Genomic DNA, 57671 nt, shown 5'->3' with positions numbered 1-57671 from the left:
GTAGGGCGTGTCGCGCTCCTGCGAGATGGCGACCGAATTATCCTTCAACTCATGCGCGATGATCCGCGCCACGCGGGTCGCCAGCGCTTCATCCGCTTGCAGGGAAAGCACTGTCCGCTTGCCCGCATCACCCACTGTCTCCAGCGTGAAAGCAATATCCGGCCGCGCCATGGCGAGCCGCCGCACCACATCAAGGCACGCCGCGTACTCACTGCGGGCCGTGCGCAGGAACTTGCGGCGCGCGGGCACCTTGGCGAACAGGTCTTCGACCCGCACCCGGGTGCCGGGCGGGAGCGCAGCGGGTTCATCGGCCAGCACCGCGCCGTGATCGACCACCCGCCGCCAGCCCTCAGCCGCGCCCGCCTCACGGCTTTCGATGGTCAGCCGCGCCACGCTGGCGATGCTCGGCAAGGCCTCACCGCGAAAGCCCAGGGTCGTCACCAGCTCGATCGCACCGTCCGGGCCGATCAGCGAATCGGGGAGCTTGGAGGTCGCGTGCCGTTCCAGCGCGAGCGCCATGCCATCCGGCCCCATCCCGCAACCATCATCGACCACTTCGATCCGCTGCAAGCCGCCTTCTGCCAGCACCACACCGATTCGCCGTGCACCCGCATCAATCGCGTTCTCGACCAGCTCTTTGAGCGCCGCTGCCGGGCGTTCGACCACCTCACCCGCAGCAATACGGTTCACAAGCGCGGAAGGGAGGCGGCGGATTTCGGGCATTTGTCGCACGCTAGCGATCAGCCGACGTAATTTCGAGACTACACCCCCAGAAATCACTTCTGCGGTGGACAAATATTTTGGCCTTTTGTGCGCGGATTCGCTAGGCGCGCGGTGTCATGTCATAACCGGGTCGAATTCCCCTGCAACGACCGCGTGTTCAGCTTGCAGCCTCGCCACCACTGGAACACCACCACCGATGAGCTTTCTGTCTAACTTCTTCAAATTCCGGTCGCAAAACATGGCGATCGACCTCGGCACCGCCAACACGCTGGTCTATGTCCAGGATCAGGGGATCGTGCTGAACGAACCGTCCGTGGTCGCCATCGAGACGATCAACGGGATCCGCCGGGTCAAGGCCGTCGGTAACGATGCCAAGATGATGATGGGCAAGACCCCGGACAGCATCGAAGCGATCCGCCCGCTGCGTGACGGCGTGATCGCCGACATCGAAGTGGCCGAGCAGATGATCAAGCACTTCATCCAGAAGGTGCACGGCAAGAAGTCGATGTTCCGCTACCCGGAAATCGTGATCTGCGTGCCTTCGGGCTCAACCTCGGTCGAACGCCGCGCGATCCGCGATGCGGCTTCGAATGCAGGCGCATCGGACGTGCACCTGATCCTTGAGCCAATGGCCGCCGCAATTGGCGCCGACATGCCGGTGACCGAACCGGTCGGCAGCATGGTCGTCGACATCGGCGGGGGCACCACCGAAGTCGCCGTGCTCAGCTTGCGCGGTCTCGCCTACACCACCTCGGTCCGCACCGGCGGTGACAAGATGGACGAAGCGATCGTCTCTTATGTGCGCCGCCACCACAACCTGCTGATCGGTGACGCGACCGCGGAGCGCATCAAGAAGGATTACGGCATCGCCATGATCCCGGAAGACGGCATCGGCGAAACCATCACCCTGAAGGGCCGCGACCTTGTGAACGGCGTGCCCAAGGAAATCACGATCAATCAGGCCCATGTCGCCGAAGCGCTCTCCGAACCCATCGGCGCTATCGTCGAAGGCGTGCGGATCGCGCTGGAAAACACCGCGCCGGAGCTCGCGGCGGATATCGTCGATCAGGGTATAGTGCTCACTGGCGGCGGTGCCTTGATCCGGCGGCTCGACGAGCACCTGCGTGAGGAAACCGGCCTGCCGGTCTCGGTCGCCGAAGATCCGCTCCTGTGCGTCGCCATCGGCACTGGCCGGGCGATGGAGGATCCGATCTATCGCGGCGTGCTGATGACCGCGTGACGCGCCTGCATCTGAGCCGGGCTGATCGGCAGAAGGGACTTTAACCCATGGCGCCCCCCTCTTCGCGCCGCTCGGGCTTTTCGAAGAAGGCGCAATTCTCGCTGTTCACCGGCTACCTCTTGGCCGGAGCGGGGGCTGTGCTCGGCCTGGCGCTGTTGGCGCTGTCCTTGTGGCAGCCGGCTGCATTTGCACCCCTGCGCGGGGTTGCGAGCGATGTGGTTGCACCGGTCGGCACGGGCGGCGCGGTGACGCGCTCGGGCTCGCAGGGCTTTTTCGCGACCATCTCCGGCTATTTTAACGCGGGCCAGCAAAATGCCGAGCTGCGGCGCGAGAACGAGCTCGCCCGCATTCGGCTCGCCGAAGCCGACGCCATCAAGGCGGAGAACCAGCGCCTCAAAGGACTGCTCGCCCTGCGCGATAGCGAGGCCAAGCCCGTCGCAATGGCGCGGCTCGTCGGCTCGACCGCGACCAGCGTGCGCCGCCACGCCTATATCAGCGCCGGAAGCAGCAGCGGGGTGGCGCCGGGGATGCCTGTTGTGTCAGAGCGCGGGGTGATCGGCCGCGTGCTCGAAACCGGACGTAACTCGGCCCGCGTGCTGCTGCTGACTGACAGCGAAAGCGTGCTGCCGGTGCGCCGGGCCAAGGACAATGTGATCGCCTTTGCCGAAGGGCGCGGTGACGGCTTGTTGCGCATCCGCCTCGTCAATCTCGGCGTTAATCCGCTCAAGGTGGGCGACGTGATGGTGACCAGCGGCGCGGGCGGTTACTACCGTCCCGGCGTCGCGGTCGCGGTGATTGCCAAAATCACGCCCGATGGCGGGATCGCGCGGTTGGTGGCCGAGCCTTCGGCGACCAATTTCGTCGCAGTCGAGCCGGTGCACGAAGCCGCCGCTGTGGCTGAACTCGAAGACACCACCCTGCCCGGCCCGTCTCCCGCTGCCGGAGCCACACCCACGCCCACGCCTGCGCCGCCTTCTGGCGCTGCGGCCGGGGAGGAATGATGGAGCGGATCGACCCCCGCGCCCGCTCGGATATCTATGGACGGCGCATCAACCGCGCACCCTATGCGTGGCGGGTCCGTAGCGTTCCCTATGTAACGATCATGCTCGGCTCATTACTGCCGGTGCTGCTGATCGCGGACCTGATGCCGCTGTTCCCTTCGCTCGGGTTTCTGATGCTGCTCGGATGGCGCATGGTCCGCCCGGGGTTGCTGCCGCTGTGGGCCGGCGCGCCGCTGGGGGCGTTTGACGATCTGGTGAGTGGCCAGCCCTTCGGCAGCGCGATCCTGCTGTGGTCGCTGGCGATGATCGTGATCGAACTGATCGAGACCCGCTTTCCCTGGCGGGGGTTCTGGCAGGACTGGTTCACCGCCGGAGTCATCGCCGTCAGTTACTGGTTTGCCGCCCTGCTCGTCTCGGGCGCGAGCGTGACGCCTGAATTGCTCATCGTCGCTCTGCCACAAGCCTTGCTGTCCGTGATGCTCTATCCGATAATCGCGCGCATGGTTGCAGGTCTTGACCGCTTCCGCCTTGCCCGGGCGCGGAAGATCGACTGATGAAGATCCCGTTCCTGCGTGACGGACCGGAGCGCACCCCGCGCATGATCAACGCCTCGATTCTGCGCAGCAGTTTCGAGCGTCGGGGCTTGCTGATCGGGGCCGTGCAAGGCGGGGTTGGCGTGCTGCTGGCGCTGCGGCTCGGCTATCTCGCAATTGCCGAGAACGAGAAGTATCGGCTCGAATCCGAAAGCAACCGCGTCAATCTCACGCTGGTTCCGCCGCGGCGGGGCTGGATCCTTGACCGCAACGGCGCGCCGCTGGCGTCGAACCGCGCCGATTTCCGCGTCGATCTCATCCCGGAGCGGTTGGTGGATGCCGACGCGACGATCGACCGGCTCGGCCAGTTGCTGTCGCTGGAACCGGCGCGGATTGCCGACATCAAGGACAAGGTGTCCACCGCGCGCGGGTTTCAGCCGGTTGAGGTCGCGAGTGGTCTGGGCTACGAGCAATTCGCGGCCCTGAGCGTGCGCCTGCCGGACCTTCCCGGCGTGGTGCCGCAACGCGGGTTCTCGCGCTTCTACCCGACCGCCTCCAGCGTGGGCCACCTGATCGGCTATGTCGGGCCGGCTTCTGCCGAGGAATACGAGAAAGACCCCAACCCGCTGCTGATCACGCCGGGCTACAAGATCGGCAAGGACGGGCTGGAGAAGCAGTTCGAGAAGGAGCTGCGCGGCGTCCCCGGCGCGCGCCGGGTCGAAGTCACTGCGGGCGGCCGCATCGTGCGCGATCTTGAGACGCGCGAGGACGTGCAGGGCGCGCCCATCAAGCTCACCATCGACGGGCCGTTGCAGGACTATGCCGCGCGCCGCATCGGGCTCGAAAGCGGCTCGGTGGTGGTGATGGACTGCCGCTCGGGGGACCTCCTGTGCATGGCCTCAATGCCCAGCTTCGATCCCAACTCCTTCTCCGACGGGATTGGCGGGGTCGAATACGCGATGCTGCGCGATGACGAGCGCGTGCCGCTGCGCAACAAGGTGCTCAAAGGGCTTTACCCGCCCGGTTCCACGGTCAAGCCGATGGTCTCAATGGCGTTCATGCAGGCCGGGATCGATCCAAACGAGACGGTGTTCTGCGGCGGCGGCCTACAGGTCGGCAATCGGCGGTTCGGTTGCTGGAACCGGCGCGGCCACGGCTCCGTCGATATGGCCAAGGGCATCTACCAGAGCTGCGATGTCTATTTCTACGCCATGGCCCAGCGCGTTGGCATGGACCCGATTGCGGCGATGGCGCGGCGCTGCGGGATGGGGCAGGAATTCCCCCTGCCCGTCACCAGCCAGTTCTTCGGCACCGTGCCTGACCCGGCATGGAAAATGAAGAAGTGGGGCCGTGAATGGCAGGCCTTTGACACCGTCAACGCCACCATCGGGCAAGGCTATATGCTCTCCAGCCCCTTGCAGCTCGCGGTGATGGCCTCACGCCTGGCGACAGGCCGCCATGTGATGCCGCGCCTCACGCTCGACACCAAGCCGCAGGGCTTCGACAAGATCGATTTCCCCGCCGAGCAGGTCGAATATGTCCGCAAGGCGATGAGCGATGTGGTCAATGGCCCCGGCACAGCAGGTCGCGCGCGCCTGCCAATTGATGGCACTCTGATGGCGGGCAAGACCGGCACCGCGCAGGTCGTCTCACTCTCGATCTCCAACGGCAAGTCCGGGCCATGGAAATACCGCGACCACGGGTTGTTCATCTTCTTCGCCCCCTATGACAACCCGCGCTATGCGGGTGCTGTGGTGATCGAGCATGGCGGCGGGTCAGGCTCGGCCTATCCGATTGCGCGCGATGTGATGACCTTCCTGTTCGACCCGGCCAAGGGGCTGGAGGCGCTCGCCGCGCTGGAAGCCGGATGGGGCGGCACCGCGCAGCAGCGGCTCGAAGCGCGCTATGCCGCCTATGCTGCCGAGCGCGGGGCCAGCGTCAGCCGTCCGCCGCGCCGGGAGGAGGAAATCTTCGACCGGGTCGAGGCTGAAGCCCGCCGCGCCGCCACTCAGCCCGAAGCCATCGCGGATGAAGTGATCGCGCCGCGTCCCGAAGCCAATCCCTCGGGCACTCCCCCGGGCGCTGCTCCTGCGCCGCAAGCCGCCGCACCCGCGGCCACCGCCCCTGCCGCGCCGTCTGCGGAGATCAGCGAATGAACACCATCGCCGCCCGCGGAATCGTGCCCGAACCGATTGCCCGCCAGCCGTGGGAGATGCTGATCCCGCTGCTGCTGATCACAGGGTTTGGCGGTCTGGTGCTCTATTCGGCAGGCGGCGGCTCGATGCAGCCCTTTGCGATGTCGCACTTCATCCGGTTTCTGGTGTTTTCCGTGATGGCGGCGATCATCGCCTCCATGCCGCGTGATGCTGTGCGGGTGCTGACCTACCCTGCCTATCTGGCGGTGCTGGTCATGTTGCTGGGGGTCGAGATCGTCGGCCAGGTCGGGGGTGGGAGCCAGCGCTGGCTCGAAGCCGGGCCGATCCGCATCCAGCCTTCCGAGATCATGAAGCCCGCCGTGGTGCTGGCGATGGCGCGGTTCTACGAAACGCTCCCGGCCGGGATGATCGGATCGTGGCGCTCTCTGGTACCGTCAGGGATGCTGATCGTGCTGCCGATCTCGCTCGTGCTGTTGCAGCCCGACCTTGGCACGTCCGTCGCGATTGCCTTCGGAGGGGTGGTGGTCATGTTCCTCGCCGGGCTGCCGCTCTGGTGGTTTTTGCTGGCGGGCGGGACCGGCATTGCCGCGATGCCGTTGATCTATTTCTTCGCGCTTCGCCCCTACCAACAGGCGCGGGTGACGACCTTCCTCGATCCCGAGAATGACCCGCTGGGCGCAGGCTACCACATCGCTCAGTCCAAGATCGCGATCGGATCGGGCGGGCTCTTCGGCAAGGGCTTCAACAACGGCACCCAGAGCCACCTCAACTACCTGCCTGAGCCCCACACCGATTTCGTCTTTGCCAGCATGGCCGAGGAATGGGGCCTGGTTGGCGGACTGTTTGTGCTGACGATGTACGCGCTGATCCTGCGCTGGGGGTGGAAGGTCGCCAACGAATCCCAGGATCGCTTCTGCGCCCTGCTCGCCGCCGGAGCGACCGCCACGATCTTCTTCTACATCGCAATCAATCTTCTGATGGTGATGGGCATGGCACCCGCCAAGGGCATCCCGCTGCCGTGGATGAGCCATGGCGGCTCGTCGATGATGACCAACATGATCTGCATCGGCCTGCTGATGATGGTCAACCGCTGGAACCGCATGGCCCCGCGCCGGGGCCTGACGGTCTAGCAACGATTTCGCGCGAATAGACCCTTGCCATCAGGGCGTGACGCGCTAAATGCAGCGCCTCACGCGAATCGGGACACGGCTTCGGCCATTCGTTTCGCTGTCCGACCCTGTCGGAATGGACGCATAGCTCAGTTGGTAGAGCAGCTGACTCTTAATCAGCGGGTCCTTGGTTCGAGCCCAAGTGCGTCCACCAAACTTCTCAACGGCTTAGGTGCGAATATACACCCCTCCCAAGGGGCTGTCGAGAGCCACGTAATCGCCACGTAATCAACGTGTTTCGTAGCATGGCGTAGAGGCTTGATTTTCGATGTGCGGGAGGACGTTTCCTCCCTGGTCGAAGCCGCTGCGCGGCTTCTTCACACCCACCTCAGCGGGGACACCCCGCAACGCCCCGAAACGAGGAGTGGGGCTGCTGACGCGCTCTGTCCCGCAGGGCTGCCTGCCCTGCTCCTGAGGGCGCGGTGTCTGACGCATGGGGCCCCGCACGCACTCTGATCCGGCGGACATGGCCCAAAGCGCAAGCCAGGAAAGCCGACAGGCCCCGGCTTTCCGCCTGCGCGAGCGATGACGCGATGCTCCGCCTCGTTCAGGGTGCAGTTTCTTACTTTGGCGATCTCGCTGGCCGCTCGCGCGGTTTTAAGCGTTGAGGGGGGAGAGTGAGAGTCTGGCGGGCTTCGCCGTGACGGGATGAGGGTCGAGAGAGAGGCTCCCGGCCAGCCGTCATGGAGATTTACCATGGATATGCAGGTTCTCGATACGCGCCGCGACTCAAGCGGCGGTTACAAGGTCGATGTCTCGCGCGGCTCGCGCGTGGGTCGGGTGTCGTCGGAGTGGTTCTCGCGCCCAGATGACGAGAGGTTTTTGTCACTGGGCGATCTGGCCCGATCAGTGCGCGGTCGGTCTGACCGGAGCCGGACGCGCGTGGTCGAGACGGCGCTGATCCATGTCGAAGCAAACCGCAATGATCCGGAACGCCTGACTCTCATGTTGCCGGGTGCCGAGGCACCGGTGACGCCAACTCACTGGAGCTTTGGGCAATTGGCCAGCCAGGTAGGCGCTCCTGCTGCCTATCTGCGCCAACTTCCGGCGCCGCTCGCCGCGATCAATCTGCAATACGGGCTGACCTCCAACCGAGCCGAGCAGATCAAGACGCTCGAAACCAACAATGGCCGCCTCGAACTGCGCGCAGTGACAGGCCCCGACTACGGCCGGATCTACGACCATGAGCTTGTCGAAGCGGTGCAGAAGATCGCTGGCAACGGCACCGGCGACACACGCTGGAAGGTTCCGGGCGTGCTCGACTGGTCGAGCGGGGTCTACAACCCTAACGTCGACATCTCGAAGGAGACGACCACGCTCTATGCGTCGGATCGCGACGTATTCCTGTTTCTGGTCGATGATCTCAACCCGATCGAAGCCGGGCGGCTGCCCGACGGATCGCCCGATCTCTACTTCCGCGGGTTCTACTGCTGGAACTCCGAGGTTGGCGCAAAGACGCTCGGCATGGCGAGCTTCTACCTGCGCGCGGTCTGCCAGAACCGCAACCTGTGGGGGGTGGAGGACTTCGAGGAGATCAGCATCCGCCACAGCAAATATGCCGCGAACCGCTTTGCCCACGAAGCTGAGCCGGCGCTGCTGAACTTTGCCAATTCGTCGGCGCAGCCGTTCATCAACGGCATCAAGACCGCGCGGGAGCGAATTGTCGCCCGTAGCGACGAAGACCGGCAGGATTTCCTCCGGGCGCGCGGATTCTCCAAGGCTGAAACCGGCCGGATCATCGAGACCGTCCTCGCCGAGGAAGGCCGCCCGCCGGAATCGATCTTTGATTTCGTGCAGGGCATCACCGCATTGGCGCGGTCCAAGGCCCATCAGGACGCCCGGCTCGACATGGAGGGCAAGGCCAAGAAGTTGCTCGACCGGTTGCACTAAGCCTCCCCGGGCCCAGCGTGTTACTCTTGCGTTGCGCTGCCTTCTCAGAGTGAGAGGGCGGCGCTTCGCTTCGTGACGGGTTCGAGCCTGAGAGAGAGTCTTTCGGGCAGCCCGTCATGGAGAAACCCCATGACCAAGACATTGCCCAAGCTCGTGCTTAGCGCCTCGCGCGACATCCCGTTTTCGCAGCTGGTGCTGAGCCAGAAGAATGTCCGCCGCGTAAAGGCCGGCCTTTCGATCGAGGATCTGGCCGAGGACATTTACCGCCGGACCCTGCTCCAGAGCATCAACGTCCGCCCCGTGCTCGATGCCGACGGCAAGGAAACCGGCATGTTCGAGGTGCCGGCCGGTGGCCGCCGTTTCCGGGCCCTCGAACTGCTGGTGAAGACCAAGCGGATGGCAAAGGATCAACCGGTCCCTTGCGTCGTGCGCGAAGCCGGGATCGCCGAAGAGGACTCGCTCGCCGAAAACGTCATGCGCGTTGCGCTGCATCCGCTCGATCAGTTCCGTGCCTTCAGCGCGCTGATCGAAGCGGGCCTGTCCGAGGAAGACATCGCCGCGCGGTTCTTTGTATCGGTGTCGACTGTACGCCAGCGCCTACGGCTTGCCTCGGTCTCGCCCACCCTGCTCGAAATCTATGGTGAGGACGGCATTACGCTCGAACAGCTCATGGCCTTCTCGGTCACCGACAACCACGCGCGCCAGGAGCAGGTCTGGGAACAGGTCAATCAGGGGCACCATGTGCCGGCTTACCACATCCGCCGCTTGCTGACCGAAGACGCGATCTCCGCAAGCGACCGCCGCGTCCGGTTCATCGGCATTGACGCCTACACCGAGGCTGGCGGCTATGTGATGCGCGATCTGTTTTCGTCGGACGAGGATGGATGGTTGCAGGATCCCGCATTGGTCGAATTGCTGGTGAGCGAAAAGCTCTCGGAACTCGCACAGGAAATCGGTGCCGAAGGCTGGAAATGGGTCGAGGCCGCCATAGACCTGCCCTATGGATGCGAGCGCGGCAAACGCCGGATCGTCGGCACGACCGTTCCGTTGACCGACGACGAGCAGGCACGGCGCGATGTGCTGGTCGAGGAATATGACCGCATTGGCGACGAATACGGCGATGGCAGCGACCTTCCCGGCGAAGTCGATGCGCGGCTGACCGCAATCGATGCCGAACTGACCGCCCTGAACAGTCGTCCCACGGTTTACGATCCAGACGACATGGCGCGCGCCGGCGTGTTCATTTCGCTGACCCATGATGGTCGCCTGCGGATCGACCGCGGCTATGTCCGTCCTGAAGATGAACCCCTCGCTGATGGCCAGAATGACAGTGCGCACGATGCCAACGCAGACGTGTCCGATGGCCCGACTGTCACCGTGGCAGGGCAAGCGGCGCAGACCGGCGGTGACGACGACGAAGACGAGGCGATCAAACCGCTACCTGACAGGCTCGTTTCCGAACTCACTGCTGAACGCACGCTCGCTCTGCGCGATGCACTGGCCAACGCTCCGCAGGCGGCTTTCCTCGCCCTTCTCCATGCGCTCGTCCTGTCGGTGTTCCGTCCCCACGGGACTCATGGTTGTGTGCAGATCGGCGTCACCCAGGCCTGGCTCGGCAATGTCGCACCGAACTTGCGCGAGAGTGTCTGGAGCCAGTCGATCCAGGCGCGGCACGAACATTGGGGTGAAAGGCTGCCGGATGAACCACAGGCGCTGTGGGACGCCCTCGCCGCAATGCCGCAGGATGAACAGATGGCGCTGCTCGCCCACTGTGTCAGTCACGGCGTCAACGCGCTGTTTGAGCCGAGCAAGGGCTATGACGGACGCATCTCAGCGCACGGTGTGGCGCAGCGCATTGCCGCCGCCGATGCTCTGGCAGCAGTCGTCGGGCTCGACATGGCCGAGGCTGGCTGGACGCCAACAGTCGACAACTACCTCGGGCGGGTGACCAAACCCCGGATTATTGAAGCGGTCCGCGAAGCGAAGGGCGATGCGACCGCAATCCTGATCGAACATCTCAAGAAGGGTGACATGGCACGCGAGGCCGAACGGCTGCTGAGCGGCACCGGTTGGTTGCCGGAACCCCTGCGGTTGCCGGTGATCGAAGCAGATGAAGCTGAAATCGCCGACCTGCCCGATTTCCTCGCGGATGATGCCGAACAGGCGGACGCCGACGACGCCTTCGCAATCGCTGCCGAATGAACTTCGCTCGCGCGGGGCGGCCCGGGTCGCCCCGCGCGTCTTTCCCCCCTCACCGATGAAGGAGCCTTGCCATGGCAATTCCTGACCATGCCCGCGCCAATTTCGAGACGCTGCTGAAAGCCGCACAAGCGGGCGATCTCGCGTTGATGGAATGTACCGAGGTTGCCAGCGGCGAAACCCGCTACGTTCTTTGCGCCGTTGGCCGCGACGACGGCGAATATGTGATGACACCGTTCGGGCACCTCGCGCCGGGCGATCCCTACGAGGCCTATATTCCGCCTGCCTGATCCGGCCACCACCTCCCCAACTTCAAACAAGGAATTCCGACATGACCAACTCGCCTTTGGCGGGTGCCTCCGCGCGCCCACTTGCCGCTGCTTGCCCGCAGCAAACCGCTACCGCGATCATCGCCGCAGCCCATGACCTGCTCGGCCACCTTGCCGCCGGTCGCCGGATCGACACGCCCGCCATTCGCACCGCCATGCAGTCCGCCTTTGGCGCAAGCGATGCGACAGGAGCCTGGGACTGGAAGATCGCCTACGAAGCCGTCGAGGTCGCGCAATTGCTGTTCATGCGCCGCTACGGCCTGGCAATCCATGCCAGGACCGCCGATCCGTTCGAACGCCTGAAACTGGTCGAACGGATTGCCCGGCTCGCCCCCACGCAAACCCGGCGCAGTGAGGAAATGCAGGCCTACCAACAGTTCTCGACGCCGCTGGGGCTGGCATGGGTGGCCGGGTTTGCTGCAGACTTCCTCCCGGGCGAGCTGGTGCTCGAGCCATCGGCGGGCACGGGACTGCTGGCGGTACAGGCTGAATTTGCCGGATGCAGATTGGCCGTGAACGAGGTTGCCGAAGTGCGTGCCGCCCTGCTTGGCAGCCTGTTTGCAGGCTCGCACGTGTCGATGCACGACGCAGCACAGATCCACGACCGGCTCGATGCCAGCCTCGTGCCGAGCTGCATCATCATGAACCCGCCGTTCTCGGCAGCGCTGAATGTCGAAGCCCGTGTGGCCGACGCAGCCATCCGGCATCTGTCATCGGCAGTGGCGCGGCTTGCCGACGGTGGACGGCTCGTCGCGATCACCGGGGCCAACTGCGCGCCAGATCACAAGGCATGGCGTGATGGTTTCGTCCGGATGCAGAACAACGCCCGGGTCGTGTTCAGCGCGAGCATTGTGGGCAGCGTGTTCGCACCGCACGGCACTACGGTCGAAACCCGGCTGACCGTGATCGACAAGGTTCCCGCAGACGATGCGGCGCAATTTCCGGCGTCGCCAGGCATTGCTCCCGATCTTGCGACCTTGCGGCGCTGGTTGGCCGACAGCCTCCCGCCACGTCAGCCCATCGCCGCATCAGCTCTTCAGCCACTGGTCGCTGCCCGGAATTCAAAAGCGATCAAAGCCAGCCCAAAGCCGAGACAGGCTGCAGCCCCGATCGCTGCGACATCCGGCGTGCCGCTCGGCTATGATGTGATCGACTGGTGTGCTCCGACCGACGGCAAGCTCACGAATACGCTCTATGAGCCCTACACGCTCCAGTCGATCCGCATCGCTGGCGCTGAGCCACATCCGACGCGTCTGGTGCAATCAGCCGCGATGTCCTCGGTCGCGCCGCCCAAGCCGACCTATCGCCCGCATCTGCCCGCTGGCATCGTCGAACAGGGACTGCTGTCCGATGCTCAGCTGGAATCGGTGATCTATGCAGGCGAAGCCCATGCCGACCATCTCGCCGGCAGCTGGTCCGTCGATGCAACCTGGGACAGGGTGGAAGCTGCGCCCGATGACTGCGACACGGCCGTCCGGTTCCGCAAGGGCTGGTTCCTCGGCGACGGTACCGGCGCCGGCAAAGGGCGTCAGGTGGCAGGGATTGTGCTCGACAACTGGCTGAAGGGCCGAACGCGCGCAGTCTGGATTTCGAAATCCGACAAGCTGCTCGAGGATGCCCAGCGCGACTGGAAGGCTCTGGGGCAAGAGCCCTTGCTGGTCACCCCGCTCGCCCGCTTCCGTCAGGGCACGCCGATCCGGCTCGAGCAGGGCATTCTTTTTACGACCTATGCCACGCTACGCTCCGACGCGCGCGAAAACCGGGTTTCCCGGGTGCAGCAGATCGTCGACTGGCTGGGGACCGACTTCGACGGGGTCATTGTTTTCGACGAGAGCCATGCCATGCAGAATGCCGGTGGCGGCAAATCCGAACGGGGCGATTCCGCCCCCTCGCAGCAGGGACGTGCTGGACTGCGCCTGCAGCATGCACTGCCCAATGCCCGGATTGTTTATGTCTCTGCAACCGGGGCGACCACGGTCGAGAACCTTGCCTATGCTCAGCGGCTCGGCCTGTGGGGCGGCGCTGACTTTCCCTTCGACAAACGCACCGATTTCGTCGCGGCCATCGAAGCGGGCGGGGTCGCAGCGATGGAGGTGCTCGCCCGCGACCTGAAAGCTCTCGGTCTCTATGCAGCCCGTTCGCTGTCGTACGAAGGCATCGAATATGAGCTGCTCGAGCACCAGCTCACCGCTGACCAGGTTCGCATCTACGATGCCTATGCCGGGGCGTTTCAGGTCATCCACAACAACTTGGACGCAGCGCTGGAGGCCGCCAACGTCACGAGCAGCGAGGGCACGCTCAACGCACAGGCGAAGTCAGCAGCCCGTTCGGCGTTTGAATCCGCCAAGCAGCGCTTCTTCAATCATCTCATTACGGCGATGAAAACGCCAACGCTGATCGCCGCGATCGAGCAGGGCCTCGCCGATGGCCACGCCGCTGTGGTGCAGATCGTCTCGACGGGGGAAGCGCTGCTGTCGCGCCGCCTCGCCGACATCGATCCGGGCGAGTGGAACGACATTCAGGTCGATATCACACCACGCGAATATGTTCTGGATTACCTCCTCCACAGCTTCCCGACCCAGCTTCATGAGAGCTTCACCGAAGGCGACGGCAATCTCGCGTCGAGGCCAGCCTATGACGAGGATGGCAATGTCGTGCAGTGCCGCGAGGCTTGTCAGCGGCGGGATCGGCTGATCGAACAATTGGCATCGATGGAACCGGTACAAGGCGCACTCGACCAGATCGTGCAGCGGTTCGGGACAGATATCGTGGCCGAGGTGACCGGCCGTTCGCGCCGGATCGTCCGCAAGGTCGATGCGAATGGCGACCGGCTCGCGGTCGAGAACCGGCCTGCTCATGCCAACCTCGCCGAAGCGCAAGCGTTCATGGAGGATCGCAAGCAAATCCTCGTATTCTCCGATGCCGGGGGCACAGGACGCAGCTACCATGCCGATCTGGGCGCGAGGAACCAGCGGCTCCGCCATCACTATCTGCTGGAAGCTGGCTGGAAGGCCGATACCGCGATCCAGGGCTTGGGCCGCACTAACCGCACCAATCAGGCGCAGCCGCCGCTGTTCCGACCTGTGGCCACTAATGTGCAAGCCGAGAAGCGCTTCCTGTCGACCATTGCGCGCCGGCTCGACACTCTGGGTGCAATCACGCGCGGGCAGCGGCAGACCGGTGGTCAGGGGCTGTTCCGCCCCGAAGACAATCTCGAAAGCCCCTATGCCCGCGATGCCCTGCGCCAGCTCTATGTACTGATCTATGCCGGCAAGGTCGAGCAGTGCTCGCTCGCCACCTTCGAGAGCATGACCGGCCTGTCGCTGACCGACAGCAGCGGGTGCCTCAAAGACGAGTTGCCGCCGATCACGACTTTCCTGAACCGGCTGCTGGCACTCACCATCGACATGCAGAACGTGCTGTTCACGGTATTCGAGCAGTTGCTTAGCGCCAAGGTCGAGAGCGCAATCGCGGCGGGCAGTTACGATCTCGGGCTGGAAACGCTGACAGCCGAAAGCTTCACCATCACAGCCAGCGAGCCGATCTACGTCCATCCGGCCACCGGCGCAGAAACCCGGTTGCTTACGATTGCAATGCAGGAACGCAATCAGCCCGTATCGCTCGAAAAGGCGCTCAAACTTCGGCGTGAACCCAGCGCGCGGCTGTTGGTCAATGCCCGCTCGCGGCGCGCTGCAGTCCAGCTGCCGGCTCGCAGCCTCATGCTCGACGATGGCGAGGTTGAACGCCGTGTCCGGCTGATCAGGCCGATGGAGCGGCTGAACTTCGCCCTGACCCACCTTCCCGAGACCCACTGGGAGGAGGTGGACGAGCGGACATTCGCGACAATCTGGCAGGACGAGCTGGCACAAGTCGATGAGTTCACGACAAGCGAACTGCACATCGTCACCGGCCTGTTGCTCCCCATCTGGAAACAGCTTCCCGAGGAATCGACCCGTGTCTACCGGCTCCAGGCCGATGATGGCACCCGCATTGTCGGGCGCAGGGTGTCCGCAGCATGGGCAGCGGGTACGACGGCCAAGCCCGAAGCACCCTTGCTTTCGCCACCACAGGCACTCGCATTGCTTCGTGAAGGCCAAGCCATGCTCGACCTTGCCGATGGGCTGCAACTGCGCCGGTCGCGGCTGATGCAGGTGAACCGGATCGAACTCACCGGGTTCGGATCCTCGGCGGTCGACCGGCTCAAAGCCATGGGGCTGTTTTCCGAGATCATCAGCTGGAAACTGCGTCTGTTCGTGCCTGACGACGTGGTGACAGGGTCGGCTGTGCTCGAGCGGCTGTTTGAACGGCACCCCTTGGCCCGAATTCTTGATCGAAAGGCTGCCTGAGATGGCAAAGCTCTCCACGCGTGCGGCAGAATTGTCCGAGCACCTTGCGCAGAACGTGCAGGCCGTCTGCCGCCATTATCTGCCCGCAGGCAGGCGCGAAGGCCGCTACTGGATGGTTGGCGATGTCGCGGGAACGCCCGGGCGCAGTCTCTACGTTCGCCTCTTCGAAACCGAACGCGGCGCGATTGGAAATTGGGTCGATGCCGCAACCGGTGAGCATGGCGATCTCGTTGATCTCATCCGGCTCAACCAGCGGCATGGGCGTCTGTCCGAAACCATTGAGGAAGCCGAACGCTTCCTCAGCCTGCCGCCCTCGGCTTCGGACGATCAGCGCAGTGCCGCGTCATTCGCCAAGCCGGCGCGCGCAGGATCCACGACCGCTGCCATACGCCTGTTTGCCGCCTCGAAACCACTGACTGGATCAATGGCGAGCACCTACCTGCGATCACGTGGCATCACACGCGTATCTGACCTGCCAGCCCTGCGCTTTCATCCGCGATGCTACTACAAACCGAACGAGGACGATGATCCAGCAACACCAAGCGCTTTCCCGGCACTGATTGCAGCAGTAACCGACAACGACGGCGTGCAGACCGGCACCCATCGAACCTGGCTCGATCCATTCGGCAGCGCGAAGGCCAAAGTCGCATCGCCGCGGAGGGCGATGGGCAACATCCTCGGCAACGCCGTAAGGTTCGGAACTGCGGGTGATGTCATGATCGCAGGCGAAGGCATCGAAACCATGCTGTCGTTGCGCGAGGTTCTGCCAACCATGCCGATGGTCGCCGCAACATCGTCAGCCCACCTCGCAGCGATCTTGTTCCCGCAGACACTCCGGCGACTCTATGTCGCGCGCGACCGCGATGCTGCAGGCGACGCAGCGTTTGGTGTCCTCGCTGAGCGCACCCAGGCAGCAGGGATCCAACTCGTATCACTTATGCCTGACCTCGCTGACCTCAATGACGACCTCCGCCAGCATGGCGTTGCTGCACTGGCGGAACGGGTCCGCCATCATCTCCGAGAGCAGGATCAGACACGCTTTTCCGTCGACATTGGCTGAGCCGATACGGGGTTGAACGATGGGCGATGGCGGCGTGCATAGGACTTGAGCCAAGACCTGGCCCAGCCCGGCCTTCTTCGAGCGGCGTCCGAGAGACCGGCTGCCGCGAGGCCGCAATGGCGGTCATGCGGCTATTTTCCGGCGGCGCATCCGCGCCTTTCCATCGCGAACCAAAATAGCCGCCCGTCCGCCATCCTGCGCTGCGCTTCGGTCCATGCGGATGCAGCCTCGCAGCAGCCGGTCAGAGGGACGCCCATGAAGGCCGGGCAAGGTGCCCGGTCCCATGGCCCCAAGGACCGACGCAATGACCATCACGCCCGATTCAGAACCCGAACACGAAACCTCAGCCACCGCCCATCTCCTCGATGAAATCGCCCTCTACGGCTATCGCCCCTTCTCCGACGAAGCCGACCCGCGACCGCTCCCCGAAGAGCGCATCGCCGCTGGCGCCGTCGCGGACATGTTCGATGCTCTCATCGCCACCATGATAGACACCAGGCTTGAACCCGATCTGGAGGACCTGTGCTGGTCGCTCGCCAACCTCTTCCACCGCGCCGAAGGCCGGATCCAACGCGAACTCGACGACAACGAAGATGCCCAGAAGCGCAGCCAGCGCGAGCAGGATGGTTCGGAAGTCAAATCGGTCGAACTTGAGCGCCTGCTTCGCGAAGGCATCGGTCTGATCGAACGCCGCAATGCGATGGAATTTATGCGTGATGCCGCCGGACACCAGTTCGAATTGCATTTCCGCAAGGCCTGGACCCCGCGCACCGGGTCACTCGTAAATCATCGCACTATGACAGCCGCCATGATCGACAGCCGGGATTTTCTCGCTGCGAAGCGTCGTTCAGAGACTGAGCCGCTGCTTCCGGTGGGCACGCGCATCGCGTTTACGTCCGGTCCTGACTACCAGAACCACAACCGGATATGGGCCGTCCTGGACAAGGTGCTCGCCAAATATCCAGACATGGTCCTGTTCCACGGCGGCAATCCCACCGGCGGCGAACACATCGCTTCGCTATGGGCGCGCAATCGCAAGATCACACATGTCGCGTTCCGGCCAGACTGGAATCGGTTCAAGAAGGCGGCACCATTCCGGCGCAACGATCAGATGCTGGAAGCGCTGCCCAAGGCCGTGGTCGCCTGCCCGGGCAATGGCATCAATGCCAATTTGGTCGACAAGGCGCGCAAGATGGGGGTTTTGGTATGGGCGATTGAGTAAGGCCCTTCCGTTCCTGCAGGAAGCTGAATTATCGGCTAATTGTTGAATGAACGATCAATTATTGCAGGACAGCTTGGGGCCAATGATTGCTTCAATTTGTGATATGTCGGCGGACTTATGGATCAATAGGAATTCAGCAAGTTCATCCACCGCCGACCAGTTTTCTTCAAGAGTACTACGCGTTGCTACTTCCAAACGATCGAACTTTTTCGAAAGACCGGCATTCATCAATTGTTGACGCATAAGGTCGTGGTCAGGCCGCGCACAAGTAGGGTCTGGGGTGAGCGACTCGTCTCTTTCGGCAGCAATTAATTCGGCCAAAAGGCCTGCGACCAAAACACGCCCGAGATCTATCGCGACTTCGGGCAGTTTCGCCGTTTCTGCCGTCGCGGGCACTCCTGCAGAGACGCATTTGCTCTTAAGTAGACCGACATAGATTTCGCCAGCACCATAATCCTTAAGATCGATCCCGGCGACCAAACCATGGTACGTCGCAAGATATGCCATAACTGCGTGCCCAGCCTCATGAAAGGCCGCCTCTTTTTTGATATCCAACCAGTTACCTACCTCGATCTAGGAATGGAGTTTGCCCCACGCGCCGCGCTCTTTCCAAGCTGCGAGTTCATTGAGAGAAGTGGCTAGCTCGCGCAGCAAGACCGGATCAGTGGGGATATCGAAGAGCGGACCTGCTTCTGCATCGACAGACCCTGCCAAGTGAAAAATGGCTCGTGCTGCTGTTCCAACAACATAAATGCCGTCCGCTGTGCCTTGGTCGGTGGCCCAATTCTGGCCATTCGCGCGTTGCGCCACCCAACCTGTCTTAACACGCCTCATATAAATACCCAGTCAACAGCGAGCCGAAAGCATTGATTCTATAGGCTACGCTAGCACGATCATCACTTCGTTGCCTATGCAAACGCATACCCAAGTGGCCTCGGCAATTCGGCATACGTCTAACCGCTGATTAAGCACCGCATATTCCGCATTTTCGCGACGCAGTGATTTCGCCGACTACCTTAACGCAACATCCACCCCGCTCTTTGAGGCCAATCCGTTGGCCGACCCCAAGCCTCCTTCAATCAACCCGTAAAGGGTCCGCTACGCTCTGCGTGCGGCCACTGCGGCTGCACCTTCGTGGTGATTGCGGCTTTGCGCCGTCTGTCCGGGGCCTGTCGAGCGGGGATGGTCCCTGCTCCGAGACAGGAGCTCGAACATGTCACTCACCGTCGCACAGCGTCACGCTTGGAGCCTCGCCCGCACACTAATGGTCTGCGTTACCCTGTTCCAAGCCGGTAATGGCTATGCCGCCGTTCCCACCGCCGAATTCGATGGCGATGCCGACAGCGTCATCCATGAATATGACCCGTTCAACCCCTGACCGCGCCAAATCGCGTTGCGCCGCATGGCTGGATGTCCTTCAGGCATTCCAGCCGTCGCGCATCTCTGCTATTAATTTCCTGCACATTGCGCTGCGGTGGAGGTGGAGAGCGCGTCCCTTACCCTTGGTTCCAAGGAGGACGCCATGCTGATCGGCTTTGCCCTAATAATCGTCGCAGTATTTCTGTGCTGCGCGCTTCTATTTCGCCTTTCGATCTACGCCCTGCCGCTGTTCGTCGCGTTTCTTGCCGGTTCGGCGACTTATCGCACCGACAGCGGCATTCTCGCTGCGCTCGCCGCCGCAGCCATATCGGCGATCATCCTGCTCGCTGCAGCCCGGTTAGCACTTGCGTTCGCTAAGTCCGACTTGACACGTGCCGCGGTCGGCGTCGCCTTTGCCGCGCCGTCAGCAATTGCAGGCTATCACGCAGTCCATGGCATCGCTGCAGCGACTATGCCGCCGAGCGCATGGCAAATTGCCTTATCACTGCTTGGCGCTGCGATAATCGCGGCAGCATCCTGGACGCAATGGAGCCGAGCCCGCCCTTAGCTTTGCCATTTTCCAAGCCCCGCCCAGTGGTACCGGGCGGGGCTGGCACGGCCGATTCAGCCGGTACGAGGCAGGCGGTGTGACCAAGTGGCAGTTTCTGCCTGCCTCGTCTTGGGTCAGGTTGGTCTGGGCGTTTTCAGGGGCAGAGCGAGACCGGGAATTCGCAGCCAGTTTCAAGCTAGCCAGTGGTGGACCGATTGGGCGTAGCTCGATCAGGCGCGAAGTGGCGCATGGCCGTTGCCGGTATCTGCGATTGCAGCGACGCCCGGCAAGCACCCCGTGTGACGACACCTTTCTCATCGCAATTCGGTCTTGAAAGTACGGGAAGTGCCATTTCTCCCGGACAAGTATGACCCGAACCCAATGCCGCCTCTTCAATGGCTTTGGTTGGCAGGGGATGGCTTCGCCGCTTGATCCCTTGCTGCAACGCCGTCTGCGCCGACTTTCTTCCCCTGCGCGTGCCGCCCATTCCTCGCGAAACAAGAAAGCCGTCTGGCCGCCGTCCTCCACTTCGTTTCGGCCGTCCCGGTGCAGCGGGCGCAAGCCCCTGCCTTGAACCAGCCATCGAGGCCGCGATGGGCGCGGGTTCGACCAACTTGAAGGAAATCATCATGGCCAACATCGGAACTTTCACCAAGACCGGCAACGAATACAAGGGCGAGATCGTCACTATGTCGGTGCAGCAGAAGAACGTCCGCATCGTCCCCGAAACCAGCGATAACGAAAACGCACCGTCGCACCGGGTATTCGTCGGCCGCGCGGAAATCGGCGCCGCCTGGACCAAGACCTCGAACGAAGGCCGCGACTATCTCTCGGTGAAGCTCGACGACCCCAGCTTCACCGCCCCAATCTTCGCCAACCTCTTCGACGACGAAGACGGCAAGAGCTTCAATCTGATCTGGTCGCGCGCCCGCCGCACCAACGGCGACTGACCACAGCCAGCCCCGCCCGGCACCTGCCGGGCGGGGCTTCCGGCATTCTCATTCGTTTGCTGACGTCACTCTCACAAGGAGTTCTGACGCTTCAATCCCGAGCGCAGTGGATAGATGCTCAAGCTTGTCGACCGAGGCACTGTAGCGTCCACGCTCAAGGCTGCTGACATAGGTTCGATCGAGATGTGCCCGATGTGCAAGCTCTTCTTGCGACAGGCCAGCAGCCAACCGATAGCGTTTCAGATTCGCAGCCAGGACCTCGCGCAATTTCATTGCACGAACTCACCACCGTTGCAGAGTATTTAACCACGGAGTATACTCTTCACGACTGGAATTCGGCTGAGTTCAGCAGGCTTGCAAGGCGCACGGGTTATCCGCGAAAAGGTACAATTCTCTGCCCGTTGTCGAACAAGCCAAGTTTTCCCCATTTTGGTGTGTCTTGGTGCTAAGAGACTGTGGATGCAGAAACGAGTCGGAACCAAAGGCTCGGACCATGACGATTGCTTCTTTCGAAAACAGCCCGCCCCTCTTGGATACGGTAACGCCGTATGACGAACGCCATTTTGTCACGTATTTACGGCTGCTTGACGCCGCCGACGAAGGCGCGGAATGGACTGAAGTTGTGCAGATCGTCTTTGGGATCGATCCTGCCCTGGAACCGGTCCGGGCGCATCAGGTCCATGAGACCCACCTCGACCGAGCACGCTGGATGACGTCCCACGGCTACCGACATCTGCTTGAGAAAGAACAAAAAGGCTGAATTCTCGGACACAGATCGGCCCCCTTGCCCTAAACGCTCCGTCAGAATTTCTGCGCCTCCGGGCATAAGCATCCCCAGATTTTGATACTTGCGGCTTACCGTTGGTTAACAAAGACTTGATGCTTGGCCTTTTTGCCTGTGCTTTGCAGGGGTCTTTATGCCCGGTGGTTCGTCATGGCGGTCACCATCGACCGCGTATCAATATCGCGATCACGACCATGCGGACTTCGCGCAGGAATTCCTGCACCGTAATGCTGATTACCGCCGCGATTATGCCGAAACTAAAGAGCGCATTGCTCGCTTCCCATCGGTCGAACACCATGAAAAGGAGGGCCTGTCCCGGCGATGGGGCCTGAGCTTTCCCCACCGATCCGCAAGCAAATCCGCGCCAGAGCCCGGCCCATTGGTCGCCCAGCGCATCGCCCGACGTGATCATCGTCGAAACTTCTAAACCGGACCTCCCGCTGATGTGGCTGTCGAGCTGGAAGCCGCTGGCAGAGATATCGACATCAGTCGGCAAATATCTCGTTTATACGAGGGGCAGCTGCAGGCTGCGACTTTGCATTCGATACCGAGCCGCCCTGCCCGTTCCCGCCGTCTCGATACCGTGCGATGAGACCTATGAACTGCGCATCGCAGCTGTCACGCGTATGCATCTGATAACGCGCGCCTCCAGCTCCACATCCCAAGGCGCTCACGTCATCACGCACAATCAACGGCTGCGGTTGAGCCGCTTCCTTGCTATTCACGATGCGCTCGGGGCGGGTGCGTCTTCTCGTGACCTCGCCTACGGCCTGATCTTCCCCAACCACCGTCCTCTTGTCGGAGCGACCTGGAAAGCCTCGAGTGAGCGGCGGCAGGTTCTTCGGCTGATCGCCCAAGCGCGTAGCCTCGTCTTCGGCGGATATCGCGATATTCTCTTACACCGCTGACCGAGACATCCGGGGTGACAGATTGCGTCACCTGCATTCGGTCACTCCCTGCCCATGCCAATCCTCCGCCAAAGCTCGCGAACCCCAGCAACAGCCCGCTGCTGCTGCCAACCTTCGCCGGAGCCTTGCCATGGATGCCAGACCCACCCCCGTGACTGCACGATTTTTGCGGACGCCTGATGCTGCAGTGCACCTCGGACTTTCGGCTCGCACACTCGAAAAGCACCGCTGTTTCGGGACGGGGCCGGTCTATCGCAAGCTCGGTGGCCGGATCGTTTATGCGGTGACAGATCTAGATGCATGGGCAGAGCAAGGGCTGCGGCGGTCAACCAGCGATCCCGGCAAAGGCATCGTCCACCCAGCCAAGCGGCTTGATGGTTATACTCCGCCGGTCCGGCGCTGAGCCACGCAATGCGACACCTGTCCGCCTTCCCAGCCAAGTCTGCGCAACTTGACCTGTTCGTGTCCCAGGGCCGCGATATTGCCGCGCGCGACGCGCAGGACCTGATGGCCTGGCCGTTCTTTAGCATCGCCAAATCGAAGCGGGTCCGTCCGATCGATTTCCGGATGGGCGATGTTTCGATCCTCGTCGAGGCAACTGCCGAACATGGCATGGCAACCATCTGGGACGCTGACGTCCTCATCTGGGTGGCGAGCCAGATCGTCGAAGCGCGCGATGCCGGTCGGCCTACCTCGCGATTGATCGCCGCGACCCCGCACGAGATCCTTGCCTTCACCCGGCGGGGCACAGGCAAAGCCAGCTATGAGCGGCTGAAGGCCGGGCTGGATCGCCTGCAATCCACCACCATCGCGACCTCTATCCGCCAGCATGACGCGCGGCGGCGGCACCGCTTTTCTTGGATCAATGAATGGAAGGAGCGTCTCGACCATTTCGGACGCGCGCTCGGGATCGAGATGATCATTCCTGACTGGTTCTACGAAGGCGTGATCAATCAGGCGCTCGTGCTCACCATTGATGCCGACTACTTCGCACTGACCGGTGGTCTGGAGCGCTGGCTTTACCGCCTCGTGCGCAAGCATGGCGGCAAGCAGCGCGGAGGCTGGAGCTTCGACTTCCAGCATCTGCACATGAAGTCAGGTGCGCTCTCCCCGCCCAAACGCTTCGCATTCGAGCTGCGCGACATCGTCCGCCGCCAAGCGCTGCCGGGATACACGCTTACCATCGAACATGCGCTCGGCCGCGAACGGCTGAACTTTGTCGCTGTCCGGCCCGATCCGTTCGACGCCGCAATGCGCCGTCTCGGTCTGCGGACCACCAACCGTCACCCTGTGGATATGTCATGATGCAGCACGGACTATCAGGAACCGCCACACTCGGACCATCAGGAACCGGAAGTTCGGACTATCGGGAACCGAAACGCCTTCCAAAGCCCCGGAAAACCTCAGCAATTTGCGCCCTTAACTATCCTAACAAAGAATCCTTCGGATTCTTGCTAACGGCTGCGCGGCTGTGGATAAATAGCGGCGGATCGTCCGATAGGCCTTCCGATACGAAGACCAGCGATGACCCGCAGCTGACCCATGTGACGCTGGTCTGGCGCGAAGGCCAGCATGAGGATTGGATCAAATTCGGTAAGCCCGTTGCCGAACGGATCTTCAGCCGTAGCAAACGGATCGAAAGTTATATGGCGGGCCAGGTGTTCGCCTTGGTCCGCTGGGCGTCCAACGATTATGGCACCGTCCGTTCAACCTTGGACATCGTACAAGCTGTCAGCTTAGGCGAGCATTGCGCAACCGTGCCGCAGGTCGACCCCGGCGGCGCGCTGCTGCTTTCGGTCCATGGCTGGCCCAAGGTCGCGCAAGTTTTCCGGCTAATCGATGCCATCGAAGCGTCTGGCATAGACCCCTGCGATGTTGCTCCGGAACATTGGAGACACATCCACAACAGGATGGCGGGCCGACTAACTTCGCGTGATTACACGCCCGCGCGGCACCAAGCCTGGCTCCAGCGCAAGGCACTTCGGCCATGAAGCGGCGCAGCATGATATTTGCAGCCATCGTAGGTTGCGCAACGCTCACGACATTGGCCGTGCCAGTCGCGCGCTTCGCCTTGTGGAATGCGACTGCCTCGGTCCCCACCGGACTCTACGCCATCCGTGGCAAGGCGAGCCTGCACGTCGGCGAGCGGATCGCCATTGAGCCGCCGCCCGAACTGCGCCGATTGCTCGCCGAGCGGCATTACCTCCCGACAGGCATCCCGCTGCTGAAGCGCATCGCGGCTGTCCGCGGTCAGCGCGTCTGCCGTGATGCTTTGAGCATTACGATTGACGGCCAATATGTCGGCGCGGCGCGTCCGTCGGACAGTCTGGGGCGCCCACTGCCGACCTGGGCCGGCTGCCATGTGCTGCGCACCGGCGAGCTATTCGTGATGAACCCGGCAGCGCCCGACAGTTTCGATGGGCGCTATTTCGGCGTGCTGCGCCTGACCCATGTCATTGGTCGCGCAACCCCAGTCTGGACCGATGAAGCGGGCGATGGCGACCATGTCTGGTTCGCCGACCCGCGCGCCTCCGACACTTCCTTACGCTCAACCCAAGGAGATTGAACCCATGCGTATCGGAACTTTTCGTGCCGCCGACGGCGGCTACAGCGGGCAACTGCGGACGCTGTCGCTTAGCATTGAGATCTCACTCGTCCCGGCAGACCCGTCGGACAGCGAGAATGCTCCGGACTTCCGTGTGGTTGCTGGCGAAGATGAAGACGCGCGCGAAATCGGCGCAGGCTGGAAGCATGTCGGGGAGAAAGCGGGCGACTATGTCAGCGTGCAGATCGATGATCCCTCATTCTTGCAGCCGCTGCGGGCCAGCCTGTTTAAGGGCGATGACAACGGCCATGTTTTGGTTTGGTCGCGTCCGTCGCGGCGCGAAAAGGCGAACTGAGCCATGCAGCTCCGCCGCTTGGGCTCCGCTGCCTTGGCTGCGCTCGCTTTGTTCGGTGCCGCACCTGGCTTTGGGCAGGACGCTGCCGACCCGACAGCGCCGCGCACCATCGACGTTGCAGCGCACGTTGCTGAGGCATCGCTGCGTTTCGGCATCCCGGAGCAATGGATCTATGCGGTCATGCGGGCCGAGAGCGCCGGCCGCATCGGCGCGGTATCGTCGGCCGGAGCGATGGGACTGATGCAGCTCATGCCCGGAACGTGGGCGCGCCAGCGCGCCCGTTTCCGTCTCGGCAGCGACCCGTTCGACCCGCGCGACAACATCTTGGCAGGCACCAGCTATCTTCGCGAAATGTACGACAGTTACGGCGCCTACGGCATGCTCGCCGCCTATAATGCGGGCCCCGGGCGCTATCAGGAGTGGCGCGATCGCGGCCGCCCGCTTCCTGCCGAGACCCGCGCTTATGTCGCAAAGATCGCACCTATCCTGCAATCGGACAGCACAGCAAATGTCGTCGCCAGCATGTCGCCTGTGCAGCAAGTGCGCATTGCGTGGACGCAAAGCGGGCTGTTCGCGGCGCGAACTTCCGCAACTGAGGCAGCGCCCAGCGCAGACATCGGCGAAGAAACAGCGGCTGCGCCGTCTGCTTCGCTGCGTCCGCACGGCGGCCTGTTCGTCCCTGTCTCGGGGAACCGCGACCAGTGAAGGGCCCCCTACCCATCTGGCACGTTATGGCGTGGCCTGGCGCAAAATTGTGCGGAAGCGGAGTGACAGGAAAGGATGGGTCAAGAGGATGGCAAGATAAAAGCGGAGCCAGCCGCTGGGGTGTGGGGCCGCAGAATTGCTCAGGTTTCAGAGCCAGCTGCTACATCACCCGGCTGGCTCTATTTAGAGAAATCCTCGCATTTCCGCCGCCCAGCGAGCCAGCCGTCATTTGCTTGGCCGTTCAGCCGTGAGCGACGATGATTTCGAAATCCGGCCCGGCCGCATCCGCAATCGCGGCCCCGGCCAGAGCAAGGAGCGCACTCTGAAGGCGCAGTTGCGCGCTCTTGCCAACCGGTCTGGCCGTGGCGGCAGGGCGAGTGCTTCCGGATCTCGGCGCGGGACGGGTCGCCTCGCGCGGGGGCGGATCGCCAGCCTGCGCGCAACCTCGCGCGCCAGTCAGCGGCGCGTGATCGTCAAGGCGCGGATCGTGCGGCATCAAGGAAACCGCTTTGCCGCGGCGCCGCTCGCCCGGCACCTGACCTATCTCAAGCGTGACGGAGTCACCCGGGACGGAAAGGATGCCGAGCTGTTCGGCAACGGCGATGGCCCTATCGACGGCGATGCTTTTGCCGAACGCTGCGCCGATGATCGGCATCACTTCCGCTTCATTGTCGCGCCTGAAGATGCTGCCGAACTTGCCGATGTCCGGACCTTCACCCGCGAACTGCTGACCGACATGGAAAAGGATCTCGGCACCCGGCTCGACTGGGTGGCGATCGATCACTGGAACACCGACAATCCTCACATCCATATCCTGATGAGAGGCAAGGCCGATGCCGGCGACGATCTGGTGATCGACAAGGACTATATCCGCGAAGGCATGCGCGCTCGTGCCGAGCAGCGGGTATCCCTCGAGCTAGGCCCGCGTACTGAGCGGGAGATCGACGGAGCGCTGGCGCGCGAGGTCGATGCCGACAGATGGACCAGCCTCGATCGTCGGCTGCGCGCGATCGGCAACAAGCTGGACGGCGTGGTCGACCTGCGTCCGGATCCGCAGCGGATCGCCAATCCGGCCAACCAGCATCTCATCGGCCGCGCCACGAAACTCGAACGCATGGGACTGGCGGACAAGATTGCATCTGGCTGCTGGCGGTTAAAGCCCGGGCTGGAGCAGACGCTGCGCGACCTTGGCACCCGCCGCGATATCATCAAGACGATGCACCGGGCCATGACGGGGCAAGGTCTCGCCGCCGAGTCCGGCCGCTTCGCGATGCATGATGGGGCGGCAGGCGAACCTGTCATCGGGCGTTTGGTCGAGCGCGGCCTGCACAATGAACTGACGGGAGAGGCCTATGCCGTGGTCGACGGCGCCGATGGCCGGGTCCATCATTGCAAATTCTCCGACATCGACATGACCGGTGATGCTGCCTCGGGTGCAATCGTCGAGCTCCGCTCCTGGACTGACCGGCGCGATCGCGAACAATCCTCGCTCCTGACCCATTCCGATTGCGATCTTCCTACCCAGGAGCGCAGCCGCGGAGCCACCTGGCTCGACAAGCAATTGATTGCATCCGAGCCGCTGCCGCTCGGTCCAGGCTTTGGCAGCGAAATCGAAGCAGCGAAAACGCGCCGGCTCGATTATCTGGAAAGCGAAGGTCTTGCCCAGCGGCGCGGTGACCGCTTCGCCCTGTCCCGCAATCTGCTTGGCACATTGCGCGAGCGCGACCTTGCCGACGCTGGTGCCGCACTTTCGCGTGAGCACGGCCTGCCGCATCGCCAAAGCCGATCATCCGGTGAGGTGTCTGGCGTTTATCGCCAGCGCATCCAGCTCGCTTCGGGCCGGTTTGCGATGATCGACGATGGCCTTGGGTTTTCGCTTGTCCCTTGGTCAAAGCAGCTCGACCGGCATCTCGGGCAATATGTGAGCGGCCAGCCGCGGTCTGGTGGTGGCATCGAATGGACACTGGGCCGAAGCAGGTCGATCGAGATATGATGTGTCAAGCTGACCGGTATCAGCCCAATCTTGACAAACGCACCATGTGATGCGTATATTCGCGTCAGGAGAAACGACCATGGCAAGCGCAGCAATCACCCATCAAGCGGCCCCGGCAGCAGCAGGCCTGCAGACCTTTTCGAGCGACGGCGACCGCAAGCGTCTGACCGGCGCGGCGGTCAAGGCAGTGTTGCGGCTCGTCGATGCCTGGGGTGGCAGCAATGCCGAAGGCGCCGCGTTGCTCGGCGTATCCGAGAGCACGTGGGACCGGATCAAGGCCGGCAAATGGGACGGCACCTTGAGCCAGGATCAGCTGACCCGTGCCTCCGCCCTGATCGGTGTGTTCAAGGGGCTGCATCTGCTGTTTGCCGACGCGATGGCCGACCGCTGGCCGCGCCTGCCCAACCGTGCGCCGGTGTTCGGCGCGAAGTCGCCGGTCGAAGCGATGATCGAAGGCGGCATTCCCCGGATGCTTGAGACCCGGCAGTATATCGACGCGCTGCGTGGCGGGCTCTGAACCGGATTCCGCGCTGCCACTGGTGCGTGAGGCATTCCCCCGCACCATCAGGCTTGTGGCCAGCGCGCGGCTGCGCGAAGCTGTGCTCGCGCCGCTGGCCGACGATCCCGACGAGTTGGCGCTGCTCGCCGAGATCGAAGGCGCGACCAGCGGGCGGTTGGTTGCGGAGGAACGCGGGCTTGGCGCGCTCAGCCCCGAAGAACTGGTTCACGGAGTCCCCCATGCCCGCTTCATCAATGCCAGCTTCGCTTATGCCAAACCGCGTGAGCCGATGCGCTTCAACCCTGCAGACCGCGGTGCATGGTATGCCGCCCTCGCGGTTGAAACCTGTATTGCCGAAGTCGGGCATCACCTGACCAAGGCACTCGCTGACGCAGGCGATTTCAACGCGGTTGTCGAATATGGCGAAATGCTGGCGAGTATGGCCGGCGTGTTCGTCGACCTGCGCGAGGCAGCGGGTCATCCGGCGCTCGATGCCGACCCCGCAACTGGATATGCCGCTGGCAATGTTCTCGCCGCACAGGCACGCGTCGAGGGCCACAATGGCATCATTTATCCTTCGGTACGCCACGCCGGCGGCACCTGCATCGCTGCGCTCTGGCCAAACGTGGTGCAGTCGGTGGTGCAGGGTGCGATGGTTCGGCTGACTTGGTCAGGCACGCCGGTATATACGTGGGAGCCGATCTAGCGATCTGCGCCAGCCTGTCCGTTTCTACGCCAAAGGCTGCAAGCCCCAACTCCCCCCTTGCCAACTTCTCCAAAGCTCACCGACCTAGGCGTGAACGAAGCGGAGTTGCGCCATGTCGGCTGCCAAAATCCTGTGGGGTCAGATCCTCGCGGTACTGATCATCATTGTTGCAAGCGTCTGGTCGGCAACCCAATGGACGGCCTCGGCGCTCGGTTTCCAGCCAGAGCTCGGCGTGCCTTGGTTCCACTTGTTCGGCCATCCGGTCTACCGCCCCTATGACCTGTTCTGGTGGTGGTTCTCGTTCGACGCATACGCTCCAAAGATTTTCGATACCGGGGGGATGATCGCCACCTCGGGCGGGTTCGCGGCAATTGTGGTCGCCATCGCGATGTCCGTCTGGCGCGGCCGCGAGAACCGCAACGCCAACACCTATGGCACTGCTCGGTGGGCGACACGCGATGACATCCGCAAAGCGGGATTATTGGCCGACACCGGGGTAGTGCTCGGACAGTTCCAGAACAACTATCTTCGCCACGACGGGGCTGAACATGTTCTGTGCTTTGCTCCGACACGCTCGGGCAAAGGCGTCGGCCTGGTAATCCCGACCCTGCTGACCTGGCCGGGCTCGGCGATTGTCCACGACATCAAGGGCGAGAACTGGGATGTCACTGCCGGTTTTCGCAGCACGTTCAGCCGTACGCTGTGTTTCGATCCAACCAGTCTTGAATCGTCCGCTTACAACCCGCTGCTTGAAGTGCGCCGCGGCCTCAATGAGGTGCGCGACGTGCAGAACATTGCAGATATTCTGGTCGACCCCGAAGGCAGTCTCGAAAAGCGCAACCACTGGGAAAAGACCAGTCACGCGCTGCTCGTCGGCGCAATCCTTCATGTGCTTTACGCCGGCGCTGACAAATCGCTCGCTGGCGTCGCGGCTTTCCTCTCCAACCCCGACGAGACCATTGAGAACACGCTTTATGCGATGATGGACACCCTGCATCTCGGTGAAGCGGGCCCGCACCCGGTCGTTGCCAGCGCGGCGCGCGAGCTGCTCAACAAGTCTGACAACGAGAGATCGGGCGTGCTGTCGACCGCAATGTCCTTTCTCGGCCTCTATCGCGATCCGGTCATCGCCAAGGTCACCAGCCATTCGGATTGGCGGATCGCCGATCTCGTCAGCGGGCGTCCTACGTCGCTCTATCTGGTCGTGCCGCCGTCCGACATCAGCCGCACCAAGCCGCTGATCCGCCTGATCCTCAACCAGATTGGCCGCCGCCTTACCGAAGAATTCGATCCTGCGACCAAGCGCCAGCGTGTGCTGCTAATGCTGGATGAGTTCCCTGCCCTCGGCCGGCTCGATTTTTTCGAAAGCGCCCTTGCCTTCATGGCGGGCTACGGCCTCAAGGCCTTTCTGATTGCGCAGTCCCTGAACCAGATTGAGCGCGCCTATGGACAGAACAACGCCATCCTCGACAATTGCCATGTTCGCGTTGCGTTCGCGACCAACGACGAGCGCACAGCCAAGCGGGTCTCCGAAGCGCTGGGCACAACCACCGAACAGCGATCGATGAAAAATTATGCCGGGCACAGGCTCTCACCCTGGCTTGGCCACCTGATGATCTCACGCTCTGAAACGGCGCGCGCACTCCTTACGCCGGGCGAGATTCTTCAACTGCCACAGACCGACGAGGTTGTGCTCTTGTCAGGGTCGCCGCCGATCAAGGCCAAGAAGGCACGCTATTATGCCGACCGACGGTTGCAGTCTCGAGTGTTGCCCGCCCCCGAGAACTGCGGCCAGCCTGCGGATGCGCGCGCCACCGACGACTGGAGCGCTCTGCCCCCGATTGAGCCAGACCCCAAATCATCCGAAGACGGTAGCCGTAGGATCGATCCCGCCAATGGCGGCTTGCGGCGCGAGCCTGACCTGCCCGAACATGTCGAAGTGGTTGCGCGGCCCAAGTCTCCTGTAGCGGAATTCGACTTTGCCGAAGCTGACAGCGCAGACGCTGACCAATCAGCCGCGAACAACGAGCGGATCCGGCGCACGATGGAGCGCGGCGCACGGCAGGCCTCGCTCGACCTCGGCGACGGGATCGAACTGTGAAGCTGAAGCGCACTTTCCGACTGCCACCCGATGTGATCGACCAGCTTGCCGAGTTCGCGATCCGCAGGCGTGTCGGTCAGCCCGATGTCGTGGAGGCCGCTCTCAGGTCATTCATGTCGCCAGACAACCCTGAGCAGCTCGAAGCGGCGCTCAGTCGCCGCCTTGACCGCATCGACCGGCGGCTTGGACAGCTCGATCAGCAAACCGAGATCACCACCGAGGCATTGGCATTGTTCGTACGGTTCTGGCTTACCGCCAATCCGCCGCTGCCGGATAGCGGCCTTGCCGCAGCGCAAGCGCAGGGCAAGGAGCGGTATGAAGGGTTTGTCGAGGCGCTCGCTCGAAGGTTGGAGGGCCGTGCCCGATTGGGCGATTTTCGACTTTAGAGGACGGGAGCAATTTCCAACATTGTTGCCTTCCGGTCGACGGACAATTGCGATGTTTGCCCGAAAAGGATCGCTCACCGGACACATTGACCCCGGGAAACTCGAAAGCGCCAGAGACCCCCATTCCCGTCTGAAAAGGTCCTTGCCGCAATTCTCATTAAGATGGTACGCTTTGATTTCTCAAACAGGGGCCTTAATCGGACGAAATGACAGTCACTATCATCGGGTATGCCCGCTGCTCCACCGACAAGCAGGACCTCACCGTCCAGCGCCAGGCGCTGATCGAACTCGGCGTACCCGAGGACCGCATCTACACAGACCGCGGCCTCACCGGCCGCAACCGCGACCGCCCCGGCCTCGCCCAGGCACTGGCCGCGGTCCGGGCCGGCGAAACTCTGGTGGTGCCGAAGCTTGATCGCCTCGCCCGGTCGGTGCCGGACGCGCGGGCGATCGCAGATGAACTGGAGAAACGCGGCGTCAGCCTCGCGCTGGGCAAGCAGGTTTACGACCCCAATGATCCCATGGGCCGGATGTTCTTCAACATCCTCGCGACCTTCGCCGAATTCGAGAGCGACCTCATCCGCCTGCGCACCCGCGAGGGCATGAAGATCGCCCGAGACAAGGGGAAACTCCGCGGCAAGCCGCCCAAACTCTCCGACCTCCAGCAGCGCGAGCTGCTCAAGATGCACGCGACGGGCGAATATTCGATCAGCGACCTCGGCAAACTGTTTAAGGTCTCGCGGCCAACGGTGTATCGGACGATCCGACGCGGTGATAGGGCTGCTAACCCCTGAAATGCGACCAAGCCTCATCTCAACGGGCGACCAGCGCAATCAAGGCTAGACCTAACGCCGGTTCTCAACGCTTTATGGCACTGGCCTGTTGAATGGCGAATATCAGGCTCGCTGAGGCCCATACAGCGTGCTGTTTTGCAAGGTAAGACAAGAGTTTCGTGGTATTGCCTCCATGCAAACGCTAGAGGCCGGGAAATCGGATGGGGCAGGATGAATGAAGGCATTGCCAAAGGCGGGTGAGTTTGTCGATTTGCGCGGTCGGCTATGGTTAGTCGAAGAACAACTGCGCGATGACCCGTCCTTTCCCTCGCTGCGTCTGAGTTGCGTCGATGATGACGCTCAAGGCGAAATCGCATCGATTATCTGGGACACCGAGATTGCCGCTCGCTCTCGAGATGATGAGCTGTGGGACCTAATCGGTGATAGCGGCACCGACGACGCCAAATTGTTCGCGGCCTACCTTCGCACTATCCGCTGGAATAGCTCGACCGCTTCTGATCGTGAGCTTTTCCAAGCCCCATTTCGGGCAGGCATCCGGATGGACGCATACCAGCTCGCCCCACTTAAGAAGGCGCTCCAACTTCCGCGTGTGAATCTGTTGATCGCGGATGACGTCGGCCTCGGTAAAACGATTGAGGCAGGCTTGGTGGTGCGTGAAATGCTGCTGCGGAAGCGGATAGATTTCATCGTAGTGTTAGCCCCGCCTTCGATGACGATACAATGGCAAGACGAGCTTGCCGCTAAGTTCGGCCTCTCTTTCGAAATCATCGACCGCGATCTTTTGGCCGAATTGCGCCGCAAACGAGGCTTTGGAGTCAACCCTTGGGCGGCAGGATCGCGGTTTATCCTTTCACACAAGCTCTTGGGTGACGAAGCATACACGTCGGGACTGCGCGAGATTTTGGGCTCTTTTCAGGCTCGATCTTTGCTGATTCTCGATGAGGCCCACCATTGTGCGCCTGCTGGTGGCGGTCGTTATGCGATCGAAAGCCAGTTCACCAAGGCCGTGCGCGATATTGCAGATCGATTTGAGCACCGGCTCTTCCTGTCCGCCACCCCACATAATGGGCATGCGAACAGCTTCGCGACACTACTTGAGATCCTCGATCCACAGCGGTTCACACGTGGTATGGATGTGCGAGAAGACGAGCTGAAGCCGGTCATGGTCAGGAGGCTGAAGGCTGATTTACGCGCCTTGGGCGAGGCTTTTCCTGAACGCATAGTCGAACGCGTCGCCCTCGGAGGTCTCCGCGAAGATCAGCCTGAGCTAGTTCTTGCCAAGATGCTGTCCGACTATGGCGCGTTACGTGAGCGACGGATTGGCGCGCTGCGTGCAGGCAAAGCCGCACAGGCGCGGCTTTCCTTTGTCGGCTTGCAGCAGCGCCTCCTGTCGTCAATTCCTGCCTTTGCAAAAACTCTCCAAGTCCATCGCAAGAGCCTACAAAAGGTCTTGGAGCAGGGTTCGGATCACATACCGCTCGCCGCAGCAGCAGCCTTTGTCCACGCTCAGCTCGGGGAAGTCGACCTGTCCAGCGGCATGGACGAAGACGCGGCCCTCCGACTTCTCAGCGACGAAGAAGATCAGGGCGCTGATGCCGCTGCAGCACTGGGTACTGCTGAGGCATCACGTGGTCAGCTCGATGGCGAGCTCGCGGCGGTCGATGCCATGATCGCAGTTTCGGAAAAGGCCGCGACTAGCGCAGACGCACGCATCGAGTGGCTGGAAGATTGGATCAATGGAAATATGGTGGCAGATGGTCAGTGGGGCGAGCGCCGTCTGATCATCTTCACCGAGTACGAAGCGACTAGGATCTACATCGAGCGCCAGCTGCGCCGGATCATTATGGGTACGCCCGATCACGACAGTCGGATCGCGACCTTCACCGGCATCACATCGTCCGAGCGTCGAGAAGCAATTAAGCGTGCCTTCAACGACGCAGATTCGTTTTTGCGCATCCTGATCTGCACAGACGCTGCCCGCGAAGGCATCAACTTGCAGCAGCAATGCCATGACCTCGTCCATTTCGATTTACCTTGGAACCCATCGCGGTTGGAGCAGCGAAACGGCCGCATCGACCGTAAGCTTCAACCTGCACCTCAAGTGTTCTGCCGCTACTTCGTGTATGAGCAGCGCCCGGAGGATATTGTTCTCGAAGCACTAGTCAGAAAGACAGATCTCATCCAGCGTCAGTTGGGTTCAGCAGGACAGGTGATCGAAAACCGTGTTGCCCGGCGGATGGCCGATCGAGGCATCCTCCGCTCGGATGCGAAAACCCTTGCCGCTGCGATTGCGAGCGAAGAGGCTGACGAGAAGGTCAACGCCGCAGTTCAGGCCTTGGGCGACCAGCCCAACCAGCGGTTGGCCCGGATAAAGGACGAGCTGGACGATCTGAAGTCGTCACTCGAGGCCGCGCGAAAGCGTGTTGGTGTAGATTCCCATGAACTGGAAGCCGTTTTCGGCCTAGCCCTGTCGAGGGCCGGTGCCGATATGGGGGCTGCGACGGCAAAGTCTGTCCAAGGCACTCGAACCTTTGCGCTTTCACCCGATCTCCCTACATTCACGCAGGACCAAAGCTGGCAACCCGTCTTCGATGAGCTGCGCGAGCGGCGGCAAAAGCCGGGAGAGCGACCCGGTCAATGGCGGACTTCGGAAGATGCCCAAGTTCGCCGGATCAGCTTCTCCCCAGCCATCGACGAACAGGGGCGCGATGCCCCGGGGGTCGTGCAGGTCCATGTCGAGCATAGGTTGGTGCGCCGCCTGCTTTCCCGCTTTCTGACCACGGGGTTTCAGTCCGGCCTCAATCGCGCTTGCGTCATTCGCTCTGCCGGGACGGGGGATCGTGCCGTCCTGCTAGGACGATTGGCCTTGTACGGTCCCAATGCGACCCGCCTTCACGAGGAAATTATCCCGATCGCCGCGGATTGGATTGGCAGCGAAGGGCGGACCGCGTTGCAACCACTTGCAGCCTCGGACGAAGCCGGCGCCTCGGTGATTGCCGAGTTGGAGGCTGCTCTACATGGGATCGACGCCGTTCCCGAGCGCGCCATCGCCCGTTTCACTCCTGGCATTCACGAAGACGTTTTGGATCTTCGCGTCGCTCTAGAGGCCCACGCACAATCGCGCAGAACTGAAGTCGAAAAGGAGTTGACGCAGCGCGGTAAGGAAGAGGCTTCTGCCCTTCGTTCCCTCCTCAAGAGCCAGATTGACCGCATTCGGTCCGAACAGAAAAAAGATGATCGCCAGCTTACCCTTGATTTCGATGAACAGCAGACCCGCCAGCGCGATGCCGATCGCAAGAGCTGGGAGAAAAAGCTCGAACGCCTCACCCACGACCTCGAGACCGAGCCGGAGCGGCTGCGGAACAGCTTCGACATTCGTGCGGCCAGGATCGAGCCGCTCGGTATGGTCTACCTCTGGGCAGGCGAGGAAGGCTAAGTCGTGGCACAACAACTGAAGCCCGAACACGAGTGGCTCGGCCATGTGCAGCCGACCGGCCTTGTCGTCTCGACCCTCGTGCTGGACGAACTGTCGCTGGTTCCGCAGCCTCAGGACGCTGTCGATACCGCGCAGTTTGCCGAGGTTCTCGATGAAACCGGTGGCCCGCTTCTTCCTGATGTATGGGCGCTGCTTCGCGACGTTCTGAAGTGGCCAGAAGCCATGGTCGCCGGCCTCCCCGGCACCGATCCCATTCCGGTAGAGCTTTGCTTCAGCCTGGCCGATCATGAAACCCTGCTTCAACCGACATATGCCCTCAAGGGCCCGCGCGGCGAAGGCTGGCAACTGCTTGTCCGGGTTGAGGACCACGACATCGAGCCTGACAAGCGCGGTGCCCTCTCAGGATGGGAAGCCACCCCGCACCAGCGGTTCGAAAGGCTGCTGCGCGAGACGGGCGTCGGCGCAGGCATTCTCATTACCAACTTCGTGCGCGGCGAACTGGAACAGACCGAACTGCGCCTGATCACCGCGCCGCGCGGGGAAACTTCAGGCTGGATCAGCTGGCCGCTGCGCTCGCTTGCCAGTGTCGCGGGCCGTCCCATGCTGGGCGGGCTCAAGCTGCTGCTCGGCAGCTTCACCCTATTCAATGCGCCGGAGAATGCCCGGCTCCCCGCGCTTTTGCAGGCGAGCCGCGAGCGACAGGCCGAGGTATCGACCAAGCTCGCCGGACAGGTCCTCGCCGCGCTTTATGAGCTGCTTCGCGGGTTTGACGCGGCAGAGGGCGATCTCGTGCGCGAATTCGCCTCGGGCAAGCCTCACCATCTCTATGAAGGGCTGCTCACAGTTCTGATGCGTCTGGTTTTCGTGCTTTATGCCGAAGACCGTGATCTGATGCCGTCTCGCCGCAGTGACGGCGGGCTGGAGCTTTACGAACAGGGCTATTCCGTCCGCGGACTATTTGCCCGGCTCGAAAATGATGCCGCACTCAATCCCGATACGATGGACGAGCGGCGCGGCGCCTGGGGCCAGCTCCTCGCCCTGTTCCGCCTGATTGATCGGGGCCATCCGTCTGGCTTCATGCAGGCACGCGGGGGCAAGCTTTTTGACGAGGCGGTGTTCCCGTTCCTGATGGGCAAGCAATCGGCAGACGAGCCCGATCGCGTGCCGCATGTCTCCGATGGCTGCATTCACCGCATTCTGCAGTCACTGATGATCGTGAACGGTGAGCGGCTGTCCTACCGCACGCTCGACGTGGAGCAAATCGGCTCGGTCTATGAAACGGTGATGGGCTTCACCGCCCAGCTCGCGCAGGGGCGCAGCATCGCGATCAAGGCGGGCAAGAACAACAAGACCCCGGTCTATGTCGATTGCGAGACTCTGCTGGCCGCCGCAGCCAAGGAACGGGAAAAGACCATCAAGGAAACGACCGGGCGCGGCCAGTTGCCCGCTGGGGTCAAGCGCGACCTCAAGGACGCTGACACCGTCGCCGCGATCGAAGCGGCACTGGCCCAGATCGCCGACGAGCGTGGCTCACCCCGAGGCCATGCGGTGTCCGCTGGAACGCCTATCCTGCAACCGACCGACGAACGCCGCCGGACGGGCAGCCACTATACACCGCGCAGCTTGACCGAACCGATTGTGCGGCAGGCGTTGGAACCGGCCTTCGCCCGGTTGGGCGCAGATACGACGCCCGACGAGGTGCTTTCGCTCAAGGTCTGCGATCCAGCCTGCGGATCGGGTGCCTTCCTCGTCGAAGCGACGCGCCAGATCGGCACGCGACTGGTTCAGGCATGGGAAGCGCACAAGGCGCTCAAGCCGCTCATCCCGGCGGACGAGGATGACGACCTTCACGCTCGCCGCCTGGTGGCGCAACGTTGCATCTACGGCGTCGACCGCAACCCGATGGCGACAGATCTAGCCAAGCTGTCGCTCTGGCTGGCGACGTTGGCGCGCGATCATGAATTCAGCTTCCTCGATCACGCTCTGAAGAGCGGGGACAGCCTTGTCGGGCTGAACAAACAGCAGTTGAGTGGCGGCAGTTGGGACAATGCTCCTATCAGGAACTCGTTGATTGGCCAGACCGTCAGCGATCGGGTCGAGAAACTCGCGGCCCACCGTGATGCGATCCGCAATGCACCCGATGATGTTGCGTTGGCCATGCAGGAGTCTCGGCACGCTATTGCAGAGAAGGATGCAGAACAGGTCCGGCTCATTGGTAATGCAATTGTCGCGGCCTTCTTCAAGCACGACAAGCCGAGGAAGCGGTTTGACGAGGTACGCTATGTCACCGCAATGGCAGGCGCCTCGAATTGGTGGGATGGATTGAAGAACATCGCCCTTTCGCTTGAAGCCGGCGAACATTCCATCCGCCCCTTCCATTGGCAGATCGAATATCCAGAAGTCTTCTCGCGTGAAAATCCAGGGTTCGATGCGATTGTCGGCAATCCACCTTTTTTGGGCGGCAAGCGAATTTCAACAACTTACGGAGACACATTCAAGGACTGGCTATCCAGCCTCCATCCCGTAGCGAATCAAAACGTCGATCTTGTCGGCCATTTCTTCCTTCGCGGCTATGGGTTGCTCCGTAATTCGGGAGCCATTGGCTTCGTCGCAACCAATACAATTGGCCAGGGCGCAACTAGGGAAGGCTCTATCCTGCCAATTGTGAAAGCAGGAGGAGAACTCTTCTCTGTAACGCGACGCCTTCGATGGCCAGGTGAAGCTGCTGTAGTCGTATCGATTTTGCATATTTCTAAAGGTGGCGTTGGCGTTCCTATAAAACAGATTGACGGTCGCCATGTGGATAGAATTTCCGCGTTCCTGAATGAAGGATCGACAGATCAGTCGCCAGCGACTTTAACTGAGAACGCTGGTATAGCGTATGTAGGAGCTTACCTACTCGGCAAGGGTCTGGCCATTGACAATGCCGCAGCTGAAAAAGGTGAGTCTATTCCTCATGACGAGATGTCGGCTATCCTTTCTCGGAATCCGTTATCCAGCCTTGTGCTGAAGCCTTTCATCGGAAGTGATGAGATCAACTCAGAGCCTCAACATAAGCCTTCCCGGTATTGCATAGACTTTGAAGGAAGAGAATTAGGCGAGGTAAGAGAAAAATGGCCAGAGCTTATCGAAGTAGTCGAAAAGCTTGTTAAACCTCTAAGGGACAAGCAAAAGCGGTCGGCCCTCAGGGAACGGTGGTGGCTGTTCGCCGAGAGGCAAACATCTCTCTTTACGCGCCTTGGCAATATCGAAACTGCAATTGTTTGTGGGCAAACGGCCAAGTATACTTGTTTTACTATCATGCCGTCCAACATAGTGTTTTCACACAAAACCATCGTCTTTTGCTCTGAGGCGATGGGGCTCTTTGCCGCGTTGCATTCGCGAGTCCATGAGTTGTGGTGCAGAACCTTCGGTCCCACCATGAAGGACGATCCCGTATACACCCCTTCCGATTGTTTCGAGACCTTCCCGCTGCCTCACCGATACGATCAAGAGCCTGAATTAGAGGTAGCCGCTGTTGCCTACCATAGCCACCGAGCAGCCATGATGATTGCCTCAAACAAGGGCATGACCAAGACCTACAACCGCTTCCACGATCCGCATGAAAAAGCTGCAGACATCGTCGAACTGCGCCGCCTCCATGCCATGATGGATGACGCCGTGCTGCGCGCCTATGGCTGGGACGATCTCGCCGCCCGCGCCCATCCCGGCGATCGGGCGAACGGCATCGAGCAAGGCGAAGACGCTCCCCGCTTCCTCACCGGGGACGACGAGGACGATCACAAATACCAGAACCGCCTGTTCTGGCCCTCCCCCTTCCGCGACGAACTCCTCGCCCGCCTCCTCAAACTCAACGAGGAACGCGCAGCGGCCGAGAAGGCTGGCTAATCGTGGCCTGCAGGAATTGCGGATCACCCGCCACAATCAAAGCGCACCTCATTCCTCAAGGCTTCATCCGCGAGGTGCGCGGGGACGATAAAGGACATGCACTGACCAATCGGGATATCTCGTCATTCCAGCCCAGCCAGAACGGCCGTTACGACGATGCGATCCTCTGCGCTCCGTGCGATAATCGCCTCGGCCAGGATGAGAATTATGCCCTACAAACACTTGCTGCTATCCGCAGGGCTGTTCCGCACATCATCGATCGTGCCTTCTATGTTGAAGGTGTAAGCGGTGATCGACTGCTACGTTTCGCGGTAGGGATCGTCTGGAAGTACACCCTGACAAAGCCGCACTATGGCCGGATCCAGCTTGGTCCGTACGGTGAAAAGCTCAAAGACTTGCTTTTCGGAGCCGCGCAGTCGTCGCCTGCGATCGATGCATTTCTGATGAAGCTCCACACCGGTGATGAGGAGCCCATTTTCTACCGCGCGCCATCGCCGGAACGGTACGAAGGCTTGAACTTCGTGCGGTTCTCCGTCGGCGGCTTCATCTTTCTCCTGAAACTGGATCAACGACCTGCGCCGTCGCTGCCCTCATCATCGTGGTTGCGCGGCAATACAGACGTCCTGATCCCGGCCATACCATTTAACAAGATCGAGGAAGGCCGGATGGTGCTGGGAGCCAGGCGCGGGAACGAGCGGCTTGATGCTTATCTCGAGAACGTAAGCCTGAATCCAACGCTGCAATGAAATCTTGCATTTTTCGATTTGCAAGATTATTGAGCGTGTCCAAGGAGTCCCCACATGTCCACCGCACTCATAGGTAAGCGCCTTAAGGCGCTCCGCGATCAGCGCGACCTGAAGCAGGACGACATCGCCGAAATTCTGGGCTTCAAAGACCGGCAGACCATCTCCGCGATCGAGAATGGCGAGCGCAAGGTGAAACCCGATGAACTGCTCACTCTTGTCGAGAAGCTGGGCGTTGATCTCGACTTTTTCACGGATGCTTTGCGGCTTGAAGGCGAAGGCAGGTTCAGCTGGCGGCGCGGGGCGGACGTGCCTGCCGCTAGACTTGATAGCTATGAGCGCCTCTCCGGACGCTGGATTGCTGCCTACCGCGAGCTTTCGCGGAGGACAGGCAATGTCATCCCTTTGATCCGCCCTCAGCTGCCGCTCGACAAGTTTTCGAGCTATGCCGACGCTGCCGAAGCTGGCGAGCGTTTTGCCCGTGAGTTCGACCTCGGTGATGTGCCTTCGGCTCGTTTGGCAGAGGTCATGGAGGGGCAGCTCGGCATTCTCGTCCTCATGGTCGAATCAGCCGACGGCATCTCAGGCGCTGCCTGCTCATTGCCAGAGCTCGGCGCAGTGCTGATCAATCGCCGGGAGGTAAAGGGCCGCCGCCATTTCGATTTGGCGCACGAGCTTTTCCACCTGATGACCTGGGACAAGATGCCTCCTGAACGCAGCGAAGGTCTGGATGGAAGGGGCCACGTTGAGAAGCTCGCAGATCGCTTTGCGTCAGCGCTGCTTATGCCGCGGTGGTTGCTGATCGATGTCGACTGGCGAACCTTGGTGGGCCCAGCACTGCCTGATGCGATTAATGCTCGCGCCACCGCCTTGGGCGTGAGCGCCGAGGCACTTCGCTGGCGGCTCGCCCATACGGGGTTGCTGGCCCAGAAAACTGCAAAGGACATTCCGTCAGTTGATCTTCGGAACAACGGTGCAGTTGATCCTGTGCAGCCGATTGTCCCTCCGCTTTACTCCAAGACCTTCATGTCAGTGATTGCTGAAGCAATCGATGGCGGCTTCATCTCCGTGAGGCGAACTGCGAAGCTGCTCGACACGACGATCGATGGCATAGGCGACCTGATGGTAGCTCACGGGGTCGCCGTGCCCGACACCGTGCGCTGAGAGGGTCTGTGCATGTCGCGCTTCAACGGCTCCGTTCTCGTGGATACCAACACCATTATTGAAGCGCACCGGGTCACGGCATGGAAGGCGTTGACTGGCGGTTATGCCGTCGAAACGGTCGAGGCTGTTCAAGCTGAGACCCACACAGGGTTCCAACGCCGAGATCCTGAGGAGCGGATTGACCAGACTGCGCTACGCGCGTCGCTGAAAGCGACTCATCCGGTCACCTCGGCGCAGAAGGCGAGACTCAAGCTAATGCTGATGGAGCTCGACATAGATCTCGACGACGGAGAATTCGCGCTCTGGGCGCATTTGCTGGAACGTGGGGGCGACTGGCGTCTCTGCGGCCCCGACCGGGCCTCTCTGAAGTTTGGGGTCAAGAATGGCCGACGTGACCGAATGATTTCGCTTGAGGCACTTCTTGCCGACGCAGGTATGGCTAAAACACGCTCTCCCCTGCGCGAGAACCATACAAAGGCTTGGCTTGATCGAGTCCTTGCCGAATATGCGATGGAAGGGCTCAAGCGATGAACAGCATAGAAGTTCGGACGGAACTCTTTCACCGCCTGCGTCGTGACCTCGTGGGACCAGCAGCCCACGCGCCAGACGGCTACAATGACGGCGATCTTGCCGAGGAACGCCTGCGCGACAATCCTTCTCGCTGGTATCTAACCGGCTTCATCGCGCCTTCGGATGAGAGTGAAGAGATCGAAGTCGACCCGATTGAGGGGCAGGACAATCTAGCGCTGGAGCCGGCGGGCAACGGTGCCGGCGGTGCAGCAGGCGACGACGAGACCCCCGAACCACCGAACACGCAGAAGCGCTTTCTTCCTTCGTCGGTCGGCATGACCGCAATTTTGCCGGTCGAGGTCCCTAACATCGAGATCGAGCTGAACTGGGGCGATTATTTGGCAGAGCCCCCATTGCCGGCGGCGGTTCTGGAGGGCAACGACACATCCCAGCCCAACATCGAGTGGGTTAGACGGCCGCGAAGAGTCCGGATGCCAATTCCGGTGCCGCCCTCAGGCGAGTTCCAACGTCACATTGTCCCGGATAGTTCGCCCTTGGGTGTGCCGGGCGGGGGTGCATTGGAGATATCGATCCAGAGCCGGCGAATGACGATCACTCCTCCGGGTGGCAAGGACGTCGAGCAGAACGTCATCAGCGTGTTCGCTACCAACAAACGTCGTTGGGTGACGCGGCGATATGGCGATCTCACCTTTGCGTTCCAGGTGGAGCTTTCGCTGTACTGTGAGGCGGGCTTCTGTCCGCAACATGATTTGTCGCGATACAAAGCGAGCGATCCAGATGACCGCCTTGCTGACCTTCATTACCGCGATGTTGCCGCTTATGCGGTCGGGCGGAATGCAGCGGTCTGTTTCGACAAGGATGAAGATGGTGTCGTCCGAACGGTGCGGACGACTGCCATGCCGAGAGCAGCGGTAGAGCGGGTTGAGCCGACTAAGGTCGATGGCGTCGAGTTCAGCATGCATGAACTCGCGAAGTTAGCTGCGCTTGGAGCATCGGAGCTGACAGAACGGTTGCAGCCGCTGGTCGCTGCCTATTCAAGGTGGACATCCACACAGACCGGATTGAAATCAAAAGACCCTGAAATTGCCGTGGCGGCTCGCCGGGTTGAAGTAGCAGACGGCCTGATCAAGGCACAGGAATCGGCGGCAAGCCGTATTGCGGAAGGAATTCGGCTTCTAGGCAGTGATGACAGAGTTCGTCGCGCCTTCGAGATCATGAACCGCGCGATGGAGATGGCCGCCCGTCAGCGGAATGCTGTCGCACAGGGAGTAGCGCCTGAGGCAACCGGCGCACCAGCATGGCGCCCTTTCCAGCTCGCCTTTGTTCTCTTGAACCTTGCCGGACTCGCTCAAAAGCAGCACGAAGACCGCGAGATCGTGGATCTGCTCTTCTTCCCTACGGGTGGCGGCAAGACAGAGGCCTACCTGGGGCTCGCGGCATTTTCCATTGCATATCGCCGCCTAACCGGGCCCGGTTTGCTTGGTGCTGGGGTTAGCGTCATCATGCGCTACACTTTGCGTCTGCTTACCCTGGATCAGCTTGGACGCGCTGCAGGGCTGGTCTGCGCCCTCGAGCTACTCCGGACTGGTCCAGATTATACGGACAACCGGCGGCAGCTCTTGGGGGAATGGCCCATCGAAATCGGTCTTTGGGTCGGATCTGATGCCTCGCCCAATGCTCTTGGCGGCAAAGGCAATAGTGGCGACGGCACCGCCGTGAAACGTGTCCGCGCATACAAGATGGGTAGAGACAAGCGCGCCCCTGCCCCCATCAAGCAGTGCCCGTGGTGCGGAACCGGGTTTTCTCCAGACAGCTTCCACTGCGTTCCAAACAGCGATCAGCCGAAAAATCTCGAGGTGCGCTGCACAAATGTCGCATGCGCATTCACTGGTGATCGGGCCCTGCCGCTGGTGATCGTCGATGAGTCCATTTACCGGCGCCTTCCTTCCTTCATCATTGCGACAGTCGATAAGTTTGCATCGCTCCCATGGAGAGGTGAGGCGGGCGCCTTCTTCGGCCACGTTGATCGTTACGATGTGAATGGGTTCTATGGCGCCGCCGAGCCTAGAGGCGGGCGACCGCTGGACAACGGCTTCTCTCTCGACCCACCAGACCTGATCATTCAGGACGAATTGCATTTGATTTCGGGCCCGCTTGGCACCGTGGCTGGTCTGTACGAGGCGGCTATCGACCGTTTGGCATCGCGCGAGTGTGCGGGGAAACTTGTTCGCCCAAAGATTGTGGCATCGACCGCAACCGTTCGCCGAGCCAGCGAGCAGATTAAGGCCCTCTTCGATCGGCCAAAAACAGAGATTTTCCCACCACCTGGGCTCTCTCGGACGGATAGCTTTTTTGCTGAAACCGTTGCCGAGGCTCGATCCCCTGCGCGATGGTATACGGGCGTTGCCGCAGGCGGGCGCGGTCCGAAACTGGTCTATCTCAGAACACTGATGTCCGTCTTAGCGGCAGCAGCCTCCTTGGATGATGAGGCCGGTGATGCAGCTGACCCTTACATGTCAGCGCTGTGCTATTTTAACGCGCTCCGTGAGCTTGGTGGCGCTCGACGGATTGTCGAGGACGAAGTCAGAGCTGGTTTGTCCAATTACGGGGATCAGCGCCGCCGCATCTTGCCTAATGCCCAGCCCTTCTCAAATCGGAGCATTGGCGAACCGCTAGAGCTGACCTCTCGGGTCTCAACTGATGAAGTTGCTGAAGCGAAAAAGCGCCTCGAGAGGCCCTTTTCCGACTCTTCGCAACATGTCGATGTTGCTCTGGCCACCAACATGATTTCGGTAGGCCTGGATATCACCCGCTTGGGGTTAATGCTTATGCAAGGCCAACCGAAGACGGCGGCCGAATACATCCAGGCTACGAGCCGGGTCGGCCGAGACCCGAAGCGCCCAGGCCTCGTTCTTGCGGTGTTGAATCTGCATAAGCCCCGTGATCGGATGCACTTCGAACAATTCACCCATTTCCACGAGAGCTTCTATCGAGCGGTAGAAGCCACAAGCGTTACACCTTGGTCCGCGCGCGCCATGGATCGCGCACTCGCGGCGATCGTCGTAGCCTTAGCCAGGCATTTGCAACCGAACTTGACGCCATCATTTGCAGCCCGTGAGATCGCTGACAACGCGGACCTGCAGACACGGATAGCTGATTACCTTTGCGAGCGTTCCGGTGATGCAGTCGTTGGTGGGGCATCCGCACTTCGTCAAAAGGTCAGGGAATTGTTCGCCGATTGGGAAACGCTGGTCGAACAGCAGACCATCGCAGGTGGCTCCTTCTCTTACGACAAACGAGACGCAAGCGGGCTGCTCCACCCCCCCTTGGCGAAAGAACTCAGTGAACTAAGCCAAGAGTATCACAAGTTCACGGCAGGATGGAGCATGCGTGACGTCGAGCCGGCTGTGCGATTGAAGCCAAAGGGGCCTGACGGGCGGCCGATCGGTAACGCAGGAGATTTGAACCTATGAGCCAATCCTCTGCAAAATCCGAGCTTCGCCTCTCTCAGGTCATCACAACCTACGGCCCTGGTGCTATGGTCGACTTGCCGTCCCGTTCCGTTATCATCGGCGGCCTCGATCGGTGGGATATGAGCACCAAGGGTAGCTGGAACTCGATCAGTGAACCTCGCGCGGTGCAATTGCTGGAAGAGCGATTGAGCCAAGAAGGCGGACCAATCGCGCCAGGAACCAAGCTTTCGCTGCGGTCCCCCCCAGTAGATCCAAAGCTTCCGGGACGGGAACCGCCGGGAATTGCCGCGACCATATTCCCTTGCTGGTTCATCGTAAACGAGGATGAGCAAATTCTAGGCGGGCGAAGACGGCGTCTGGTGCATTGGGAGCACCTCGATCCGTCCAGTGGTCGGAACAAGTTCATGTCCGACAAGGGTAAAAAGATCGATGTAACCCCGATCCGCTTCGTTGCTGCATGCAAGAAGGGCCACATTCAGGATATCGATTGGCCCTGGCAAATTCACGTCGGAGAAAAGTGCGCCGAGCCTCTCTGGCTTGAAGAAAAGGGTACGACAGGCGACCCGAGAAACATCCGAATTGTTTGTGGCTGCGGTCGCAGCATTTCCCTCGAAAACGCGCAAGTTTCTGGTCGCTTCGGCCGTTGCCGCGGGAAGCAACCGTGGCTCGATCGCGACGCTGAGGGCGGATGTACTGAGACCTTGCGCTTTTTAACGCGCAGCGCGACGAACGCCTATTTCCCGCAGGTCTTGACGGTTATCTCCCTCCCGGCGGCCGAAGATGAGCTGACCCGCCAGGTTCAGGAGCATTGGGACAAGCTCCGCAAAGTGACGAGCCGAGAGCTGATAGCAGCTCTTCGAATGTTCGATGATCTGATCGCCGAAACCTTCAAAGGCATCGCGGACGATCAACTATTCTATGCAATCGAGCGCCACGAGAAGAACGTACTCCAAAGCCTCGACAAGAAGCCCAAGTACGCGGAATTCGAAATGCTGTCTTCGGGCCGTAAGGTGATCGGAGAAAATCGGAGCGATGCAAAGCTCCACGCAGAAACTCTCGATCGCCATGAGTGGGGCGGGAATGAAATCCGCCTCTCTGGGATCTCATCCGTGGTCAAGGTCCATCGGTTACGAGAGGTATCCTGTCTCTACGGCTTCACCCGCTTTGAGGCGGCACCGACAGCGATCGATGGCGACATAGAAGAAATCAATATCTCGGTCGACGGGGCTTCGCTGGCAAGCGAACTCTCCTGGCTGCCTGCAATCGAGCAGTTTGGCGAAGGAATCTTCCTCACGTTTGACGCTGGTCGGGTAGCGCAATGGCTTGCCAGCCCGGGCGTTCAGGCTCGGGAGGAAACACTGCGCAAAGGCTTCGATAAATGGGCCGAGCGACGCTTCCAAAGCCGCCCCAAGCTTCCGGACTATCCTGGCACCGCCTATTTCATGCTCCACGCCTTCAGCCATTCACTGATGAGCGAAATGGCCTTGGAATGCGGCTACCCAACAACAGCGTTGAAGGAACGGATCTACGCGCTGCCCGGTCAAAACGGGGTGAACCATTACGGCCTTCTGCTATACACAGCTACTGCTGGAGCTCAGGGCACACTGGGAGGATTGCTCGCGATTACCCCGCGGCTTGCGGAGATCGTTTTGCGAACGCTGGACAAGCTTAGAATTTGCTCAAGCGATCCAATTTGTTCTGAAAACAGCCCGGAAAACCATTCCGATGATCGTGCCGTCCACGGAGCGGCCTGTCATAGTTGTCTTCTCATACCAGAAACCAGCTGCGAATCTCGAAACTTGTTTCTGGATAGAGCTCTCGTGAGCAGCACCCTATCGTCCTCCGGGTGCGCCTTCTTCGATATGTAGATATAATTGGGCCGGTCCTCGGGGCCTCCGTGCAGAGGCACAGGCAAGAGTTATGGGGCTGTTGCGCTAACGCGGTCGGTCTGCCATTGCCGAACAGGCATGATAACGGCTAAGTTGTCAGAATGAAGGAAAAAAACGGGACAAGTCATGCCGCCGAGGGTTCCGCCCTAGGGTTTTGGTATCAGTCCCTCTACGCACTGCTGATCCTTCTGGAGCAGGTCTCAGATGACGCTGCAGTCGGAATTGAGCAGCTCGATGACATCGCAATCAAGGCTGATGGTCGTGACCTGCTCTATCAACTGAAACATTCAATTGCAGCCAAACCTTCCCCTGTTGGAATCAAATCTCGATCGCTCTGGCGCACGATCAAGGTGTGGATAGATGCTCTCCCCAACTTGAGCCTAGCGGAAACCAGCCTTCACCTCGTGACGGTAGGCGGAATTGTGAAGAACGATCCGCTTAAGGCACTTGCCGATGCGGACGACAACCGGGAAGCTTTGGCGAACGCCATGGTCGAGGAAGCGCAGCGCGTACTGGACGAGCGGGCTAAAGCCAAAGCAGACGGGAAATCTCCGCTTCCTTACTCCGACAGAAAGGACGGATGTAAGGCATTCTTGTCACTGCCGCCAATGATGCAGCTAAATCTGATACGTCGGATAACACTTAGGGTTGATAGCCCCACCGTAGGCGAAATCGAGGGGAAGATCGAAGGCCGCTTGACTTTGCTACCTGCTGGGCAACGTGCGCTGGTCGCCAGAAAACTGATCGAATGGTGGGACCGGCAGATCGTCTACAGCCTCTGCAACAAGCGTGAGAGGGTCATCGCCCGACCCGAAGTACAGGCGCAAATTAGCGAAATTGTGGGCGAGCTAGATCAAGGCAGATTGTCGGCTGACTTCGAAACCCTGCAGAAGCCGCTCGACTATCAGCCCAATGGCATGCTCACGCGCCAGATCGCGCTGGTAAAAGGCGGCAATGCTGACATTGATAAGGCCATTCGAGAAGAATGGCGCGCCCGCGCACAGCGCGCCCGTTGGGCAACTGAGAACCCAGCGCTGGCAAGCAAGATCCATGATTATGATGCGGTCCTCACCGAGCATTGGTCCGACAGGCACGCCCAAATGGTAGAGGAATGCGGGGACTTCGAGGAGGATGGGAAATGCAAGTCGGGTCTCGATCTTCTTCGCTGGACCCACAATGATGCGCCAATGGCCGTCAGGCCGATCCAAGAGGGCTTCGGCGCCGCCTATTATGTGCGAGGCAGCTATCAGGTGCTGGCTATCGATCTCGAAGTGGGCTGGCATCCTGACTTCAAGAACCTTCTCGAGGACGGTGAATGATCCTCGCACATGACCTCTACGCCGAAACCAATCCGGCATTCTGCACATATGCTCTGGCAGAGTTTCTGAAGGCCTTTACCGAGGTCGACGAGACCGGCGCGGATCTGCCACTCGCCTATCTTGCCTTGCCAATTGCGCTCTCCGATGACCTTGCTGGCTCTTTCGAGGGAACCAACAAGAAAACTGGCCTGCTGCAGTGGCTAGAACGGACCCCACAAATGTCGGTCGCCCTGGCCGAGCGCGTCAATGCTAGCCTCGAGATTGTCACACCGGCCGTCCGCTATGGCTGTTTCGCACAATTGCTTGTTCTTGGACCAGATGGGCGCATTAGGCTCGGTTCGACGAAGGTGAGGGGAACGGCGATCACCAAGCTCGACACCATCTCGGCCGGTGTGATCCGCCGGGCCGGAAGACTGGGGACTTGGTTTGCAATGGCTGGATCGACCCGCAATATCTTCGGGATCTTAGGACTTACCGTATGACCCGCTGGAACATCGCCAATGTGTTTTTCCTCGGAATGTCGGGGCGTCGGCAGGAGATCTCATTCATCCCTGGCGCGGTCAACATCATTACCGGCGCATCAGGGACCGGAAAATCAGCACTGATCAAGGCGATCGACTACTGTCTTGGCTCAAGCAAATGCGAATTACCGGTCCATATTCGGCGGCACGCGATTGCGGTGGGCGTGAAATGGGTGACAGGCGAGGAGGAAATGATCGTCGGTCGGCTTATCCCACCCGATGGCCAAGCGACCAGCACACGAATGTTCGCGACGGCAGGAAAGAACCTACTCCTCCCGACCAGCCTCGACGACTTCGACGGCGCCACCACGCTCGATGCGGCAAAGAGCTTCATTCAGAGAGCTTTCGGCATTGGCGACTTGAGCCATTTGCCGGACGACGCTGGCGAGACAAAGGGCCGAACTAGCGTTCGCCACGTCACGCCCTATCTGTTCGTTACCAAAGAAGTGATCGATAGCGAGACAGTGCTCCTGCATGGCATGGAGCAGCCCGACAAGGCCAAAGACATCGTCGCAACCATGCCATATTTCTTGCGGGCGACGGATGAAGAAAGCGCAATGGCGGAACGCAAGCTCCGTCAGATTCGGCGCGCGCTTGCAGTAGAGGAAGGCCGAGAGCGCAGCCGACGGGCGGCTGAGACGGCACTGAAGCAGCGCGCCGTCGGACTAATCAACGAAGCACATCGCTTTTCACTCGCGGACCAACCAAACAGCGATGCGGACGAAGGCGAACTGCTTGTGCAGTTGAAGGCGATCGCCGAGACCGAAGATGATCCCACCAGTTACCCAAGTGAGGGGGAGATTGGTTACCTCCATGCTACCAGAAAGGAGATATTGGCCGGTCTCACGGCCGCTAGGCGGAAGCGCCAGGCTGCGCGTTTGGCGCTTGCAGATGCCTCGGGTTTTCAAGGAGCCGTCACCCGGCAGCGAAACAAGCTGAATCTTGCAGAACATTTGAAGCTCGGCGAAGCTGCGCATCTCTGTCCGCTCTGTGATGCCCCATCCGAGCGCGGACACGAGACCGCTGCAGCGCTTGCACGTACATTGGCCAAGGTTCGAGATGAAAGCATCGCTGTAGAGCGTGTCCGCCCCCAGCTTGTCGAGCTTGACGACACTCTGACCTCCGAAATCAATCGCCTCAACCGGGATCTGCGAGAGACGGATGAGAAGATCACGAGTTGGCTTCGTCAGACTGATGAGACCCGGCGTCTTGCCAGCGTCGCACAGGCGCGAGCACATCTGCAGGGAAAAATTGCCTTCTTTTTGCAGACCAGCGCAGAAGAACCGAAACAGCTGGGCCCTGATCTGGCGGTGCTTCGAGATGAGATCATTCAGTTGGAGGCACGGGTCGATCGTGAGAGCAGAGATATCCGCCTAAAGCGCGCGGAGAGCAAAATTTCACAGTACGCGTCGGAGGCGCTTGCTTTCCTTCCCACCGTAGCACCCTGTGTTGGTTCGGAGCTCTATTTTTCGTCGAAAGAACCTGAAGTCCGAGTAATTGAAGGCGACGGTAAAGGCACGATGCTGCGAATGCCAGACGTGGGGTCGGATCAGAATTATCTCGCTATCCACATTGCACTCGCTTTCGGACTACAACGTTACTTCGGTGAGGTGGATGCACCGGTGCCCGGTATCCTCGTACTCGACCAGATAAGCCGTCCCTACTTTCCGGCCCAATCAGCGGATGAAGATGAAAAGGCCATATCTGGCGGCGAGGAGGATGAAGATATCATGGCGATGCGTCGCCACATAGATTTCCTTTTCAAGGAAGTTGAGCGTCAACATGGGCTTCAAGTACTTTTGATCGAGCATGCCTATTTTGAAGACGATGTACGCTATGTGGCCGCTACCCGCGAGCGCTGGACGCGCAGTTCGGGCAAAGCATTGATACCGCTCGATTGGCCAATGCGAAGCTGATCCTTGCCTCGATCTTGACCGATCTTCAGGTGCGCAGGGCTTATCCTCCGGTAGCAGACGACCGCCTATCGTTTCGATAAGTCGCTGGGAACGAATGCTTCTAACAGATGCCGCGGATGGCATGTTTCGAAGCAGACGGGCAGAAAGTCGCCCATACGACTCAATTAAGATGTGCACCCTCTGGCTGCGCAATTCGCTCGCGGCCGCCACGCCACAAGCGCGATGCGCGCCGCGAATTGCTCAGCCGCGGCGGCGCATTAGCACCGATCGCGCGCAGCGCCAGGCCGCTTTAAGCGCGGGTCGAATGCGCAGGGGCCAAGGCCGAAAATCCTTGTGGTGGCTGCGTTCGTAACCGACCCTGATCGTGACGGTATCGCCGCGCACCACTTGCCGACCGGTCAGTTCAAGCAGGCCGGTGCGCGGCTTTCCGTAACGTTCCGGATCGGGTGAGCCGGGGACCGGGAACGCAGGAACCGTGATCGGCTTGCCATTCATTGCGGCGTCGTGCTGCTCGGATGGAAGCTGAACTTGGAAGGCTTCCTGACCATAGCCCAACACCAGATACATATAGGGGATGTCGGTGAAGCCGGGCTTTCGCCTGAGCAGCGTCGCCGCGATTACGTCGTTGGGGCGGGGGCCGGGCGTGAAGGTGTAAATGAGCGGAAAGCGGTCGGCGAAAGCCCGCGCGTGGTCTGCGTCCTTGATCCAAGTCATCAGATGCGGAAAGCTGACGACCTCTTCCTCGGGCAGCAAGGTTAGACCGATCTTCATAAACGCCTTGAGGACGCCGACCGGCGTGTAGGGATCACGCTTGAGTGTGAAGGTGACACGCTTGGCTATTTCGTCGAGGACATAGACCGGGTCACCCTCATAGGAGCTGATTTCGAAGCCCTTGTCGCCATGCTCGATTCGCCAGCCCGGCTTGTTGCCACCCTGCTTCAGGGTCGGAACACCATTCTTGCCGCGAATGCGCGACATCGTCCGCATCGGCTTCGACCAGTTGCCAAGGTCGTTCTCGATACCAGAGCCGAAGTCCTCGTTGCAGGTGTCGCACTCATAAGCGCTAGCGATACTCTTGTTACCGATCGCTTCGGGAATCGCGTGGGCGACCTTCTTGAACTTCACCGCCGGCGGCTTCTGGCCACAGAAACGGCAGACCCGCCTCGCCGGATCGCCGAGCATGACCTTGTCACCGGGACGTACCAGCCAAGCCGCAATCTGGTCGTAGCGGGTCTCGTAGAAACGGAGCGCCTTGTCGTTCGAAGTCATCACCAACAGCTATAGCGTTCTTTGCAGGCCAGCGCATTATTCCTTAGGGCACCGGCCGGTCGACAGCGGGCAGCCGAACAGCCTGTCTCGCGTCTCAGAACCCTCCAGATTTGGTCCGATCGAACCGGATTGCCTACTCCGCCGAAGCGATGGCCCAGCTTAGCGAAACCAATTCTTTGAGCGCCGCTTTCGCAACTAGCAGCGTCAGTCAATTATCTGATTTATAGAGCGAATTAGATGTGAGCGGTGCCTTAAAGGAGACGTTGCTGGAGGCACACATCGCCGACTAAAACCGTTGGAAGACATTCCGGTCGATAGATCTGAGCACGCTGGCTGCCATGCCTGAAAGAGCAGCTCTAGTCGGCAAAATCCTTGCTCGCACGGGAGTCGCGATCAATGAGCTGGACGCGGCCGAGGCGTAGGGATCATCATACATTTGCGCCACGATTTCTGCCTTTTCGCTAGACTACCATGATTGCAACAAGCTGTTGCGTATAAGCATTCCAATGTCTCTTTGATCTGCCTCACGAGCGCAGCCGATGATCGGTTGCCTCGCCGACACGAGGCAGTTCATGAGCGTCATCCCCATCCCGTCGCAAGCATCGTCGCGCGGAGCGCGTATGCTGCGCACTGCGCTCGGGCCGGAGATTGCCGCCTGGCTTGAAGATGCCTCGGTCATCGAGGTCATGCTCAATCCTGACGGGCGGCTGTGGATCGACCGGCTCGGAGCCGGGATCGCCGATACGGGGAGCGGGATGTGCGTTGCCGATGGCGAGCGGATCATCCGGCTGGTGGCGCATCATGTCGGAGCCGAGGTTCATGCCAGGGCGCCGCGGGTGTCGGCCGAGCTTCCCGATACGGGTGAGCGCTTCGAAGGTCTGCTGCCACCGGTGGTGGCAGCGCCGATCTTCGCGATCCGCAAGCCGGCCGTCGCGGTGTTTACGCTTGCTGATTATGTCGCGGCGCAGATCATGTCTCCATGGCAGGCCGACGCGCTGGTTCGCGCCGTTGCGGCCCGGAAGAACATCCTGGTCGCTGGCGGCACGTCGACCGGCAAGACCACCCTCACCAACGCGCTCCTGGCTGAAGTCGCCAAGAGTGTCGACCGCGTGGTCCTGATCGAGGATACGCGCGAGCTGCAATGCGCCGCGCCCAATCTCGTGTCGCTGCGCACCAAGGACGGCGTTGCCACGCTCTCCGACCTGGTCCGCTCGGCCCTGCGCTTGCGCCCCGACCGCATCCCGATCGGCGAGGTGCGAGGTGCCGAAGCGCTCGACCTGCTCAAGGCTTGGGGCACTGGGCATCCCGGCGGCGTCGGCACGATCCACGCAGGATCCGCGCTTGGGGTCCTGCGGCGCATGGAGCAGCTCATTCAGGAAAGCGTCGTCACCGTGCCGCGCGCGCTGATTGCCGAGACCATTGATGTGATCGCCGTCCTGGTCCGCGACGGGACCGGGCGGCGGCTTGCCGAACTCGCTGAGGTCACCGGCCTCGATGCCCACGGCGACTATCAGATCCTCCCCATCACACCCCCAGCCACAGGAGTTTCATCGTGATCCGTACCCTATCGCGCGCCCGCGCCCGCCTCTCCGCTGCCATGCTCGGTGGCTTTGTTGCTCTTGCCATCGCGGGGCCTGCTCATGCGGCGGGCTCGTCGATGCCTTGGGAAGCGCCGCTCCAGTCGATCCTCGAGTCCATCCAGGGCCCCGTCGCCAAGATCGTGGCGGTCATGATCATCATCGCCACCGGTCTGGCGCTGGCGTTCGGCGACACCTCGGGCGGTGCACGCCGGATGATCCAGATCGTGTTCGGCCTGTCGATCGCCTTTGCGGCCTCCTCCTTCTTCCTGTCGTTCTTCTCGTTCGGCGGCGGGGCTTTGGTGTGATGGAGACTGCATCACCTGAAGCCGTGCCCGGCTTTGTCGTACCGGTTCACCGCGCGCTGACCGAGCATATCCTGCTTGGCGGCGCCCCGCGCGGGTTGGCGATCGCCAATGCGACGCTGGCGGCCGCGATCGGGCTTGGCCTGCGCCTGTGGATCGCCGGTGTCGTAATCTTCGCGCTCGGCCACATGGTCTCGGTCTGGGCCGCTCGGCGCGATCCGCAATTCGTCGATGTCGCGCGGCGGCATCTGCGCTTTCCCACGTTTCTGAGGGTCTGAGCCCATGCTTTCGCTTCGCGAATACCGGAACAAGGCCGACCGGCTTGCCGACTTCCTGCCCTGGGCCGCGCTGGTTGCCCCCGGCGTGGTGCTCAACAAGGACGGCAGCTTCCAGCGCTCGGCCCGTTTCCGCGGTCCCGATCTTGACAGCGCGACGCCTGCAGAGCTGATAGCGACGACCGCGCGGCTCAACAGCGCGCTGCGGCGACTGGGTTCAGGTTGGGCCATATTCGTTGAGGCGGTGCGCCGCCCGGCACAGGACTATCCCGATAGCGATTTTCCCGATCCGGCCTCGGCGCTGGTCGAGCGCGAGCGCGCCGCGCAATTTGCCGAGGAAGGCGCACATTTCGAGAGCCGCTATTTCCTGACCCTGTTGTGGATGCCGCCCGCCGAAGACGCGGCGCGCGCCGAAAGCTGGCTCTACGAGGGGAAGGCCGAAAAGGGCATCAATCCCAAGGAGCTGCTCGACCTCTTCGTCGACCGCACCGAGCGCCTCTTGCGTCTGATCGATGGCTTTGTGCCCGAGGTCGCGTGGCTCGATGACGGCGAGACGCTGACCTATCTGCACAGCTGCGTTTCGACCCGCAGTCACCGCGTGCGCGTTCCCGAAACCCCGATGCATCTTGATGCGTTGCTGGTCGATGAGCCGCTGACCGGCGGGCTTGAACCGCGCCTTGGTCGCGCGCACCTGCGCACGTTGACCGTGGTCGGCTTTCCCAGCAGCACCTTCCCGGGCCTGCTCGACGAACTCAACCGGCTCGCCTTTGCCTATCGCTGGTCGACCCGCGCCGTGATGCTCGACAAGACCGATGCCACCAAGCTGACCGCCAAAATCCGGCGGCAGTGGTTCGCCAAGCGCAAATCGGTCGCAAGCATCCTCAAGGAGGTGATGACCAACGAGGCTTCGACGCTGCTCGACAGCGACGCCTCGAACAAGGCCGCCGATGCCGATGCCGCGCTGCAGGAGCTCGGATCGGATTTTGTCGGCCAGGCCTATGTCACCGCGACGGTGACTGTCTGGGACGAAGACGCGGCGCTGGCAGCGGAGAAGCTGCGTCTGGTCGAGAAGGTCATCCAGGGCCGCGACTTTACCGTGATCGTCGAAGGCATGAACGCGGTCGAAGCCTGGCTCGGATCGCTTCCCGGCCATGTCTACGCCAATGTCCGGACACCCCCGATCTCCACATTGAACCTTGCCCATATGATCCCCCTGTCTGCCGTGTGGGCCGGGCCGGAACGGGACGATCACTTCAAAGCCGCCCCCTTATTCTATGCGCGGACCGAAGGTTCGACCCCGTTCCGGTTCTCTCTCCATGTCGGCGATGTCGGCCATACGCTGATCGTCGGGCCAACGGGGGCGGGCAAGTCGGTGCTGCTGGCGCTGATGGCGCTGCAGTTTCAGCGGTATACCCAAGCCCAGGTCTTTGCCTTCGACTTCGGCGGATCAATCCGGGCAGCGGCGCTGGCCTGCGGCGGGGACTGGCAGGACCTCGGCAATTCGTTGACCGGCTCTGGCCTGGCCGAGGACAGCGCTGGCGCGGTATTGTTGCAACCACTGGCCCGGATCGACGAACCGGCGGAACGCAATTGGGCGGCCGAATGGCTCCAGGCGATCCTCACTGCCGAAGGCATGACCATCGATCCCGCCACCAAGGAGCATCTCTGGTCGGCGCTGACCTCGCTTGCCACCGCGCCCATGGCCGAGCGCACGCTCACCGGGCTGGCCGTCCTGCTCCAGTCGCAGGCCTTGAAGCAGGCGCTCGCGCCCTATTGCATCGGTGGGCCGTTCGGGCGGCTGCTTGATGCCGAGAGCGAACATCTGGGCGAGGCCAGCTTTCAGGCCTTCGAGACCGAAGGACTGACCGGCTCGGCCGCAGCCCCTGCCGTGCTGTCCTATCTGTTCCACCGCATCGAAGGCCGGCTCGATGGCTCGCCAACCATGATCATCATCGACGAGGGCTGGCTTGTCCTCGACAGCCCGGCCTTTGCCGCACAACTGCGCGAATGGCTCAAGACGCTGCGCAAGAAGAATGCGAGCGTGGTTTTCGCAACGCAAAGCCTCGCCGACATCGAGACCAGCGCGATTGCGCCTGCGATCATCGAAAGCTGCCCCACCCGCATCTTCCTCCCCAACGAACGCGCGGTCGAACCGCAGATATTGGCGATCTATCGCCGCTTCGGCCTCAATGACCGGCAGATCGAGATCATCGCGCGGGCTACGCCCAAACGCGATTATTACTGTCAGTCGGCGCGCGGTAACCGATTGTTCGAACTTGGCCTCGGCGAAGTCGCGCTCGCCTTCACCGCCACATCATCAAAGACTGACCAGCTCGCCATCGATGCGATCACGGGCGCGCACGGCAGCGCTGACTTTGCGGCGCGCTGGCTGCGCCATCGCGGTCTTGCCTGGGCAGCCGAGCTGCTGCCCGCTCCCAGTCCCCTTCCCCAACCCGGTCCCCGGTCGGACCAAACCCAGGAGTCGTGCCCATGAAAGCCCGTAAATTCGTCTCGATGCTTGCTGCCAGTGCCGCAGTCCTGTCGCTCAGCGTCAGCGCCATGCTGCCGGCGGCTGCCAGCGCACAGATCGGCGGCGTGGTGTTCGACCCGCGCAACTATGCGCAGAACATCCTGACCGCCGCCCGCACGCTCGAGCAGATCAACAACCAGATCCGGCAGCTCCAGAATCAGGCCACCTCGCTCGTCAACGAAGCGCGCAACCTGCAATCGCTGCCCCTGACCGTGCTCGAGCCGCTGCAGGCGCAGATTCGGCAGACGCAGGCCTTGCTCAGACAGGCACAGCGCGTTGCCTATGATGTTCGGCAGATCGAGCGCGAGTTCCAGAACAATTATCGCGCGGGC

Annotated in this window: 48 protein-coding genes and 1 tRNA gene (2 of these 49 running past the window's edge); 45 read left to right on the top strand and 4 right to left on the bottom strand. The window is 61.4% G+C overall.

What is annotated here, in order from left to right; genetic code table 11:
• Positions 1-723 carry the 5' end (the start) of a DNA mismatch repair endonuclease MutL gene (gene mutL, locus GVM20_RS07200; protein WP_166546540.1) on the bottom strand. It extends 1134 nt beyond the left edge of the window, so 723 of the gene's 1857 nt are visible here — the first part of the coding sequence; it begins with the start codon at positions 721-723; its stop codon lies beyond the left edge, outside the window.
• Positions 724-919: 196 nt separating this feature from the next.
• On the opposite strand from mutL, the gene GVM20_RS07195 reads away from it, so the two are divergent.
• The 12 genes from GVM20_RS07195 (at position 920) to GVM20_RS07140 (ending at position 17868) form a co-directional block, all read left to right on the top strand.
• Positions 920-1963: a rod shape-determining protein gene (locus GVM20_RS07195; RefSeq protein WP_160760924.1), complete on the top strand. Its 1044-nt coding sequence runs from the start codon at positions 920-922 to the stop codon at positions 1961-1963.
• A 47-nt stretch (positions 1964-2010) separates the two neighbouring features.
• Complete coding sequence (mreC, locus tag GVM20_RS07190) at positions 2011-2964, top strand: rod shape-determining protein MreC (RefSeq protein WP_166546539.1); 954 nt, start codon at positions 2011-2013, stop codon at positions 2962-2964.
• Positions 2964-3518, top strand: coding sequence for a rod shape-determining protein MreD (locus GVM20_RS07185; RefSeq protein WP_166546575.1), 555 nt, complete (start codon positions 2964-2966; stop codon positions 3516-3518). The genes mreC and GVM20_RS07185 overlap by 1 nt, the downstream gene beginning before the upstream one ends.
• On the top strand, positions 3518-5653 hold the full coding sequence (gene mrdA, locus GVM20_RS07180; protein ID WP_166546538.1) for a penicillin-binding protein 2: 2136 nt from the start codon (positions 3518-3520) through the stop codon (positions 5651-5653). The genes GVM20_RS07185 and mrdA overlap by 1 nt, the downstream gene beginning before the upstream one ends.
• On the top strand, positions 5650-6783 hold the full coding sequence (gene rodA, locus GVM20_RS07175; RefSeq protein ID WP_166546537.1) for a rod shape-determining protein RodA: 1134 nt from the start codon (positions 5650-5652) through the stop codon (positions 6781-6783). The genes mrdA and rodA overlap by 4 nt, the downstream gene beginning before the upstream one ends.
• A 117-nt stretch (positions 6784-6900) precedes the next feature.
• Positions 6901-6976: transfer RNA gene (locus GVM20_RS07170), tRNA-Lys, on the top strand.
• 542 nt (positions 6977-7518) lie between these two features.
• Entirely contained in the window at positions 7519-8712 is a 1194-nt protein-coding gene (locus GVM20_RS07165; protein ID WP_166546536.1) for a DUF932 domain-containing protein, read from the top strand.
• 129 nt (positions 8713-8841) lie between these two features.
• Complete coding sequence (locus GVM20_RS07160) at positions 8842-10914, top strand: ParB/RepB/Spo0J family partition protein (protein WP_166546535.1); 2073 nt, start codon at positions 8842-8844, stop codon at positions 10912-10914.
• A 71-nt stretch (positions 10915-10985) separates the two neighbouring features.
• On the top strand, positions 10986-11201 hold the full coding sequence (locus GVM20_RS07155; RefSeq protein WP_166546534.1) for a DUF6117 family protein: 216 nt from the start codon (positions 10986-10988) through the stop codon (positions 11199-11201).
• 41 nt (positions 11202-11242) lie between these two features.
• Positions 11243-15586 (top strand): strawberry notch family protein, encoded by a 4344-nt coding sequence (locus tag GVM20_RS07150; protein WP_166546533.1) that lies wholly within the window; start codon positions 11243-11245, stop codon positions 15584-15586.
• A 1-nt stretch (position 15587) separates the two neighbouring features.
• Positions 15588-16646, top strand: coding sequence for a DUF7146 domain-containing protein (locus tag GVM20_RS07145; RefSeq protein ID WP_166546574.1), 1059 nt, complete (start codon positions 15588-15590; stop codon positions 16644-16646).
• 304 nt (positions 16647-16950) lie between these two features.
• On the top strand, positions 16951-17868 hold the full coding sequence (locus GVM20_RS07140; protein WP_066479204.1) for a DUF2493 domain-containing protein: 918 nt from the start codon (positions 16951-16953) through the stop codon (positions 17866-17868).
• Between the two features lie 54 nt (positions 17869-17922).
• Here the strand turns inward: GVM20_RS07140 and GVM20_RS07135 are convergent, their stop codons facing one another.
• Positions 17923-18423, bottom strand: coding sequence for a hypothetical protein (locus tag GVM20_RS07135; RefSeq protein WP_166546532.1), 501 nt, complete (start codon positions 18421-18423; stop codon positions 17923-17925).
• 658 nt (positions 18424-19081) lie between these two features.
• Between GVM20_RS07135 and GVM20_RS07130 the strand changes: the two genes are divergently transcribed.
• From GVM20_RS07130 to GVM20_RS07120, 3 genes are all read left to right on the top strand, one after another.
• On the top strand, positions 19082-19246 hold the full coding sequence (locus GVM20_RS07130) for a hypothetical protein (RefSeq protein ID WP_156437709.1): 165 nt from the start codon (positions 19082-19084) through the stop codon (positions 19244-19246).
• A gap of 144 nt (positions 19247-19390) precedes the next feature.
• Positions 19391-19795: a hypothetical protein gene (locus tag GVM20_RS07125; protein WP_166546531.1), complete on the top strand. Its 405-nt coding sequence runs from the start codon at positions 19391-19393 to the stop codon at positions 19793-19795.
• 611 nt (positions 19796-20406) lie between these two features.
• Entirely contained in the window at positions 20407-20727 is a 321-nt protein-coding gene (locus GVM20_RS07120; protein WP_166546530.1) for a DUF736 domain-containing protein, read from the top strand.
• Between the two features lie 48 nt (positions 20728-20775).
• Here the strand turns inward: GVM20_RS07120 and GVM20_RS07115 are convergent, their stop codons facing one another.
• On the bottom strand, positions 20776-21000 hold the full coding sequence (locus GVM20_RS07115; protein WP_082731118.1) for a helix-turn-helix domain-containing protein: 225 nt from the start codon (positions 20998-21000) through the stop codon (positions 20776-20778).
• Between the two features lie 220 nt (positions 21001-21220).
• Here GVM20_RS07115 and GVM20_RS07110 point away from each other — a divergent pair, with 220 nt between their 5' ends.
• The 25 genes from GVM20_RS07110 (at position 21221) to GVM20_RS06990 (ending at position 51383) form a co-directional block, all read left to right on the top strand.
• Positions 21221-21487 carry a DNA -binding domain-containing protein gene (locus GVM20_RS07110; protein WP_082731119.1) on the top strand — a complete coding sequence of 89 codons (267 nt, stop codon included), beginning with the start codon at positions 21221-21223 and terminating at the stop codon, positions 21485-21487.
• 157 nt (positions 21488-21644) lie between these two features.
• Positions 21645-21938: a transcriptional regulator domain-containing protein gene (locus GVM20_RS16315; protein WP_234031892.1), complete on the top strand. Its 294-nt coding sequence runs from the start codon at positions 21645-21647 to the stop codon at positions 21936-21938.
• Positions 21916-22419 (top strand): DUF2285 domain-containing protein, encoded by a 504-nt coding sequence (locus tag GVM20_RS16440; protein ID WP_166546528.1) that lies wholly within the window; start codon positions 21916-21918, stop codon positions 22417-22419. Before GVM20_RS16315 ends, GVM20_RS16440 begins: the two co-directional genes overlap by 23 nt.
• Positions 22420-22549: 130 nt before the next feature.
• A complete protein-coding gene (locus GVM20_RS07095) occupies positions 22550-22822 on the top strand; it encodes a helix-turn-helix transcriptional regulator (protein ID WP_066479195.1) in 273 nt (90 codons plus the stop codon).
• Positions 22823-22830: 8 nt separating this feature from the next.
• Entirely contained in the window at positions 22831-23724 is an 894-nt protein-coding gene (locus GVM20_RS07090) for a replication initiator protein A (RefSeq protein ID WP_166546527.1), read from the top strand.
• Positions 23721-24410: a DUF2840 domain-containing protein gene (locus GVM20_RS16305; RefSeq protein WP_234031891.1), complete on the top strand. Its 690-nt coding sequence runs from the start codon at positions 23721-23723 to the stop codon at positions 24408-24410. The genes GVM20_RS07090 and GVM20_RS16305 overlap by 4 nt, the downstream gene beginning before the upstream one ends.
• Entirely contained in the window at positions 24407-24985 is a 579-nt protein-coding gene (locus GVM20_RS07080) for a S26 family signal peptidase (protein ID WP_166546526.1), read from the top strand. The genes GVM20_RS16305 and GVM20_RS07080 overlap by 4 nt, the downstream gene beginning before the upstream one ends.
• Before the next feature lie 4 nt (positions 24986-24989).
• Positions 24990-25319, top strand: a complete 330-nt coding sequence (locus tag GVM20_RS07075) for a DUF736 domain-containing protein (RefSeq protein WP_166546525.1) — start codon at positions 24990-24992, stop codon at positions 25317-25319.
• A gap of 3 nt (positions 25320-25322) precedes the next feature.
• Positions 25323-26024 (top strand): lytic transglycosylase domain-containing protein, encoded by a 702-nt coding sequence (locus GVM20_RS07070; protein WP_166546524.1) that lies wholly within the window; start codon positions 25323-25325, stop codon positions 26022-26024.
• A gap of 247 nt (positions 26025-26271) precedes the next feature.
• A complete protein-coding gene (locus tag GVM20_RS07065) occupies positions 26272-28017 on the top strand; it encodes a relaxase/mobilization nuclease domain-containing protein (protein WP_166546523.1) in 1746 nt (581 codons plus the stop codon).
• Positions 28018-28096: 79 nt separating this feature from the next.
• Entirely contained in the window at positions 28097-28534 is a 438-nt protein-coding gene (locus GVM20_RS07060; RefSeq protein WP_199799499.1) for an antitoxin Xre-like helix-turn-helix domain-containing protein, read from the top strand.
• Positions 28521-29222 (top strand): RES family NAD+ phosphorylase, encoded by a 702-nt coding sequence (locus GVM20_RS07055; protein ID WP_166546522.1) that lies wholly within the window; start codon positions 28521-28523, stop codon positions 29220-29222. The genes GVM20_RS07060 and GVM20_RS07055 overlap by 14 nt, the downstream gene beginning before the upstream one ends.
• Before the next feature lie 112 nt (positions 29223-29334).
• Positions 29335-31323: a conjugal transfer protein TraG gene (locus GVM20_RS07050; RefSeq protein WP_166546521.1), complete on the top strand. Its 1989-nt coding sequence runs from the start codon at positions 29335-29337 to the stop codon at positions 31321-31323.
• Positions 31320-31709, top strand: coding sequence for a CopG family transcriptional regulator (locus GVM20_RS07045; RefSeq protein ID WP_166546520.1), 390 nt, complete (start codon positions 31320-31322; stop codon positions 31707-31709). The genes GVM20_RS07050 and GVM20_RS07045 overlap by 4 nt, the downstream gene beginning before the upstream one ends.
• Positions 31710-31915: 206 nt before the next feature.
• On the top strand, positions 31916-32503 hold the full coding sequence (locus tag GVM20_RS07040) for a recombinase family protein (protein WP_166546519.1): 588 nt from the start codon (positions 31916-31918) through the stop codon (positions 32501-32503).
• A gap of 214 nt (positions 32504-32717) precedes the next feature.
• A complete protein-coding gene (gene drmD / locus GVM20_RS07035) occupies positions 32718-35939 on the top strand; it encodes a DISARM system SNF2-like helicase DrmD (protein WP_166546518.1) in 3222 nt (1073 codons plus the stop codon).
• Positions 35940-35942: 3 nt separating this feature from the next.
• Positions 35943-39827, top strand: a complete 3885-nt coding sequence (locus GVM20_RS07030; protein WP_353653120.1) for an Eco57I restriction-modification methylase domain-containing protein — start codon at positions 35943-35945, stop codon at positions 39825-39827.
• Between the two features lie 2 nt (positions 39828-39829).
• Positions 39830-40573 carry a hypothetical protein gene (locus GVM20_RS07025; RefSeq protein ID WP_166546517.1) on the top strand — a complete coding sequence of 248 codons (744 nt, stop codon included), beginning with the start codon at positions 39830-39832 and terminating at the stop codon, positions 40571-40573.
• Between the two features lie 54 nt (positions 40574-40627).
• Positions 40628-41734, top strand: coding sequence for an XRE family transcriptional regulator (locus tag GVM20_RS07020; protein ID WP_166546516.1), 1107 nt, complete (start codon positions 40628-40630; stop codon positions 41732-41734).
• A 12-nt stretch (positions 41735-41746) separates the two neighbouring features.
• The gene (locus GVM20_RS07015) at positions 41747-42265 is read left to right on the top strand and encodes a hypothetical protein (RefSeq protein ID WP_166546515.1); all 519 of its coding nucleotides are present in this window, start codon (positions 41747-41749) and stop codon (positions 42263-42265) included.
• Entirely contained in the window at positions 42262-45738 is a 3477-nt protein-coding gene (gene drmA / locus GVM20_RS07010; protein ID WP_166546514.1) for a DISARM system helicase DrmA, read from the top strand. The genes GVM20_RS07015 and drmA overlap by 4 nt, the downstream gene beginning before the upstream one ends.
• Positions 45735-47606, top strand: a complete 1872-nt coding sequence (gene drmB / locus GVM20_RS07005) for an MrfA Zn-binding domain-containing protein (protein ID WP_166546513.1) — start codon at positions 45735-45737, stop codon at positions 47604-47606. The genes drmA and drmB overlap by 4 nt, the downstream gene beginning before the upstream one ends.
• Before the next feature lie 122 nt (positions 47607-47728).
• Positions 47729-48946 carry an ABC-three component system protein gene (locus tag GVM20_RS07000; RefSeq protein ID WP_166546512.1) on the top strand — a complete coding sequence of 406 codons (1218 nt, stop codon included), beginning with the start codon at positions 47729-47731 and terminating at the stop codon, positions 48944-48946.
• The gene (locus GVM20_RS06995) at positions 48943-49428 is read left to right on the top strand and encodes a three component ABC system middle component (RefSeq protein WP_166546511.1); all 486 of its coding nucleotides are present in this window, start codon (positions 48943-48945) and stop codon (positions 49426-49428) included. The genes GVM20_RS07000 and GVM20_RS06995 overlap by 4 nt, the downstream gene beginning before the upstream one ends.
• Positions 49425-51383: a DUF3732 domain-containing protein gene (locus GVM20_RS06990; protein WP_166546510.1), complete on the top strand. Its 1959-nt coding sequence runs from the start codon at positions 49425-49427 to the stop codon at positions 51381-51383. The genes GVM20_RS06995 and GVM20_RS06990 overlap by 4 nt, the downstream gene beginning before the upstream one ends.
• 240 nt (positions 51384-51623) lie before the next feature.
• Here GVM20_RS06990 and GVM20_RS06985 read toward each other — a convergent pair whose 3' ends face one another.
• A complete protein-coding gene (locus GVM20_RS06985) occupies positions 51624-52565 on the bottom strand; it encodes an HNH endonuclease (protein WP_199799497.1) in 942 nt (313 codons plus the stop codon).
• Positions 52566-53224: 659 nt separating this feature from the next.
• Here GVM20_RS06985 and trbB point away from each other — a divergent pair.
• The 5 genes in view from trbB to trbJ are tightly spaced (at most 4 nt apart) and all read left to right on the top strand, a layout consistent with a single transcriptional unit that may run on beyond the window.
• Positions 53225-54208 carry a P-type conjugative transfer ATPase TrbB gene (gene trbB / locus GVM20_RS06980; RefSeq protein WP_166546508.1) on the top strand — a complete coding sequence of 328 codons (984 nt, stop codon included), beginning with the start codon at positions 53225-53227 and terminating at the stop codon, positions 54206-54208.
• A complete protein-coding gene (locus GVM20_RS06975) occupies positions 54208-54537 on the top strand; it encodes a TrbC/VirB2 family type IV secretion system protein (protein WP_502706188.1) in 330 nt (109 codons plus the stop codon). Before trbB ends, GVM20_RS06975 begins: the two co-directional genes overlap by 1 nt.
• Positions 54537-54812, top strand: coding sequence for a VirB3 family type IV secretion system protein (locus GVM20_RS06970; RefSeq protein WP_166546506.1), 276 nt, complete (start codon positions 54537-54539; stop codon positions 54810-54812). The genes GVM20_RS06975 and GVM20_RS06970 overlap by 1 nt, the downstream gene beginning before the upstream one ends.
• Positions 54813-54816: 4 nt before the next feature.
• On the top strand, positions 54817-57303 hold the full coding sequence (gene trbE, locus GVM20_RS06965; protein ID WP_166546505.1) for a conjugal transfer protein TrbE: 2487 nt from the start codon (positions 54817-54819) through the stop codon (positions 57301-57303).
• On the top strand, positions 57300-57671 hold the beginning of the coding sequence (trbJ, locus tag GVM20_RS06960; protein ID WP_166546504.1) for a P-type conjugative transfer protein TrbJ. 387 nt of this gene lie beyond the right edge of the window; only the first 372 of its 759 coding nucleotides appear in the window; its start codon is at positions 57300-57302; the stop codon falls past the right edge of the window. Before trbE ends, trbJ begins: the two co-directional genes overlap by 4 nt.

The organism is Porphyrobacter sp. SLTP (genome assembly GCF_009905735.1).
Lineage (GTDB): Bacteria > Pseudomonadota > Alphaproteobacteria > Sphingomonadales > Sphingomonadaceae > Erythrobacter.
The sequence above is the reverse complement of the archived record's forward strand: the minus strand, read 5'-3'. Positions and strand labels throughout refer to the sequence as shown.

Bases quoted from the DNA above. Each gene is read 5' to 3' on its own strand.
- GVM20_RS07195 (WP_160760924.1), top strand. From the start codon at position 920: ATGAGCTTTCTGTCTAACTTCTTCAAATTCCGGTCGCAAAACATGGCG.
- mreC (WP_166546539.1), top strand. From the start codon at position 2,011: ATGGCGCCCCCCTCTTCGCGCCGCTCGGGCTTTTCGAAGAAGGCGCAA.
- GVM20_RS07185 (WP_166546575.1), top strand. From the start codon at position 2,964: ATGGAGCGGATCGACCCCCGCGCCCGCTCGGATATCTATGGACGGCGC.
- mrdA (WP_166546538.1), top strand. From the start codon at position 3,518: ATGAAGATCCCGTTCCTGCGTGACGGACCGGAGCGCACCCCGCGCATG.
- rodA (WP_166546537.1), top strand. From the start codon at position 5,650: ATGAACACCATCGCCGCCCGCGGAATCGTGCCCGAACCGATTGCCCGC.
- GVM20_RS07165 (WP_166546536.1), top strand. From the start codon at position 7,519: ATGGATATGCAGGTTCTCGATACGCGCCGCGACTCAAGCGGCGGTTAC.
- GVM20_RS07160 (WP_166546535.1), top strand. From the start codon at position 8,842: ATGACCAAGACATTGCCCAAGCTCGTGCTTAGCGCCTCGCGCGACATC.
- GVM20_RS07155 (WP_166546534.1), top strand. From the start codon at position 10,986: ATGGCAATTCCTGACCATGCCCGCGCCAATTTCGAGACGCTGCTGAAA.
- GVM20_RS07150 (WP_166546533.1), top strand. From the start codon at position 11,243: ATGACCAACTCGCCTTTGGCGGGTGCCTCCGCGCGCCCACTTGCCGCT.
- GVM20_RS07145 (WP_166546574.1), top strand. From the start codon at position 15,588: ATGGCAAAGCTCTCCACGCGTGCGGCAGAATTGTCCGAGCACCTTGCG.
- GVM20_RS07140 (WP_066479204.1), top strand. From the start codon at position 16,951: ATGACCATCACGCCCGATTCAGAACCCGAACACGAAACCTCAGCCACC.
- GVM20_RS07130 (WP_156437709.1), top strand. From the start codon at position 19,082: ATGTCACTCACCGTCGCACAGCGTCACGCTTGGAGCCTCGCCCGCACA.
- GVM20_RS07125 (WP_166546531.1), top strand. From the start codon at position 19,391: ATGCTGATCGGCTTTGCCCTAATAATCGTCGCAGTATTTCTGTGCTGC.
- GVM20_RS07120 (WP_166546530.1), top strand. From the start codon at position 20,407: ATGGCCAACATCGGAACTTTCACCAAGACCGGCAACGAATACAAGGGC.
- GVM20_RS07115 (WP_082731118.1), bottom strand. From the start codon at position 21,000: ATGAAATTGCGCGAGGTCCTGGCTGCGAATCTGAAACGCTATCGGTTG.
- GVM20_RS07110 (WP_082731119.1), top strand. From the start codon at position 21,221: ATGACGATTGCTTCTTTCGAAAACAGCCCGCCCCTCTTGGATACGGTA.
- GVM20_RS16315 (WP_234031892.1), top strand. From the start codon at position 21,645: ATGCCCGGTGGTTCGTCATGGCGGTCACCATCGACCGCGTATCAATAT.
- GVM20_RS07095 (WP_066479195.1), top strand. From the start codon at position 22,550: ATGGATGCCAGACCCACCCCCGTGACTGCACGATTTTTGCGGACGCCT.
- GVM20_RS07090 (WP_166546527.1), top strand. From the start codon at position 22,831: ATGCGACACCTGTCCGCCTTCCCAGCCAAGTCTGCGCAACTTGACCTG.
- GVM20_RS16305 (WP_234031891.1), top strand. From the start codon at position 23,721: ATGATGCAGCACGGACTATCAGGAACCGCCACACTCGGACCATCAGGA.
- GVM20_RS07080 (WP_166546526.1), top strand. From the start codon at position 24,407: ATGAAGCGGCGCAGCATGATATTTGCAGCCATCGTAGGTTGCGCAACG.
- GVM20_RS07075 (WP_166546525.1), top strand. From the start codon at position 24,990: ATGCGTATCGGAACTTTTCGTGCCGCCGACGGCGGCTACAGCGGGCAA.
- GVM20_RS07070 (WP_166546524.1), top strand. From the start codon at position 25,323: ATGCAGCTCCGCCGCTTGGGCTCCGCTGCCTTGGCTGCGCTCGCTTTG.
- GVM20_RS07060 (WP_199799499.1), top strand. From the start codon at position 28,097: ATGGCAAGCGCAGCAATCACCCATCAAGCGGCCCCGGCAGCAGCAGGC.
- GVM20_RS07050 (WP_166546521.1), top strand. From the start codon at position 29,335: ATGTCGGCTGCCAAAATCCTGTGGGGTCAGATCCTCGCGGTACTGATC.
- GVM20_RS07040 (WP_166546519.1), top strand. From the start codon at position 31,916: ATGACAGTCACTATCATCGGGTATGCCCGCTGCTCCACCGACAAGCAG.
- drmD (WP_166546518.1), top strand. From the start codon at position 32,718: ATGAAGGCATTGCCAAAGGCGGGTGAGTTTGTCGATTTGCGCGGTCGG.
- GVM20_RS07020 (WP_166546516.1), top strand. From the start codon at position 40,628: ATGTCCACCGCACTCATAGGTAAGCGCCTTAAGGCGCTCCGCGATCAG.
- GVM20_RS07015 (WP_166546515.1), top strand. From the start codon at position 41,747: ATGTCGCGCTTCAACGGCTCCGTTCTCGTGGATACCAACACCATTATT.
- drmA (WP_166546514.1), top strand. From the start codon at position 42,262: ATGAACAGCATAGAAGTTCGGACGGAACTCTTTCACCGCCTGCGTCGT.
- drmB (WP_166546513.1), top strand. From the start codon at position 45,735: ATGAGCCAATCCTCTGCAAAATCCGAGCTTCGCCTCTCTCAGGTCATC.
- GVM20_RS07000 (WP_166546512.1), top strand. From the start codon at position 47,729: ATGAAGGAAAAAAACGGGACAAGTCATGCCGCCGAGGGTTCCGCCCTA.
- GVM20_RS06995 (WP_166546511.1), top strand. From the start codon at position 48,943: ATGATCCTCGCACATGACCTCTACGCCGAAACCAATCCGGCATTCTGC.
- GVM20_RS06990 (WP_166546510.1), top strand. From the start codon at position 49,425: ATGACCCGCTGGAACATCGCCAATGTGTTTTTCCTCGGAATGTCGGGG.
- GVM20_RS06985 (WP_199799497.1), bottom strand. From the start codon at position 52,565: ATGCTCGGCGATCCGGCGAGGCGGGTCTGCCGTTTCTGTGGCCAGAAG.
- trbB (WP_166546508.1), top strand. From the start codon at position 53,225: ATGAGCGTCATCCCCATCCCGTCGCAAGCATCGTCGCGCGGAGCGCGT.
- GVM20_RS06970 (WP_166546506.1), top strand. From the start codon at position 54,537: ATGGAGACTGCATCACCTGAAGCCGTGCCCGGCTTTGTCGTACCGGTT.
- trbE (WP_166546505.1), top strand. From the start codon at position 54,817: ATGCTTTCGCTTCGCGAATACCGGAACAAGGCCGACCGGCTTGCCGAC.